At 54.3% G+C, this 57671-nt stretch carries 43 protein-coding genes and 1 pseudogene (2 of these 44 running past the window's edge); 31 read left to right on the forward strand and 13 right to left on the reverse strand.

All coding sequences use genetic code 11. From position 1 onward, the window contains the following. The 10 genes from BUB22_RS04205 to BUB22_RS16280 form a co-directional block, all read left to right on the forward strand. Positions 1–1102, forward strand: partial view of an RHS repeat domain-containing protein gene (locus BUB22_RS04205; protein ID WP_073114061.1) — the 3' end only. 5396 nt of this gene lie to the left of the window's left edge; the window shows 1102 of its 6498 coding nt (coding positions 5397–6498); its start codon lies beyond the left edge, outside the window; the stop codon is at positions 1100–1102. Further along, positions 1099–7929 carry an RHS repeat domain-containing protein gene (locus tag BUB22_RS04210; RefSeq protein ID WP_073114062.1) on the forward strand — a complete coding sequence of 2277 codons (6831 nt, stop codon included), beginning with the start codon at positions 1099–1101 and terminating at the stop codon, positions 7927–7929. Before BUB22_RS04205 ends, BUB22_RS04210 begins: the two co-directional genes overlap by 4 nt. Further along, entirely contained in the window at positions 7919–8503 is a 585-nt protein-coding gene (locus BUB22_RS04215; protein ID WP_073114063.1) for a hypothetical protein, read from the forward strand. The genes BUB22_RS04210 and BUB22_RS04215 overlap by 11 nt, the downstream gene beginning before the upstream one ends. A gap of 47 nt (positions 8504–8550) precedes the next feature. Then, on the forward strand, positions 8551–8772 hold the full coding sequence (locus BUB22_RS16275; RefSeq protein ID WP_139258705.1) for a hypothetical protein: 222 nt from the start codon (positions 8551–8553) through the stop codon (positions 8770–8772). Positions 8773–8902: 130 nt separating this feature from the next. After that, positions 8903–9289 carry a hypothetical protein gene (locus BUB22_RS04220; RefSeq protein WP_073114064.1) on the forward strand — a complete coding sequence of 129 codons (387 nt, stop codon included), beginning with the start codon at positions 8903–8905 and terminating at the stop codon, positions 9287–9289. 27 nt (positions 9290–9316) lie between these two features. Beyond that, positions 9317–10531, forward strand: a complete 1215-nt coding sequence (locus BUB22_RS04225) for an RHS repeat-associated core domain-containing protein (protein ID WP_073114065.1) — start codon at positions 9317–9319, stop codon at positions 10529–10531. An 18-nt stretch (positions 10532–10549) separates the two neighbouring features. After that, the gene (locus BUB22_RS04230) at positions 10550–11008 is read left to right on the forward strand and encodes a hypothetical protein (protein ID WP_073114066.1); all 459 of its coding nucleotides are present in this window, start codon (positions 10550–10552) and stop codon (positions 11006–11008) included. Between the two features lie 226 nt (positions 11009–11234). Next, positions 11235–12353: an RHS repeat domain-containing protein gene (locus tag BUB22_RS04235; RefSeq protein ID WP_073114067.1), complete on the forward strand. Its 1119-nt coding sequence runs from the start codon at positions 11235–11237 to the stop codon at positions 12351–12353. Beyond that, positions 12350–12748, forward strand: coding sequence for an FISUMP domain-containing protein (locus BUB22_RS04240; RefSeq protein WP_175547235.1), 399 nt, complete (start codon positions 12350–12352; stop codon positions 12746–12748). The genes BUB22_RS04235 and BUB22_RS04240 overlap by 4 nt, the downstream gene beginning before the upstream one ends. Further along, a complete protein-coding gene (locus BUB22_RS16280) occupies positions 12729–13160 on the forward strand; it encodes a hypothetical protein (protein WP_139258706.1) in 432 nt (143 codons plus the stop codon). The genes BUB22_RS04240 and BUB22_RS16280 overlap by 20 nt, the downstream gene beginning before the upstream one ends. Positions 13161–13257: 97 nt before the next feature. On the opposite strand, the gene BUB22_RS16615 is transcribed toward BUB22_RS16280, so the two are convergent. Further along, entirely contained in the window at positions 13258–13413 is a 156-nt protein-coding gene (locus BUB22_RS16615) for a hypothetical protein (RefSeq protein WP_175547236.1), read from the reverse strand. A 456-nt stretch (positions 13414–13869) separates the two neighbouring features. Between BUB22_RS16615 and BUB22_RS04245 the strand changes: the two genes are divergently transcribed. Genes BUB22_RS04245 through BUB22_RS04265 form a run of 5 tightly spaced genes read left to right on the forward strand, consistent with a single transcriptional unit; the run spans position 13870 to position 23037 of the window. Further along, positions 13870–17286 carry an MFS transporter gene (locus BUB22_RS04245; RefSeq protein ID WP_073114069.1) on the forward strand — a complete coding sequence of 1139 codons (3417 nt, stop codon included), beginning with the start codon at positions 13870–13872 and terminating at the stop codon, positions 17284–17286. A gap of 5 nt (positions 17287–17291) precedes the next feature. Beyond that, positions 17292–19856: an NPCBM/NEW2 domain-containing protein gene (locus BUB22_RS04250; RefSeq protein ID WP_073114070.1), complete on the forward strand. Its 2565-nt coding sequence runs from the start codon at positions 17292–17294 to the stop codon at positions 19854–19856. Next, on the forward strand, positions 19853–21085 hold the full coding sequence (locus tag BUB22_RS04255; protein ID WP_073114071.1) for a glycosyltransferase: 1233 nt from the start codon (positions 19853–19855) through the stop codon (positions 21083–21085). Before BUB22_RS04250 ends, BUB22_RS04255 begins: the two co-directional genes overlap by 4 nt. Before the next feature lie 32 nt (positions 21086–21117). Further along, positions 21118–21813, forward strand: coding sequence for a hypothetical protein (locus BUB22_RS04260; RefSeq protein ID WP_073114072.1), 696 nt, complete (start codon positions 21118–21120; stop codon positions 21811–21813). Positions 21814–21816: 3 nt separating this feature from the next. Further along, entirely contained in the window at positions 21817–23037 is a 1221-nt protein-coding gene (locus BUB22_RS04265) for a mechanosensitive ion channel family protein (protein WP_254794628.1), read from the forward strand. Positions 23038–23109: 72 nt separating this feature from the next. On the opposite strand, the gene BUB22_RS04270 is transcribed toward BUB22_RS04265, so the two are convergent. Together BUB22_RS04270 and BUB22_RS04275 are read right to left on the reverse strand one after the other, a co-directional pair. Further along, positions 23110–24483 carry a GntR family transcriptional regulator gene (locus tag BUB22_RS04270; protein ID WP_073114107.1) on the reverse strand — a complete coding sequence of 458 codons (1374 nt, stop codon included), beginning with the start codon at positions 24481–24483 and terminating at the stop codon, positions 23110–23112. A gap of 75 nt (positions 24484–24558) precedes the next feature. Beyond that, positions 24559–25581 carry a glycoside hydrolase family 16 protein gene (locus tag BUB22_RS04275; protein WP_073114108.1) on the reverse strand — a complete coding sequence of 341 codons (1023 nt, stop codon included), beginning with the start codon at positions 25579–25581 and terminating at the stop codon, positions 24559–24561. A 470-nt stretch (positions 25582–26051) separates the two neighbouring features. Here BUB22_RS04275 and BUB22_RS04280 point away from each other — a divergent pair, with 470 nt between their 5' ends. From BUB22_RS04280 to BUB22_RS04305, 6 genes are all read left to right on the forward strand, one after another. Further along, positions 26052–26327: a chorismate mutase gene (locus tag BUB22_RS04280; protein ID WP_254794629.1), complete on the forward strand. Its 276-nt coding sequence runs from the start codon at positions 26052–26054 to the stop codon at positions 26325–26327. Beyond that, positions 26324–27520 carry a prephenate dehydrogenase/arogenate dehydrogenase family protein gene (locus tag BUB22_RS04285; protein WP_073114073.1) on the forward strand — a complete coding sequence of 399 codons (1197 nt, stop codon included), beginning with the start codon at positions 26324–26326 and terminating at the stop codon, positions 27518–27520. Before BUB22_RS04280 ends, BUB22_RS04285 begins: the two co-directional genes overlap by 4 nt. Continuing rightward, on the forward strand, positions 27520–28893 hold the full coding sequence (locus BUB22_RS04290; protein ID WP_073114074.1) for a 3-phosphoshikimate 1-carboxyvinyltransferase: 1374 nt from the start codon (positions 27520–27522) through the stop codon (positions 28891–28893). The genes BUB22_RS04285 and BUB22_RS04290 overlap by 1 nt, the downstream gene beginning before the upstream one ends. A gap of 10 nt (positions 28894–28903) precedes the next feature. Further along, positions 28904–29785 (forward strand): NAD(+)/NADH kinase, encoded by an 882-nt coding sequence (locus tag BUB22_RS04295; RefSeq protein ID WP_173365429.1) that lies wholly within the window; start codon positions 28904–28906, stop codon positions 29783–29785. Between the two features lie 219 nt (positions 29786–30004). Beyond that, positions 30005–30433: a hypothetical protein gene (locus tag BUB22_RS04300; RefSeq protein WP_139258707.1), complete on the forward strand. Its 429-nt coding sequence runs from the start codon at positions 30005–30007 to the stop codon at positions 30431–30433. A gap of 10 nt (positions 30434–30443) precedes the next feature. After that, positions 30444–30869: a hypothetical protein gene (locus tag BUB22_RS04305; protein WP_072811205.1), complete on the forward strand. Its 426-nt coding sequence runs from the start codon at positions 30444–30446 to the stop codon at positions 30867–30869. Positions 30870–31090: 221 nt separating this feature from the next. Here the strand turns inward: BUB22_RS04305 and BUB22_RS04310 are convergent, their stop codons facing one another. Beyond that, complete coding sequence (locus BUB22_RS04310; RefSeq protein ID WP_073114075.1) at positions 31091–33625, reverse strand: DNA gyrase/topoisomerase IV subunit A; 2535 nt, start codon at positions 33623–33625, stop codon at positions 31091–31093. A 66-nt stretch (positions 33626–33691) separates the two neighbouring features. Then, positions 33692–35542 (reverse strand): DNA topoisomerase IV subunit B, encoded by a 1851-nt coding sequence (locus tag BUB22_RS04315; RefSeq protein WP_073114076.1) that lies wholly within the window; start codon positions 35540–35542, stop codon positions 33692–33694. A gap of 468 nt (positions 35543–36010) precedes the next feature. Between BUB22_RS04315 and BUB22_RS04320 the strand changes: the two genes are divergently transcribed. Further along, positions 36011–36727, forward strand: coding sequence for a hypothetical protein (locus BUB22_RS04320; RefSeq protein WP_139258708.1), 717 nt, complete (start codon positions 36011–36013; stop codon positions 36725–36727). A gap of 181 nt (positions 36728–36908) precedes the next feature. Next, on the forward strand, positions 36909–39011 hold the full coding sequence (locus tag BUB22_RS04325; protein WP_073114078.1) for a M6 family metalloprotease domain-containing protein: 2103 nt from the start codon (positions 36909–36911) through the stop codon (positions 39009–39011). 127 nt (positions 39012–39138) lie between these two features. On the opposite strand, the gene BUB22_RS17035 is transcribed toward BUB22_RS04325, so the two are convergent. Next, on the reverse strand, positions 39139–39270 hold the full coding sequence (locus tag BUB22_RS17035) for a DUF4423 domain-containing protein (RefSeq protein WP_254794630.1): 132 nt from the start codon (positions 39268–39270) through the stop codon (positions 39139–39141). 3 nt (positions 39271–39273) lie between these two features. Here BUB22_RS17035 and BUB22_RS16620 point away from each other — a divergent pair, with 3 nt between their 5' ends. Together BUB22_RS16620 and BUB22_RS04335 are read left to right on the forward strand one after the other, a co-directional pair. Beyond that, a complete protein-coding gene (locus BUB22_RS16620; protein ID WP_175547228.1) occupies positions 39274–39423 on the forward strand; it encodes a hypothetical protein in 150 nt (49 codons plus the stop codon). Positions 39424–39710: 287 nt separating this feature from the next. Beyond that, a complete protein-coding gene (locus tag BUB22_RS04335) occupies positions 39711–40457 on the forward strand; it encodes a bifunctional hydroxymethylpyrimidine kinase/phosphomethylpyrimidine kinase (RefSeq protein WP_254794631.1) in 747 nt (248 codons plus the stop codon). Positions 40458–40518: 61 nt separating this feature from the next. Here the strand turns inward: BUB22_RS04335 and typA are convergent, their stop codons facing one another. Further along, positions 40519–42354, reverse strand: coding sequence for a translational GTPase TypA (gene typA, locus BUB22_RS04340; RefSeq protein ID WP_073114080.1), 1836 nt, complete (start codon positions 42352–42354; stop codon positions 40519–40521). 97 nt (positions 42355–42451) lie between these two features. On the opposite strand from typA, the gene BUB22_RS04345 reads away from it, so the two are divergent. Continuing rightward, positions 42452–42904: a hypothetical protein gene (locus BUB22_RS04345; RefSeq protein WP_139258709.1), complete on the forward strand. Its 453-nt coding sequence runs from the start codon at positions 42452–42454 to the stop codon at positions 42902–42904. Positions 42905–43005: 101 nt separating this feature from the next. Here the strand turns inward: BUB22_RS04345 and BUB22_RS04350 are convergent, their stop codons facing one another. Beyond that, positions 43006–44247 carry a hypothetical protein gene (locus BUB22_RS04350; RefSeq protein WP_073114081.1) on the reverse strand — a complete coding sequence of 414 codons (1242 nt, stop codon included), beginning with the start codon at positions 44245–44247 and terminating at the stop codon, positions 43006–43008. Between the two features lie 216 nt (positions 44248–44463). After that, on the reverse strand, positions 44464–44955 hold the full coding sequence (locus tag BUB22_RS04355) for a peptide chain release factor-like protein (protein ID WP_073114082.1): 492 nt from the start codon (positions 44953–44955) through the stop codon (positions 44464–44466). On the opposite strand from BUB22_RS04355, the gene BUB22_RS04360 reads away from it, so the two are divergent. Genes BUB22_RS04360 through BUB22_RS04375 form a run of 4 tightly spaced genes read left to right on the forward strand, consistent with a single transcriptional unit; the run spans position 44950 to position 51503 of the window. Next, a complete protein-coding gene (locus BUB22_RS04360; RefSeq protein ID WP_073114083.1) occupies positions 44950–45687 on the forward strand; it encodes a hypothetical protein in 738 nt (245 codons plus the stop codon). The genes BUB22_RS04355 and BUB22_RS04360 overlap by 6 nt on opposite strands. After that, positions 45688–46527, forward strand: a complete 840-nt coding sequence (locus BUB22_RS04365) for a hypothetical protein (protein WP_139258710.1) — start codon at positions 45688–45690, stop codon at positions 46525–46527. Positions 46528–46559: 32 nt separating this feature from the next. Further along, positions 46560–50642 (forward strand): C25 family cysteine peptidase, encoded by a 4083-nt coding sequence (locus BUB22_RS04370; protein ID WP_073114084.1) that lies wholly within the window; start codon positions 46560–46562, stop codon positions 50640–50642. A gap of 3 nt (positions 50643–50645) precedes the next feature. Next, positions 50646–51503: a hypothetical protein gene (locus BUB22_RS04375; protein WP_073114111.1), complete on the forward strand. Its 858-nt coding sequence runs from the start codon at positions 50646–50648 to the stop codon at positions 51501–51503. Positions 51504–51641: 138 nt separating this feature from the next. Here the strand turns inward: BUB22_RS04375 and BUB22_RS04380 are convergent, their stop codons facing one another. The 4 genes and pseudogenes from BUB22_RS04380 to sufB form a co-directional block, all read right to left on the reverse strand. Then, entirely contained in the window at positions 51642–52523 is an 882-nt protein-coding gene (locus BUB22_RS04380) for a YicC/YloC family endoribonuclease (protein ID WP_073114085.1), read from the reverse strand. 2 nt (positions 52524–52525) lie between these two features. Then, on the reverse strand, positions 52526–54322 hold the full coding sequence (locus BUB22_RS04385; RefSeq protein ID WP_254794632.1) for a homoserine O-acetyltransferase MetX: 1797 nt from the start codon (positions 54320–54322) through the stop codon (positions 52526–52528). A gap of 50 nt (positions 54323–54372) precedes the next feature. Continuing rightward, on the reverse strand, positions 54373–55809 hold the full coding sequence (locus BUB22_RS04390; protein WP_073114086.1) for an aldehyde dehydrogenase family protein: 1437 nt from the start codon (positions 55807–55809) through the stop codon (positions 54373–54375). A gap of 171 nt (positions 55810–55980) precedes the next feature. Continuing rightward, positions 55981–57411, reverse strand: a pseudogene (sufB, locus tag BUB22_RS04395) (Fe-S cluster assembly protein SufB); the annotation flags it as partial. Between the two features lie 121 nt (positions 57412–57532). Here sufB and BUB22_RS04400 point away from each other — a divergent pair. Continuing rightward, positions 57533–57671 carry the 5' portion of a histidine phosphatase family protein gene (locus BUB22_RS04400; protein ID WP_072811154.1) on the forward strand. 902 nt of this gene lie beyond the right edge of the window, so the window shows 139 of its 1041 coding nt (coding positions 1–139); the start codon lies at positions 57533–57535; its stop codon lies beyond the right edge, outside the window.

The raw sequence follows: 57671 nt of genomic DNA on the forward strand, positions 1-57671 counted from the left end.
ATCTCGGCTCGAAAATCACCTTTTCGATCCGCTGTCGGGGCAGCCCACGGCGACATTGGCAAGGACTCCTTCAGGAGACGGGAAGGAAATGCGCAAGCTTACGCTCAAGCGCCCGCATTTCGGCATGCCTGGCGGAGACTCGTCGGTTGCGAATGGGATGTTCCGCCGCAATATGCTTGTCCAGAATTTCCTCGATGCGCTTTATTCCGGCATGGTGGATTCGACGGCCTCCTGGAATTCAGTCATGGTGAACGACAGCCTCAGAAGTTTCTCCATGGAACCGTACCGCATCCTGCCTGACTCGCTTTACCCGGGCAAGCGTCGTCCATTTGTAGGCTGGGGCAAGTTTACGAGCCGAAGGGAACCTGCAGAAATCTTGGGCGAGAGTGAACTGTTTAACTTCGCGGGAGCCTACCAGAGTATAGACCCTTCAGCAGGGCGTGCTTTACCTGGAAGGGATGTGTTCGAGGGCGATAGTGTCGCCCTTGTGGACGGGCACTACCGTATCCGAGAATCAGGCGATGTGTTCGGACGCTCCGTGTCGAGCCACTATTCCACACGGGGCGATTACCAGACGGGTCTCTTTTTCCCGGCGACACTAGCGAAAACCGCGAGCATAGTCCCTTCAGGAGATTCCTATTCCGTCGAGAATTGTCTCGTGTCGACAGTCGGTTACACTGTCAGTGAGGGAACCATCCGCCCGCAAGGTTACACTCACGTTCGCTGCAGTGCGGGTGAGTATTCCCCCGATTCTCCGGTCGTGGCCGAGTATGCCCTTAAGACAGCCGATGGCCCGTGGAGGGTCTTGCGCGATACGGTTGCATCCGATACATTCGAACTGACACTTTTTTTGGGGAGCAGGCTGGGCTATCTGAGGCTCTACCCGGCGGATGCGGAAGCGAAAAGTTTTGTGTATGACCGGTATGGAAACCTGGTGCGAGTGGTTTCGGAGGACAATCTTTCCACCTACTACGAGTACGACCCGTTCGGTCATCTTGTGCAGGTTCGTGATGACGACGGAAACAGTTTCAAGGTGCACCATAGAGAGTACAGGAACGACAGTCGTGATGAAATCCTCCTAGATTCAGGAGGTGAAATTTGAGAATCATTCTCTTTTTTGTCTTCGCCTGTTTCGGATTCGTCCAGGCTCTTGAACTCGATGGAGTTCCCGTCCGCATTGCGGAAGGGAACCCTGTGCAGTTCTTTGTAGGGGAGAAGGTCTTTGTCGCCGTGGAGATAGACGGTGTGACTGGGTTCGCTTCAGAGGAGGGGCAAAGAGGGACCGTTCCCTATGTTCTTGAAAACGTGCCCGGAAATCCTTCGTGGATTAAGCCGAATGGACGTCCTGTGTATAATTCCGGTCTAGACAACGCCGAATACCACTGGCAGAATAACCAGACTTTCTGGCTGGAACTTTCGGGAATCGCCCCTGCTAGGGGCGACTACTCGGCGACGGTGCGTTTACGCAACACGGTTACCGGTAATAGCGTTGATACCGTCTATTCCTTCTCCGTGATTATGCCGTCTCTGGAATATCCTGGTGTCGTCGTGGCCATGCATGATTCCGCCGCCAGTTACGGACGGCAGATGGAGATATATTCTTCCCTGTTGAATACGTCCATGTCGTCGCGAACCCTGCAGAGTCCTTATTTTGACTACTACGCGACTCGTCGACAGGGAATGCAGCCCGTAGTGAATGTCTGGGAGGCCCCGTCGAATGGCTGTGTGCAGGTACTGGACTGCGGTCAGGGCAACTTCGTCATTCGGCATCGTTATAGTGGAAACGTCTCGTTTGCTGCCGGTGCGCGTCGAGGAGAGTTCAGGATAGGCTATAACGAGGTCGGGGGTCCCGAGAATCCGTACTATTTCTCCGCGTTGCCGGAAAAGGACTTGTTTACCTATGTGCATGACGGATATGATGCTTCGTTGAATATGAATGTTTATGCCGACTATTCATACGCCGGTTCCGCTACGAACTATACGGCACGCGCCATGCGTCGAAACCTGTTCTTCAATCCGTACGAAGCCTTATATGACCATTCCGGCAACAGGCTCTGGGGATCCGCACCGAGTTGGTTTTCCGAACAGTCGTGTACGGTTGCACGTGTTTTCACGGGTACGGAATATAACTGGCAGAAGTTCAGGACGAACTCGGTACAGGGCTTCTGTACGGAAGGACTAGAGAATACCGCTCCGACGATAGCGTTTCCGAATGCCGGGCCAGATACGATATACGAGGGTGAGGACTACTTCTTGCGTCCGCTATTTACGGATGCGGAAGGAGATTCCTTTACGGTTGAACTTGTTAATCCCCATCCCGACTGGATAGAGGTAGGGACACCTGCCGATTACTGGCATGATTACCAGGACGTAGTGAACAACAACGTGAATACGTTGGCGAACCGTCGGGTGCACTATATCCGCTCAAGGTACGCTGATATCCGCAAGGCTGCGGTGATTACTCCTGGGACATACACTTACACGGTGAAGGTGACTGATATCTTTGATGCGAGTTCTACTGCTCAACGTTCCGTTGTCGTTCTTGACGGAGGCGCGCATCCGGCAAGTTCCACGTCGGGTTTGGCGGTACTTGTCGGTGACGAGACCTGGTTCAAGAAGTACCAGTTGGATGTGGCGAGTGGAATAGTGAACTACTCGGGAACGGCACGTACGCTTGCTGCGGGGTGGCATTACGACTACTATGGCACTTTTGCCGAACACGGCGGCGATACGCTCCCATACATCCGGCATTGGCATGTGGATACGTCCATGGTTAATGTATCCTATACGGAATGCGGCAGTCGGCGATTTCGTATACGCTATACGGGCAAGGCCGACCAAACGTTCCTGCCGAACCGTTCCTATCTAGACAACAAGGCTGGTCTTTTCTACCGAACAAGCGTGGACATGGTCAAGAATAACGACTGGTCTATCGAGGATTTTTATGAGGGTGGTGATACGTTGCGACGCAGGAGGTATGCCCCCAACGCCCCGCTATATGACGGCAATGATAATAGCACCCCTCTCTGGGGAATTCCGCCAGATTGGGCCCCCGATTGCGAAAACCCGCCCGAACCCGGCTCATCCTCATCGTCCAATGAATTCGTCTCGTCATCGTCGTTCAACCCCTATGGCGATTTGGCAGTGCGCTTTGCCGACAATTCCACCTCGCCGAACACGGGTGCCCTAAAATTCGATATCGTGAACAGTGGTGGCGCGACCGCCCCTGTGGGCGGGTACGAACTGCGTTTCTACTACAACGGGAACGATTCGCTTGACGCATCGCGAATAGTGTTCGATAACTATCAGAACCTCCCTGTTGTTCAGAGCCGGACAGCAGAACAGTGCGGTGCAGGCCTGTTCGTCTACAAGGTAAAACTCTCCGACGATGCGCTGATTCAGCCGGGTGCGAGCCTGCCGTCGGAAAAGTTAGAGTATTCCGTACATTTGGACGGATGGCAAAACTACGACTGGAAGGTTTTTGCTAGTTGGATGGATGTTGCGACCTTGACATACAACCCGAAGATGGCCTTGTTCGATGCCGATGGTAACCTGGTCTATGGAACCGAAGCCTGGCCCTGCAACGGTTATGTGGAGAAGGAACTAAAATTGTCCGTGAAGGAAACGGTCCATGTGGAGGGAACCGGTATACCCGGCGGATACTTGCAAAATGCAATCGGTGATGTTACCCTGGAAATCCGTAACGATGGTGATTCAAGCCTCGCTGGGCCAGTATTTGTAGATTTCTACGTGACACACCCCGCTGGGCAGGTGCCTGTACTGATTATTCAAAACGATACCTTATCCGTAACCGGGAAGCATCTAGATGTGAGCGAAGGTATTGATGTTGCTCGAATTTCTTCGGGTAATAAGCACGTGTTCCGTTTTACCCTGACGGGCGGCATTCCTTCGTCTACGTCGAGAACGGTTCATTTCAGGCTGATGGATCAGTGTCTCTTTGATTGCCCGGCAGGTAGCGAAACGGCATATGGATGGAACATGATTGATGACTGGTCCGCTGTTGATGGGGTGTCCTTGCAGTGGATCCAGGTTGCGACGGAGAGGGTTGCCATATACAGTTCCTCAGGAAAGCGTCTCTACGGGATTCCTGATCCATCGTCACCATCGTACGCCATACGTGAAAGCGATTTTGGCGACACAACTCTTGCCTTGACGCATTCTCTACCGCCAGTTCCCGCGCAAGTCGCGAACCGGACTGACGCTATCGCTTATTCCGGCGGACAGTTGCTTTCGGGAGGGGATTTCGAGACGGACTGGCTGCAAGGCTGGGAACTCTCCGGTTCGGCCCGGAGTGTTCGCGGGGATTCTCCCCAGGGTTCTAGGCATCTTGGAATGTCCTCGGGATCGTCGATTTCTCAGGTTCTTCCCGTCCAGGCGAATAAACTCCTTGTCGATAGCGGGGCGACTCTTGTCGTGTGGCATAGGGGAACTTTGTCTGTAAAACTTTCTGCGGCTGGCACTCCGGTACAGACATGGTCACTTTCTGGTAGTGCATCGTGGGCACAGGACACGTTGCCTCTTGCGAAGAACCTGTTTAATGAAACCGCTGAAAACAAGTTGACTATAACGGCAAGTGGTGACGTTGCCATCGACGATGCAGCCCTGATACCCGGCCAGGCTTTGAAACCCTCCACATACGCAGTGCGTTTTACGAGCCCTGCCGGCGAGGAACTGGAGACCCGTGCCTATGACGGTGCGGAGGAACTGCTGGTAACCGACTCGGAACGTGATGCAATGGGGCGTACATGGAAAAAATACCTGCCTTTTGCCCTCACTTGTAGCGGTGCCGATGACTGCAACTCCGAAAGCAAGACTGCGCATAACCCCGGCATGGCGGATAACTACTACACGGCGTCAAACCCGGACTACCCCGATGCGGGCGGAATCCCGTATGCCGAAACGAAATGGAAACCCGACCCGATGGCGACCAGGGATGTGGAAGGCGCTCCAGGTAGGGCTTTCGGTATCGGGAAGGTTGGTGGACAGACTCACTTGGCTCGGTCATTTTCATCGGGAGTGAACCTCACTGGCGTCAACCTGCTGGATTCGGCCAGCCTGGACTCCGCCGTGTCAGCCGTGCGTCACGGACGGGCCTATGACGGCGACACGAACTACCGTGCTGCGAGGGATGCGACCCCCACCCACCTGTGGGAACTGAATATCGACCAGGACGGTCGTAGGGCCTTTACGGTGAAGGACGGGGAGGGCCGCGTGATTGTGAGCGGCTCGCTGGACAGCACTGGCAAATTGCTCACCCGCAGCGTGAACGAACTGGATGCCCGCGGAAACGTGGTCAAGTCGCACCCGCCAATGAGCTGCGACTATACACTAAAACCTGCAAACTGCGTGATTCCGAACGAATACGGTTACGATGCCCAGAGCCGTGTTGTCAGGAGCGTTGAACCCGACGCAGGGGAGACAAGGACATTCTATGACCTGATGGGCCGCGTCCGCGCGACACAGACTCAGCGCCAGATTGACTCCGGGGCGTATTCCGTTGTCGGCTACGACAACCTGGACAGGGCAATCTATACAGGCGAATGGAAATCGTCGCTTGACAGCGGGGCTGCAAGGGTGTATTTTAGAGACGTGCCGAACAGGAACAGCCCGACTATCGCCGAACTCACTCCAGGTACGATAACGCGTACGTTCTATGACCGTGTGCCCGCAAGGGACACCCTGGGCGTTGAACTTTATCCGGCGTCGGTCCAAACTGACGCGTTCAAGTACGGCAAGACCCGCGTGGTGGCGGTGGTATCTGACGTGTCCGCCGACAGTGCCGGGAATGTCATTCGTATATCGACCGCCAACGCATACGACAAATACGGTCGCATTACAGTTAATTACGCCTATAACCCCGCTGTCCCAGCTGACAGCCTGAAAATGCTCGCTGTGGAGACGGAATACGATTTGGAAGGCAAGGTGACGAGGACGACAAAATACCCCTACGGAGTGGATGGTAGCGGGGCAAGTCGAAAAATTGTGGAACGGTATACCTACGACCGCCTTGGCCGCATAGACAGCTTGTTCTCGAAGAACGGAGGTGGTGACGAGATGCTGCTTGCTACCTACTCCTACTACCCGACAGGGAGCGTGAAGACTGTAAACATGGGCAATTCGCTCACGCTAACTTACACTTATCATATTAGCGGAGCCGTGAAGACTGCAAAAGTTGAAACCGCAAATGGGGGTGAACTGTATTCTGAGATGCTTCATTACGAGGATTGCGGTGACAACGAATGTGAACCGCAGTATAACGGCAATATCAGCTATATGGTACAGAGAATTGCCCATAACAACCGCGATTTCGTGCAAATTCGCGACGTGGCGTATTATTACGACCAACTGAACCGTCTTACAAAGACAGACGACCTGTCGCAGGATTATTTCGACGACATCTTTGAATACGATGCGCAGGGCCGAATTACCGCACAGCGCCGTGCGGAAAAAATCGTTGCCTCGAGCGGGGGAGAATATGCGTATTATGATAGCACGAATAAATTGAAAAATGTTGCAGATGGTATGGGCGGCACGGCGGGCTTCCGTAATATGGGTGATGCGCAAAACTTCGTCTATGATCGTGATGGCAACCTTATTGAAGACAAATCAAAAAATATGATGGTTGTCTATGATTGGAGAGGAATGCCCACGGAATTCACGCAACAACCTTCCGGAGGTTCCAGCCATGCAACCCGCCTTTCGATGATGTACGACGGGTCGGGCAGACGCATCTCCAAGACTCTCCTTACGAGGGCGGGTGACTCGCAGGGCTGGGACACGACCCTCGTGACGCACTACACGGGTATAGGCACGGAGATACGGGAATACAAGCCTGCCAACTTCACCCGCTATACGGACTCTGCGGGGGTGGAATACTGTGTTTCCGCGAACCCGGACTACGGCGGCAACGCTTCTACCGCATGCCCCCTGCCCGACACGGTGAAGGTCGCCGTGCCACTGCCACAAGGAATGGGCAGGTACGCCCTGCAGGATGCCGACCACCAGGCGGAAGAAGGCTCCCCGCAGGCGTTCGAGTGGTACCTGAAGAACCACCTGGGCTCCACGATGGTCGTGTACGGGACCGGATTCCCCGACCTGCTCGGGCTCTCCCCGCTCGGCACAGTCCGCGCCGCCTATGACTACAGGAGTTTCGGGGAACAGCTTGACCTGCTCGTGTTCACCCGAAAGATTACGGAGAATTTCACGGGCAAGGAATTGGATAACGAAACGCAGCTGAACTACTTCGGCGCACGTTATCTAGACCCGATGCTCGGAATGTGGACTTCAGTTGATCCAGCAAGGCAATTTGCAAGCCCGTATCTGTATGCGGGGAATGGAATGAATCCGATAGCAGGAACAGACCCTGATGGTATGTATTACGAAGACGGAGAACGTTGTACGGAGGGGAAATATGTTCCCTTGGATTCTCAAGGAACTGTAACGCCAGCAGAGTTAGATGAACTTGCTGCTGCAGAGAGAAAATTTATGGCAAGTCCCGGGATCGAGCAGACGGTTATGTCCATGGCAAAGTTTACTAAAGAAAATGGAGTGGAAGCAAGATTTTGGTACAATGAAGATGGACAAAATTCTTTTGCTTACGGAACAGAAGGTGCTGTACGCCCTGGAAGTGGAGATGGAGCGTACATCCATTTCCATACTTGGCGAACAATAAAACCCAAAAAGGACCTCAGTAGGCGTAATGAGTGGCTTCAGGGGGAAGGCCTTAGTAGGGCTGATGAAGACTGGTCTAATTTCTATAGGAAATCAATAATGGGCATGGAACTGAGATCTGGAAATATATATTACACATCTCCTTCGATGTCTTTTCAGCCTGTAATCATGCGCTTCCCTGCAGGGTATATTGAAGACGCCAATACTTATGAAGGAAAAATGCGTTATGCTCCATAAAACATTCCTTACGTTTTTCTTTGTTTTAATATTTATTGGCTGTGAACAGAAAGAAAAGGATCACATTGATGATGCCGTCGATTTGTCTCGTGAAAAAGAAGAAATAAATACTGCTATATATAAAGATTATAAAATGTATTCTGAAGAATATATGGCCTTGAATTCATTTTTTTCATACTACTTTGAACACCATGACGATTTTTTTTCGTTAGATGACGATTTGACTGTTTTTGTTGGCGGTCCTGGCGGTAAAGAGTATTTTCTTTATACAAAAAACAGAGCAGATAATAGAATATGGTCTAGCATTTGTGGCACTTATGAAAAAATTTCAAAGAATCAATTGAAAATTTTGGACAGCTTAGAAAATGATATAAAAAATGAATTTTTACATCATCCAAAGAATGATGAACAATGGTATAGTCTATTCCTTTGGAAAGGCAGAAGTCAAAAAGGTCGCCTTAGACGTATAGAGTATTTTACGCATGGCTACGAATCATATAAATCAGAATCTAATTTATATGATTATCTAGCCAAAAAAATCTTTACACATGGATGTAAAAAACATCTTCTTTAAGCTTTTAGATGACTGGGAATCTGAAAATTTCCTATGATTGGAGAGGTATGCCGGTTGAATTTGTCCGCGAAACTTGCACTGCGTATGGTCACTACACCGTATGCGACTCCACGAAGCTCGTGATGGCCTACGACGGCTCGGGCCGCCGCATCTCGAAGACGCGCATGCGCAAGAATGACCAGGGAGGCTACTGGTACGCCACCCTTGTGACGCACTACACGAGGCTACGATCAACTAATGGGATTGGTCGATTCTCCAGAGTTTATTGACAAGTTTAACAGCCAGATGAAAAGTAACGACGGTCCAAGGTATAATTCTTTCCCAACTCCAGAGGCTGCAGAAAAATTTGCCAAAGATATTCAGAATAGTCTAAAAAATGAAAACCAAGAGGAATAAAAAGTGAAAAAATGTGTCTTCTTTATTCTTTTGCTAGTGACTTTTACAGCAATCCATATTCTCTTTTTTGAAGACGAGAATTGCATTGATTTTTGGTCGTTTATTCCCCCCTTTGCCTTCTGGTTTGTTTTACTTGTATTCTATTTAAGCGGCGGATATGGAAGTGCACTTGCTACCCACAAAGCGTTTAAAGGAGAATACGTGATTGATTCTGAAACCGAAGAATTTGATGAAATGCTTAGAAAAAAAAAGGAAGGGGGAAATTATATTCCACGTCTAAAAAAGGAAAATAACACTATTGATCCAGAGACGGATCTTTTCGATGACATGTTAAAAACGATGAAAGAAAATCAAAACGCACATTTTTATAAAACTGATAAAAAGAATTAAATTACAATTTCCTATGATTGGAGAGGAATGCCCATAGAATTCACGCAGCAACCTTCCGGAGGTTCCAGCCATGCAACCCGCCTCGTGATGAGGTACGACGGGTCGGGCAGACGCATCTCCAAGACGGCGATGCGCATTGTTGGCGATGACGACTGGGACACGACCCTCGTGACGCACTACACGGGCATAGGCACGGAGATACGGGAATACAAGCCTGCCAACTTCACCCGCTATACGGACTCTGCGGGGGTGGAACACTGTGTTTCCGCGAACCCGGACTACGGCGGCAACGCAAGCACCGCGTGCCCCCTGCCCGACACGGTGAAGGCAGTCATCCCGCTGCCGCATGGACTCGGGCGATACGCCCTGCAGGATGTGGGCCAAGTAGACGAGAACGGCGCCCCGCAGGCATTCGAGTGGTACCTGAAGAACCACCTGGGCTCCACGATGGTCGTGTACGGGACTGGATTCCCCGACCCGCTGGGTATCTCGCCCGAGGGCGAACTGCGTGCCGCCTACGACTACCGCAGTTTCGGGGAACAGCTTGACCTGCTCGTGTTCACGCGGAAGGTGACCGAGAATTTCACGGGCAAGGAACGGGACGATGAGACGCAACTGGACTACTTCGGCGCACGCTATCTCGACCCCATGCTGGGAAAGTGGATTTCCGTGGACCCGAAGAGGCAATTTGCCAGCCCGTATCTGTATGCCGGGAATGGCGTGAATCCTGTTAATGGTTTCGATTCTGATGGATTACTTTGGGAGTATGCTCAGAATTCTGGAAAATTGACTTATATTGATGATAAAACAGGTGTTAGAACTTTGAAAGCTATTGGATATGCTGGAAAAGGGTTGGGCAAGAATAATGCGAATTGGGATAATATTCGAGGAGGAAAAAATATTCCGAATTCTGGCCCATTACCTGCGGGTAAATATACTTTTGGTCCGATGATTGAGAACTATATAACTTCCAGAGGTGTTTCTTTGCCTTTTACTATGCAATTAATTCCGGATCCAGAAAACGAAATGTTTGGAAGGTCAGGCTTTTTGGCACATGGGGATAATTCTACGCATACAGCATCAGATGGGTGTTTGATATTTGATCGTGCGATGCGTAAGGCTATAGATGAAAGCGGGGATCGTGCTTTGCAGGTTGTTCCTGATGCCGTGGAAGATATGGACCCGGAATGGTTTGGCTCTGGAAATGTTACTGTAGGTGATCCTATTATTGAACAAGAATAACTTTGGAAGGATTCTGTAATGAGGCTTTTTATACTTTTATTGTTCTTTGCTTTATCGTACGGTTTCTCAAACGATAATAAAAAAAGAGAAACTTTAACTATTGAAAAGAAAATTAATGACAGAACCATATCGATTGTGCTAAAACATAAGAAGAATAAAAAGCGGAATATTTGCTTTTATGATGATTTTTACACCCCTGAATGGGGGTTGGAGTCTCTTTTAATAAAAGTGGATAACAACATTATTTTTACTAAGTTAGACTTGCTCTATTGCTTATTACAAGATGTTTCTGATATATCTATTTCATATAAGAATGAATATTATGTGATGGATGTGAGTGGAGGCGATGGTGCTTATGGAAATTTTTGGGAACTCTGGTTTGATGATAAACGAATAAAGAAGACTATAGTTTTTGCTGATGCTGAGAAAACAGATACAACCGCTATAATAATTCATAAAGAAGTTGTTTATAATTAATATGATTATTTAATCCTTTATCAATATAGAATGAATAATGTTGTCTTTCCCTCAAAGGTCGCTTCGGCGGCCTTTTTCTATACGATTCTGAAGACAATCTTGTCGATGACAAATACTTGTGAGGTGAGAATTGCAAGAATGCACTTGTGCATTTTATTGCCGAACCGTAGTGTATTGCGCTTTGCACAATTCCAAGGAAATAAAAAATTCCTATGATTGGAGAGGTATGCCTATCGAGTTCACACAATATCCTCCGCACGAGAATACGGGAGTATCCGGTGATACTTTGTACAAAATGGCGATGGCGTACGACGGTACGGGCAGGAGGATTTCCAAGACCCGCTGGGCGAAGGCGCAGGGCGACGAGGGCTGGTCACGCAAGCACGTGATGCACTACACGGGCATCGGCACGGAGGTGCGCGAAAACTTCGCCGGGCCCGCGAAAGAGACGAAGGTGGTTGTGAACATGCCGCAGGGCCTCGGCCGCTACGGCATCGAGGACGCCGACCACGCGGCGGAAAGCGGCTCCGCGCAGACCTTCGAATGGTTCCTGAAGAACCACCTGGGTTCCACCATGCTCGTGTACGGCACCGGCGGCACTTCCGGTGGCCTGAAGTCCGCCTACGACTACCGCAGTTTCGGTGAGATGATTGAATTGACGCCTCCGCCAACCGGCAAGGTGACGGAGAACTTCACCGACAAGGAGAAGGATGACGAGACCGAGCTGGACTACTTCGGCGCGAGATATCTCGACCCGATGCTCGGAATGTGGATTTCTGTGGACCCGATGAGGCAGCATTTTTCCCCATATACATATGGAAACAACAATCCTATTGCAAGAATTGATCCTGATGGAAATGCTGATTTAAGAATGGCGGTATTTTATAACAGAGATCAAAATGGAAAAGTCTTGCCTCCAAACTTAAAACAAGATGTGGATAGGGCCCTTTCCGGAGCCTTGAATCCTTGGTATGATACTTATGAGGTGAAATACTTTGGAGAAAATGCTTCCGCTGAGGAAATTAGCAATTTTATAAATGGAGGCGATTTTGGTGCAATCGCCATGCACGGTGAAATAGATGCGGATGGTATTTTTATCGCTCATGATATGGATGGAAACTATATAGATGCATACGATCTTAAATTTAACGTTAAAACACTGTTAGGAGCATGTCATTCCGAAGCCTTTATTAGATTTGAAGATGAAACAGGAAATCTTGTTGCCCCAAAATATGATGAAAATGGAATGACGAAATCTTTTGTCGAGTCCATAAACTTCTTAATTAATAATTCAGATACAAAAAATCCGTATCGTATTGACATTATGGGAGGGATAAAAGATTGAAATGGTTCTGTTTTATGGTAGCGTGCATAACAAATGCGGTGGCTCAATCGTATTATTATAATGCATATGAAGATTTTTTTGTAGATGAAAGGGATGGTAATATATATCATATATTTGAAACAGATTCGTCTAAGTGGTTTGTTGAAGATCTTCAGTATATTCCGAAAGCCACTGTTTGGACGAATGTAAAGAATGGAGAGTTATACTGTGAATCTAATCTTAATTTGGAAAGTATCGCAACTGACGAAAGTGGTTTTTATTTAAACAATTTGCAGAAAATTTCAATTGAAAATTGTCGTAAGGTTTATTACAAATGGGATTTGGCTATGAATTCGTGCCCACAGGGGTGGCATTTGGCAAGAACAGAAGAATGGCTTGAAATGTCTGCCTTTTAAAAAAAAATATCCCTTTTTGCAAAATGTTGTTTTTTTTGATTATCCCAAATATTTCGTTAGTTATAATTATGGAAAAGAAAAAAACAAATTTGTAATGTATGACTATTTATCAATGTGGTGGCGTGCTGATCTGGATGTTAAATGGAAAAAAAATACTCGAGCTAATGTAACTCATTTTCGAAACAAAAAAGTTGAGATAAAGAAAAATAGCCCGAGAGGAAGTGCTTTTTGGACTTATAATTCTACTAAATCATGGAAACTCCTGCCGGCTCGATGTGTTGAAAATAAAGAGGGAATTGATTACTCCATCAATATACCCAAAATTGATACATCTTCATCAATAAAATATGGACATGGGGTAAAGACAAAATCAAACAAAGTATCAGAATTAAGATTAGATCAACTGATGTAGTTGTATAAAAGGACGTTTAACCTAAAAGAATGTAAACTTCTCCCATTTTTCCTGTAAACTCATCAACCTGCAATTGGCCGAAAGATAGTTCATTTGGCTAAATCTTCGCTGCTTTGAGAATAGAGTGGGTTGCCTTGGCCTTTTTAGACAGGTCAAGTTTTCTGCTCGCCTTCAGCATTCGGTTCGCTTTCTTCACGAAGCGGTCTGCCGCAGCATTTTCTAAAACAGGTAATGGACGAATTGCTAATGCCATATCCTAAATATAACTATAATCCATTTTAAAGTCAATTCAAATTTCATAATCAATGCTTTTGTTTCTGCATGATTCGGAGGAAAATCTTATCGAGAGCATATCCATCTGCATGAAAATTTCCTATGATTGGAGAGGTATGCCTATCGAGTTCACACAATATCTTTTGCCAGAGAATACGGGAGTATCTGGCGATACTTTGTTCAAAACTGCCTAGGCCACGTTGATCAAATTAAGCTAAAACTTGGAATTTCGGGAAGACTCGCAAGTCTCTTTACTTGACTCTGGTTACGCCCTGCGGAGTTTCCAAGAACTCGGCTTGGAGTGAATTTCCTATGATTGGAGAGGATTTCTACGGGCATACCTCTTTAATTATAGGAAAAATTTGTTCGGCCTTTGCTATATTTACCATGAGGGAAGGCGCAGGCCTTGCCGGATTGGATATATAAAGGAATAAAGATGAAAAAGGTCGAAGGCTTTTTCTCGTTTTTTGGTTTGGCTTTTACGCAGGTGGCGGTCTCTACCGCGATTATTGCCTACACGGAACTCGTCCTTAGCCGCATGGGGTATACGGCTACGGGTTCGTGGCAGTTCTACGTGCTGCACCTGCTGTTCCTGTTGCCCTGCGTGCTGCTGCTGACGCCTGCGGGTTTTATGTCGGACAAGCACCCGAAGGAACGGGTGCTCCTGTGGACGACGGTGCTTTCGGTTCTCCCGCTGGGGTTGTTCGGTGTCGGTGTGTACCATTCTTGCCTGCCCATGATGTTTGCTGGTGTCGGGCTTTTCTTTGTGCTGCAGGCGTTCCAGAGTCCGGCAAAGAACGGCTACATGAAGGAACTGATAGGGGTGCGCTTCCTTGCCAGCGGGAGCGGGACTCTCATGATAGTCACGTTCTGTGCGATGTTCTTTGCGGGCGTGTCGCTTGCGTTTGCCGTTCGCGAGAACCTGGTCGAGCCCGTGCTCTATTCGCTCGGCGCACTGCAGGTTCTGGGGTTGATTTTTGCAATCCGGCTCCCGTCTATCGGCGCCTACGATGAAACACTGAAATTCCCCTGGAAGCAGTTCCTTACGTTTAAGTACGCGCGCCGCAAGATGGCGAAGGCGTGGAAGAACCGGGCGCTCCGCCAGTCGATTGTCGGGCAGGCGATGTTCTGGGTCATGATATTCCTGATGGTGTTCGTCATCCAGGACCAGTTCAGCTCGGGCTCGCTGTTTACGCAGGATGCCCTTGCGAACTATGCCATTTTCGGTACGGGCATCGGGCTTGTCGCGGGCTTCTGGTTTGCGATGCGCATGTCGAGGAACTTTATCGAGATGGGGCTTATCCCGATGGGTACCGCAGGGGCTTCCATCCTCATATTCATCATTCCGCTGATTCCGCGCCCGTATAATGCCATCGCGTTCGCGCTTCTCGGGTTCTGTGGCGGCATCTTTGCGCTCCCGATGTTCGCGACGATGCTCTACAATACCAAGCCCCGTTCCGCGGGCCACGTGCTCTCGCTTTCGAACGTGGTGCAGAACCTGAGCATTCTCGTTTTCGATATTCTCGCGATTGTCGCCATCCGTTACTTTGCTGTCGACCGGATGAGCCTGTTCTTTATCCTCGGCATCGTCTGCCTTGTGGGTACGGTGTGGGCGCTGTGGGCCATGCCTCAGACGCTTTTGCGCCAGCTATTGCGCTCGGTGCTCTCTATGCACTACCGCTTCTTGGTGACGGGCGTGCAGAACATTCCGTGGGAAGGCCCGGTGCTCCTGGTGGGTAACCATATCTCGTACATTGACTGGGCGATTATCCAGATGGCAAGCCCGCGCCCGATGCGTTTCGTGATTACGCGCAGGCCTTTTGAGAAGTGGTACGTGAAGCTGTTGCTTTCGCAGATGGAAACGATTGACCTCGATATCTCGAACCCTGCTCCCGCGATGGAGGAGGCGAAGAAGGCCTTGCTGCGTGGCGAAGCCGTGGTGATGTTCCCGGAAAACGCGATGACCTCGACGGGCAACATGAGCCGCTTCCGCCTGGACTACTCGTCCGTTGTGAAGGATGTGCCGCGCCTGAAACTGTTGCCGTTCTACGTGCAGGGGCTGTGGGGGAGTAGCTACTCCATGGCTGATGCCGGCTTCAAGGACATGGTGCATAGCGGTGGCCGTATCATTTCTGTCGCGTTCGGCAACGAACTCCCGCTCGATTCCAACCCGATGATGGTGAAGCGCGCGGTGCAGGAACTCTCGATTACCGCGTGGACGAGTTACATCCGCAAGTTGCGCCCGGTGGCATCTGCCTGGATTCGCACGGTGAAGCGAGTCGGCAGCGGGCCCTCCGTTTATAGCCCCGACGGCAACCACCTTTCGGCAAACGCGCTTGCGACGGCGGCGCTCTCGTTTGCGGGCATGATCGAGAAACTCACGAAGGGCGAGAAGCAGGTGGGCGTGCTTATTCCGCCTTCCGGCCCGGGAATCATCGTGAACATGGCCTGCCTCATCAGGGGCAAGACTGTCTACAACCTGAACTACACGAACACGCCCGAGACGATGGACTACTGCTGTGGCGTGGCCGAAGTGAAGACGATTATTACGGCCCGCGTGTTTGTCGAGAAACTCAAGCAGAAGGGCCTCCCGATGGAGAAGTTGCTCGACAAGTACAAGGTCTACTACATGGAAGACCTGAAGGGGCAACTGCACAAGTCGACGCTCGTGAAGAACTTCTTGCGCGTGATGCTTTTGCCGGCATGGTACCTGGAGCTCCGCTTCTTCAAGAAGGTGAGCCTTGATGACGTGGCGACCATCATCTTCAGTTCCGGTTCCGAGGGCCGCCCGAAGGGGGTGGAACTCACGCACCTGAACCTGATTGGCAATATCAAGCAGTGCGAAAGCGTGCTGCTGCCGACCGCGGAAGACGTGTTCCTGGGTTCGCTCCCGCTGTTCCATGCGTTCGGGTTCTCCATCACGACGATGCTGTGCCTTGTGGAAGGCGTGCCGGTGGCGACCTGCCCCGACCCGACGGATGCAAGGCTCGTGTCTCGCATGTGTGCCCAGTTCAAGGTGAGCATCATGGTGGCCACGGGCACGTTCCTGCGCATGTGGGGCCTGAACCGTGCGGTGCACCCGCTGATGTTCTCGCATGTGCGTAGCATCTACGCCGGCGCCGAGAAGATTCGCGAGGATGTGCGCCAGCTTTACCGCAACAAGTTCAAACTCGAGATTTTCGAGGGGTTCGGCTGTACGGAAACGACTCCGGTGGCGGCGGTGAACACGAAGGACGTGCTCATGGACGACTACAAGACGGTTATCGAGGGCAACAAGCCCGGTACCGTGGGCGCTCCGCTGCCCGGAACGCAAATCCGCATCGTGGACCCCGATACCATGGAAGAACTCGCCGTGGGCGAGGATGGCCTGATTTTGATTGGCGGTGCGCAGATTATGAAGGGCTACCTGAAGGACCCGGAACGTACGGCACAGGCGATTGCGGTTATAAACGGCAAGCGCTGGTACAAGACGGGCGACAAGGGCCACGTGGACGAGGACGGCTACCTCACGATTGTGGACCGCTACAGCCGCTTCGCAAAGCTTGGTGGCGAGATGGTGAGCCTTGGGTCGGTGGACTTCAAGATTTCGGAATGCTCGCTGTTCGACGAGATTGACCACTTTGCGGTTGCCGTCCCGGATGGCAGCAAGGGAGAAAAGATTGTGCTCGTGTATGCGGGCGATAAGTCCGAAGACGAGGTGAAGGACATGCTCAAGCAGGTGGGCCTCCCGCCGCTCATGCTTCCGGGTGCCGTCGTGAAGGTGGATGAACTCCCGAAACTCGGGAGCGGCAAGAGCGACGTGCAGACCGGCAAGAGAATTGCCATGGAACGCCTTGGAATTTCAGCAAACTAGTTATTATGAAAAAGAAAGAGAAAACTGTTACTGTAGAAGAAAAGATTGAACAGAAGTCGGTGACCACGTCCCTGCGCGAGTGGGTGGCGTCGCTCAGCCTGGGCAAGCCGCAGGCGGTGATGCTTGCGACCACGGTCGCCGTGCTGGTCGCCGCGTTCCTCATATTCAACAACCTTTCCGTTTCGTACGCGCGCCGCTGGGATATCGATTGGGGCTACTATGCGATACTCTCGACGTTTGTGCTGTTCATTGCGGGCGTGGTGGTAAACGTACCGTTTATCGCGAAGCATATCCGGGAGTTCTTGCCGAGCGGTAAGGCCTTTTGCGGGCTCGCCATCCTGATGATTATTTTCTCGGTGTTCGTGTTCGGGAACATCAGCAATACGCACCGTGTACTGAGCGACGAGACCAGCTGGGAATCGATGGGCCTGCAGATGTACTTCCAGCATACGGGCGGCATCTGCAACGAGGGCGTTTGGACGGATGGAGTCCTTGATTGCAAGAGCGAGGTGAACAACTTCAAGGGCAAGGCACTCGGGTTCGTCTACTCGCTCGTGTTCAACTTCATGGAACCGACGCGCGATACTGCGCTCAAGGTGAACTATCCGTTCTACCTGTTGAGCCTGCTGGCGTTCTTCCTCGCGCTGTCGAAGTGGTTCAGGAGCGATAAACTGGCACTGGCTGCAGTCGCCTTCCTGGGAGGCATGCCTATATACCTGCTCCAGTCGCGCTCTGCATCTACGGAAGTGCTCTACATTTGCCTGCTGACCTTCCTTATGGCCTGGTATGCTTTTGTGCCTGCGAACAAGGTAACTTGGAAACATTTCTTGCTGACGGTGCCGCTGCTCGGTTTCTTTGCGCAGACCCGCCAGGAGACGGTGTTCGCGTTCATTCCGTTCGCGCTCTACTACTACCGCTACTTCCTCGAAAAGCCATACCGCCTGCCGGCCTTTGTTGCCGCCGTGATTGCGGTGAGCTGGCCCAGCGTGAACAACATGGCGGCCTATCGCGGTTACGACTTCCAGGGCGGGGAACATGCGGCCCATTCCTTCGATAACCTGTGGTTCAACCTGAAGACGAATATCCAGACGATGATGAACCTCGATGTCGACCCGGCTTTCGGCGGCATCATGGTGAACCCGTTCTACACGACGTTCACGGTCATCTTGCTCGTGGCGACTGTATGGCTCCTGCTCCGCATGGTTGTATTCCGTCGTTACGTGCGCGGGTTTATCTTGGGCATTTTCTTCTGCCTCCAGATTTTCGTCATCATGTTCAACGTGTCGGGAACGTTCACGATTGATATCAACCAGCGCTACGTGCTGGTGGCGCTCCCGCTGTTTGCGCTCCTGATGGCGCTTGGCCTGTACGACGCGCTCCTCTTTGCGGGTTCGCGCCTCTTCAAGTCCAAGATGCAGCGCGATGCCGTCGCCGGAATCGTGATGGGTTTTGCCTGCCTCCTTTCGCTCGGGCTCATGTTCTACCATGCTCCCAGCTACAAGAGCAACATGCTCTACTACAAGAACAAGTTGCTGGGCGAAGAGGACTTCTTGAACACGGAACTCGCGAAGTTGCCCGAAAATTCAATCTACATCTATGCGAGGCCGTGGCAGATGCTTGCCCAGGGGCATAGCGCGTTTAGCGAACGCACTTTCGAGGGCTGGAGTACCGACGTGTTTGCCTCGTGGATGCAAAAGTCGGGCGGAAACATCTACCTGGTGCGCGGCCAGGATGGCTACGGCAAGGTAAACCGTGACAGCCGCGTGGTGGGCTTCAAGACGACCGACCAGATTGACAAGATTCTCGATAGCTACAAGCACGAGCGCATCTTGGTGGATGCGAAGCGCTTTGGCTATCCGCTGGTTATATACAAGATAATTTCGAAGAAGGGCGTTTCGCAGTACGCGCAGAACTTCATGGTCTCGGACGAGAGCGAGGGGATTATCGTGCTGAACAAGCGGTTCCCGGAATCGATTGCCTGCGACTACTCGCTGAACGGCGAAAAGCAGGGCGAGATGCTTGTGACGGTGCCTTCGGATTCGCTCCGTATGGATTCAACGAAGATTCACCCGGGTATGAACCGCGCGATGTTCGTGTGCTCGATGCCCGATGGCGATACGTCTGTGGTTTACCGCGACTTCTTCCGCGAGAGCGAGAACGTCGTGCTGCTTTCGAGCCTCAAGATGGGCCGTTTCTCGCAGGAGTGGGGCGACCCGCAGATGAACGAGTCGGTAGAACACCACACGCTTACGCTGGATGGCGAACCTTTCCGCTACGGTATCGGGAGCCACGCGAATTCGAGTATCGACTTCACGTTGCCCCGCGGGTTCGACGTGCTGCATGCGGTTATCGGGCTTGATGACGAAAGCGCCTGCGGTGATGGCGTGTACTTTATCGTGTCGGGCGACGGCCGCGAAATCTTGCGCTCCAAGAGGCTCTACTCGATGGAAAAGCAGGCGATTGACGTGGACGTGAAGGGCGTGCGTCAGCTGAACCTGAGCATCGACATGGCGGGCGAGAAGAACTGCGACCACGGCGACTGGGCGAACGCCTGGCTGGAGGCTAGGTGAAAATCCTGGTAGCCCCTCTTGATTGGGGCTTGGGGCATGCGACGCGTTGCGTGCCCGTTATCCGGGAGTTCCTTGCCCAGGGAGCCGAGGTGGAACTTGCCGTAGTGAAGGCGAATGCCGGGTTTTTCCGCGAGGTTTTCCCGGAACTACGCCAGCGGGTGGCGCCGGGCTACAACGTCGTGTACCCGAAATATGGCTTTAACATGGCGCTGTGGCTCCTGAAGAACAGCGCACACCTGAATGCGGTGATGCGTTACGAGCATCGCTATGCCGAAGAGATGGTGGAACGTCACGGCTACGACGTGCTATTTTCGGACAACCGTTTTGCATTCTTTTCGAAGAAGGCTTATAGCGTGTATATGACGCACCAGCGGCGGATTGCGTTCCCGCCCGCGCTTGCTGCATTTGAAGGCGTAGGCATCCGCTGGCACCGTGCCCGCATGAGGAATTTTGACGAGGTGTGGGTGCCCGATGTGGAAACTGCACCCGGATACGCGGGCGCGCTTTCGCACTTGCCGGCGCGTGGCCAGCAGGTTACGGGCGGTGTCCGTGATTCGCGCGGAGAGCGGGCCTCGTTCGGGGTGGGCGGTGCGCCTGCGGTCAGGTTCGTCGGGCCGCTCTCGCGATTTGACGCGCCTTGTTCCGGCGCCTCTCGGGTCGCGGGCAGTTTAAATGCGCACGAGTTGCCTGCGGGCGGTTTAAAAGCCGGCAGTTTAAATGCGGGCAAGTATCGGGTCATTGCCGTTATTTCGGGTGTCGAGCCTGCCCGTACGCAGTTCGAGAACCGCCTGCGCGATATTCTGCGAGATGTTCCGGGAGAACATTTGATGATTCTGGGCAAGCCGCAGGCCCCCCGCAGACACTGGACCGAAGGGAATATCGAGTTCGTGACGCACCTGCCTACGGGTGAATTTGCCCGCGCGGTAAGGGATGCCGACTGGGTGATTAGCCGTGGTGGCTATAGCACCGTAATGGACATGGCCTACCTGGGCGCAAAGTGCATATTTGTCCCGACTCCGGGGCAGTACGAGCAGGTGGTACTCGCGCGCGACCTCGCCACTGCAGGCTATGCGGTCAATATTCCTGCGAATCGGCTTTCGGTAGAATCGCTTCTCGATGCCTTCAAGGGGAATGTCGCGCTCCCTCGGCCACAGCAGGCGGGCGTGCTCGAAAATGCGGTAAAGGACTTGTTTTCGCGCGTGGGCGATAAAATCTCGCGCAGGCGATAAACGTTGATGCCCCTTCGGGCAGAGGAATGGATATGAATAGGTTTGTACTTGCTTTCCCGATTCCTGTCGCAGAGACGGAACCCTTCAAGATAACGGACGTCGTCTCGGTGGGGGCCGATGCGAAAAACTTGCTCGTGCCCGGTTGCAATGTGCGTTTTGATGTTGTACGTAATGCCCCTGCGGCTGGTCTCTCCGATATTTTCAAGGAACACAACGAGATTTCTGCGGAAGAGGCGAGTGCAATCGATTCGCACAAGTCGCTGCTGTTTTTGTTGGGCTCGCTCAAGAGTGCCGATGAACTGCGCATGGTGAATGCCGCCATCCTCAAGGTGCTTGCCGCGGGTGCGACCGGCGTGTATATGCAGCAGTCGGGTACGGCGTGGGCTGCGGACGCTTTCCGTGAGGAACTCGGTGATGCGGAATTCCCGATGGACACGTGGATCAACTTTATGGAAAGTGCGGACGTGCTCTATACGCTCGGGCTGGAGGTGTTTGGCCTGCCGGATTTGTGTATTTCGCGCACGAACGGGGCTCAGGAAGATTTGGAGAATATCCTTTCTGTTGTCGCAGACTCGATTTTTGTGGATGGGGTCTCATCCAAGTCGGGAACGGAAGTCGATGCGGGCGATGCCGGCGTGTTTACGCTCCGTGCAGAAACAAAGAGCCCCTTCGCGAAGGATGCTCCCGAGTTCAACCGCCAGGGAATCATGCGTTTAGTGAGAAAGTAACCTATGAATAAAGTGCACGATTTTGCCACGCAGGTGGAAAACCTTCAGATGGACAGCGAGTTCTTCCATTTTGGAATCGTAGTCCTTTCGATTGCGATTATTTTCCTCGCGATTTATGCCCTCGTAATGCCGATAATGAAACGCTGGTCGAAAAAGAGTCTGAGCGCGTTGAACAAGATTCTTGTGGAACGCCATCTGGCTTCGCGCCTTTTGCAGGTTATCCCGGCGACGGCGTTCTCTGCCGCGGTCCAGAATGTTCTTGACCCGAGTACGTGGCTTTTCGAGGTGTCTTCGAGGATTGCGAACATCTGGTATACGCTGCTTTCGTTTGCGATTGCGTGCTCGATTCTTGACGTGATTGAGCATTTTAACGGCATAAACGAACGCACGATGAAGCGCCCTCTGCACGGTATATTCCAGGCGATAAAGGTCTCGCTGTTCTGCCTTGCCGCGATATTCATCGTGAGCCAGTTGACGGACAAGAGCCCGGTTATCATCTTCTCCGCTCTCGGTGCTATGGCGACCGTGCTGATGCTCATTTTCAAGGATTCTATTCTGGGTGTAGTTTCGGGAGTACAGATAAACTTGTCCGACCTGCTGCGAAAGGGCGACTGGATTGAAATTGAACGCCACAATGCCGACGGTACGGTCATGGACATTACGCTTACCTCGGTGAAGGTGCGCAACTGGGACAACACCATCTCGGTTATCCCTGCATACGACCTCATTACGAATTCGTTCCGCAACTGGCGCGGGATGCAGGATTCCGGCGTGCGACGCATCAAACGTGCCATGTATATTGACCAGAAGACGGTCCGATTCCTCACTCCGGACGAAATTGCTAGTTTATCTAAAATAAAGATTCTTGCTCCGTACCTGGAGGCTAAGATTCACGAGATTGTGGGCGAGGAGTCCAAGGCGGGCCTGTTGGGAATCGCACAGGGTTCTGGCAGCCCTGATATGCTCAATGCCCGGCACCTCACGAATATCGGCACGTTCCGCGCCTACTGCACGGCATACCTGCGTTCACGCAAGACAGTCGCGCAAGACATGACGCTCATGACGCGCCTGCTGGAGCCGACCCCGCTGGGCCTCCCGCTGGAAGTTTATGCTTTCGCGAATACGACCGTGTGGGAAGATTTCGAGGGAATCCAGGCGGATATCCTGGACCACCTGATTGCGGCCATGCCGGAATTCGGGCTGGAACTCTACCAGCGCCAATAGTTTTAGGGCTGCTTCGTCATCCTCGCGGCCTGTGCTGAGTTTTGTCGAAGCAAGGCGAGGATCTGTACTGATTTATTTCTCTACGACCTGGCCCAGAATCTGCTGGACCTTCCGCTGCATCCGGAAGGCATCGGTGTTTGCGATGCTGTAGAACATGTGGTCTACGAGCGCCTGCGTGTTGAAGTCGTAGGAGGGAAGGCGCAACATGTAGCTTTCTGCGGAATTGTCGAAGGAGTACAGCGGGCCGAGTTTTTCGATTCGGCCCTCTTCCTGCATTTCGAGGAGCGCGCTTGCCACGTCGTCGTTCACGCAGACGATTGCGACCTGCTCGTAGTCGCGGTTCTTCATGAGCGAAACCATCTTCTGCTTCAAAAGTTCGCGGGCGTAAACCTCGACCGAGAACTTTTCCACCTTGCTGCGCGCAATCTGCTTGTAGTCCCACGGGCTTGCAAACTCGCTGTCGGTGTAGTCGATTACGGAAAGCCCTGCGTCGCGTAGCCCCTGCAGGCGGTCTATGGACCACGAACTGTTGTGGTAGGGCGAAAAGTAGGCCACCTGGTTTATCCCGTGGGCGATAAGGAACTTGCCCATTTCTTTCCCCGGGGCTGTCCCGAAGGTGGAATTGAAGAATGTCCAGTTTTCTTTCTGCAGGTACCTGAGCGGGATATCTTGCAGGGGCTGCTCCCACCAGACGGCGATAGGGTAGCGGATGCCCGCGAATTGTTGCATCAGCTTTAGCGGCTGCATTATAAGGAGCGTCGAGAGGATTGCTCCCACGGCGTTCGGGTAGTCCGCGAGTTTGCGGGTCTTGCCGCTACGGTCGATGAGCTTGCCGCTGTTCTCGTTCATGCCAAGCAATATGAGCTTGTAGTTGTCTGCACCCGCCTTCTTGTAGACCATGCGCAAGAAATCCATTTCGCGTTCGCTTTCGGCGGTAAAGCCGCCCCAGCTGTTGCATCGCGTTACGAATATGATTTCGCTGAGCGATGCGGGCTGCTCGTTCTTGCTATTGCGAATAAAGCTGTAGTGCCTTCCGGAACGGGCCAGCGCGCCCTTTTGCACCATCGCGTTCAGGAAGTTCCGGAGAATCGCCTGCGAAACGTTGTAGCGCTGTGCGAGTTCCTTCATGAGCGGGAGCGGTTCGTCGATGCGGAATGTGCCGCGGTCCCAGTCCTCGCGGAAGAGGCGCTCCACCTTGTCGTAGGCGCTTTCCCTGGCCTGCGGTGCGGGGTGCCGTTCGTAGATTTTAGCGACTCCGCCCGATGTCCAGAAGCATCCCTTGCCCTGGATGCGGCATATTTGCGATGCTTTCTCTAGCATCTTGAGCGCCGACTGCACTGTGCTCGAGGAGACGCCGTAAGCCTTCATGATTTCGCGTACGCTCGGGAGCCGATCGCCGTCGTTGTGGGGGATATCCTGGATTATCTTTGCCAGTTCTTCGCGCATGCCCATAAAATAACAAAAGTCCGCGCGGCGCGAAGCTGCACGGACCTTTGTTGTTTGGAGTGATTAGGAGAATTTCTAGTACTTGAAGTTCACGCGGTAGCGGTTGATTTCCTTCACGTGGGCGCCCTTCGCGTTCACGATGCCGCGGACTTCCTTCGGCTGCATCTGCGGGGTGCGAACCTGCTGGATGGCCGTAATGGGCTCGCTGGAGGAGGACATCGGCGGGATAAACGGCTCGCTGCTGCTGGAGGATTCCGGCGGCGGGGTAACGCTGCTCGAAGAAACAGGGGCGGGCTCGTTGTCTTGCGGAACCTGTCCGTTGAAGGACTCCTGGCCCTTGCGGGTGAGGGCGAGAATCAGCATGCCGTCCTTGGAGTAGATGTTGTTCGGGGTCAGGTCGACACGGTTGCCGTCGAAGGTCCAGTTGCCCTTGCTCCAGCGGCCGGAATCGAACGAGTCGAAATTGTCGGTCCAGTCGAGCGTGAAGTCGCTGCCGTTTTCGCCCCGGCCCGGAGTGTACTTGTAGACCTTGACCCAGTTGATGAACTGGAAGAGCGGGAGCTTGGACTCGTCGAACTGACCGACCCAATCGGCGCTTTCGGAAGACCAGATGTTGAAGCGGAGGCCCTGGGTTCCAATCAGGTTTTCGACCTGGTTCTTGTTGTCGCCCTTTTTGGTCCTGCGGACTTCTTTCCCGTCGAGGGTCCAGCTGACGTAATCGGGGGTCCATTCGAGGCCGTAGGTGTGGAAACCCTGGTCGGCAGCCGGGCTTACCGAGTGATGCTTTTCGCTGGTAACCTGTGCGCCGGCCTTGCCGGTAATGATGTTGGACTGGAAACTGTTGGGGTTCTTGCCGAGCACTTCGATATCGACTTCGACCCAACGCTGGGCGCTGGCCTGTTCGGAGCCGTTCTGGTAGAGGAACATGGAACTCACGGTTCCCGATGCGGCGGCCATTTTCATGCGGGCTTCGAATTTCCCGTAGGTGTATTCTTCATTGGTGTAGAGTTCTGCGCCGCTGAAATCCTTTGCGCTGAGGGTAGATGCCATGGCTAGTACCGCCAATGTTCCAGTGGTGAGTGTTTTTAGAATGCTCATAATCATCTCCTGCCCATACACAAGAAGTAAAATAGATTCGATTTGTGGGGTGCGCAATGGTGTGAAGGTTGTAAATGAATGAGGTGTATCAAGTGTGCTGAGTTCGGGGCTGGTTCGGGCTGAATTTTGGGGTGCGAGGAACGCGAAAATGGCGAAATTGGGTACCAAATGGAGTGTTTTTTGGGGTGTTTAGTCCCCATTTTGTTAGTTTGTTTGCTAAAAATATTAGTTTGTAATAAAAGAACGGAGCGTAAAACGCATGTTTTTGGCCTGGAAATAGCCAGATACCATCCTTTCGCTGGCTTTTTCGGAAAAATAGTGTTACTTTGTTCTAAAAATTGGGTACTAAAAGTGCGAAAAAAGGGGTGTTTGGTACCCATTTTCGGCAAAATTGCCTCTATGTGGCGTGCGCAGGCATAAAAATACCCTCATTTTCTAAAAATTACCCTCAATTTTCTATCTTTCGGCACATGGATTCCCACATGGAAATAGACGATTGGCGCAAGCGCATCGATGAACTTACCGATACGATTATCTCGCTTTTGAACAGGCGGGCGGAATTCGCGATGGAGATTGGCAAGCTCAAGAAAGAGAAGGGCCTGCCGGTATTCGACGCTGCCCGCGAAGAGGCGGTGCTAGCCGCTGTCGCCGAGAAGGCGGTAAAGGCGGGTGGACCGCTCCCGCCGGAATCTATCGTGAATATTTTCCGCACGATTATGGAAGAGACCCGCAAGGTGGAGGAATGATGAAGCGGATTGCCTTGGTGGGTTTTGGACTTCTGGCAGGTTCTATTGCTTCTGCGCTCAAGCAGGCGAAGCGCCCGACGGTCATACGCGCGGTAAGTTCGCCCGCGACGCTCAAGCGTGCCCGCGAGTTGGAACTTGCGGACGAGTTTTTTGAATACGCGCAGGTGGAAGAATGGTCCCGCGACTGCGACCTCATTTTGCTGTGTGGCCCGATTCTGCATATTTTGAAGACGATTGACGCGCTTTCGCATGTTTCTTGGGTCAATGAGAAATTAAACGGCGCCGCGTGCCTCGTGAGCGATATCGGGAGCACGAAGGTCGAAATCTGCAGGGCGGGTTTCAAACTGCCGGCCCCGTTCAAGTTTGTGGGCAGCCATCCGATGGCGGGTTCCGAGAAGCGCACCTGCGAATACAACGACCCCGCTATTTTCGAGAACGCCTACTGGTTCGTGTGCCCGCCCGAGGGAACTGCCGAAAGCGTTTACGCGCCGCTCCTGGAACTTGTGAAGTTCCTCGGCGCCTCCGCAGTAGTTTTCCCGTCGGAGCACCACGACCGCACCATGGCGTGGGTTTCGCACATGCCCCAGATGCTCAGTTCTACTCTGGCGGCAAGCATCCCTGACCGCCTGCTCGAACACAACTACCAGCACTATGCGGGTCGCGCATTCCGCGACATGACGCGCATTGCGGCAAGCGGGTGGGCGATGTGGCACGATATTGCAGTCACTAACCGCGACGAGACGGTGCGTGCCTTGACCGAGGTGCGTGATGGCGTGAACGCGACAATCGAGGCGATGCAGAAACTCGACGTGGTAAAGGACGGCAGGCCTGCGGGTGGTTCGTTCGATGCGACCCGCGGTTCGGTAGCCGGTGGGAAATGCGCCGACCGTTCCGATTCGCTGGAAGAAATTTTCAAGGCGGGCAACGAGGGCCGTGCGAGCCTGTTCGCTCCTGGCCGGAACGCCGCTGCCGCATTCTTCGAGATTACGGTGCCGCTCAAGGACAAACCGGGCGCGCTTTTGAGCGTGTTGCATCCGCTCGCCGAAGAGGGACTCAACATCCGCGACATTGAACTCATGAAGGTCCGCGAGAACGTAGCGGGCACATTGCTGATTGCCTTCAAGACCGAGGACGAGGCCGCCCGCGCGGTCAAGCTGCTCCGTTACCTGGGTTACGAAGTTAAGGAACGATAATGGAATTTGCGTTGAATCCCGACAGGGAACGGATGGACCTTACGCTTTTGATGGGCCTGTTGGTAAACGGGCGCACCGTGCTCGACGATTTTGCCTGGGCTAGCGGTTCAGAACGTTTTGCGCAGGCCCTCGCCGAATTCGGGCTCCGCTATGAACTGCACGGGCACCAGCTGGTGCTTGACGGCAGGGGCTTCCAGTATGCGCTCCCGTCGATGCTCCCGTATGATTTTCCGGAGCAGGAGAACGTCCTTTTGTGGACGCTCGCAAGCAAGGATTCCGAGCAGGTCTATACGCTTGCAGCCGAACCCGACAGGGACGGCATCGAGAAGATTGTCGCCGTGAAGGCGATGCTCCTCAAGTATTTCAAGGTCAATGTCGAAACTGATGCTCCCGCGAAGTTCGTGTTCCGCTTTGCGCCCGAAGAACCCGCGCTCAAGAAGGATTCGCTCGGTAACGTGCCGTTTATTATGCGCAACAGGGTGCTGCTCCGCACGCTGGTGCGTGGCGAGTACGTGAGCTTCGAGGAACGCTCGCTCGTTCATGACCAGTGGACGAAAATGCTCATGTACTTTGGCGTGCCTCTCCGTTACGAGGGGCGCGGCATGGAGCAACTGAGCGAGTTCGAACGCCGCCTGATGATGGCGCAGGGCAAGAAGATTGAACGCACCCAGATGACGGAACTTGCGGAAACCCGCGTGATTACCGGGCGCGATTACTACGTGCCGGGCGATACGACCGAGGCGACGGCATTTGCCTTGCTGACGACCATCGGCAAGGTGCCCAAGGGCAATGTGGTAAAGCTTTTGAACGTGGACCTGAACAGCACCCGTGCGGGGGCGCTCACTTGCCTCAAGCGCATGGGCGCGAACATCGAGACCGTAACCCGCAGGGAAAAGTTCGGCGACGTGTACGGCGATGTGGAAATTTACCCGATGGAAGCGGGCAAACGGCTACAGGGCAGGCGCTTTGGCGAAGACGCCATCGCGACGTCGCTTTCAGATTATGCGTTCCTCGCGGTGGCGGCGTGCTTTGCCGAGGGCGAAACCATCCTCCGTATTCCGAAGGAAATTCGCTCCGAGATGCGCGTGTCAAACGACTTCTTGGCAGAAAACCTGCGGAAGACCGGCGTGGAAGTCGGCGTGTACGATGACGGGCTCGTTATTCGCGGGATGGAAACCATCGTGAACGGGAGCGACTTTGACGGCGGAAATTCACCCGAGGCGGGGCTTGCGCTTGGTGTGCTTTCTATTGCCCTCGAGAACGATGAACCCGTCAAGAATGTTGACGCCGTGGAGGCTATGTTCCCGGGAGTTGTCGAAAAGCTGAAGCAGGTGCTTGTCTCCGAGGCTCCCGCGAACGAGGGCAAGGAATAGGGGGAGGATCATGAAGAAGTTTTCGAAAATCGGAATCGTCGGTTTCAAGGACAAGAGTGCTGATCTCGCGAACGCTCTCGACCAGATTGCGGATTGGGCCGCGACGCACCCGAAGGTGGAATTCTTTGCGCTTGATTCCCTGAAGGGGCTTGCCAAGAAGCCGATTCACGTGATCAAGGAATCCGGGCTTTCGCGCATGGACCTGCTTCTTGCTATTGGCGGGGACGGTACGGTGCTTTCTGCCGCGCATATCGCGCTCGGGCATAACATTCCCATACTCGGAGTGAATGCGGGCCGCGTGGGGTTCCTTGCCGAAAGTCGCGTGGAAGGCCTTGCAAAGACGCTCGATGACTTGCTTGCGGGTGACTTTTCTACCCGCGAACGCATGATGATTGACGCAGTCGTTTATCGCGGTCGCAAGGTGGTCGCAAAACAAACGGTCTTGAACGAGGTCCATGTCCGCGCGCACATGCCTGACCGCATGGTGAACGTGAACGTGGCCTACAACGGCACGTGCCTTACCGAATACTGGGCTGATTCCCTGCTGGTTTCTACACCGACGGGTTCTACCGCCTATAACCTCGCGGCGGGTGGCCCTATCATCCACCCGAGCACTCCTGCCGTCGTGCTCACGCCCGTCGCTCCTAGCAGTCTCTCCGTGCGCCCGCTCGTGCTTTCGCTTACCGACAAGAAGCTTGAAATTGTCTCTGCGGTGGAGCGCCCGCTTGACCTCGTGTTCGACGGCCGCACCGCCTACGAGATGAAGGTGGGCGAGAAGGTCGTGCTGAGCGAGTGCAAGGCCGTGACGACGTTTATCCGCATGCGCCATACCGGATTCGTGGGCGCACTCCGCGAGAAGTTAGGCTGGACTGGTAAACCGCGTCTCGCATAATCCTGAATATTCATAGAGAATGTTTGCTCTGAGGTGCACTCCGCACGCTCTAATGCGACCGCTCGTTCGTCATCTCAGATGAAGAACCTCCGTTTTCTCACTCGCTTTCGCCATCACGACTCGTTGATACGAGTCGCTTTTGGCTCACACTCACACTTCGTTCCAGTGTTCTCTTTGCGAAGTGTTCCACTATGCTAAAAAAATACTATATTCAGTTATATGAAAATCCTGCGCTCTTTGTTATATGTCTTGTTGATGGCTTTCGTGTGCCATGCCGGTGAGGTTGCCGACAAGCAGATGGATAAGGTCGAAAAATTCCTTAAGAAGTCCAAGTACAAGGAAGCCGCAACGGCTCTGTTGGACTATGGCTTGAACATGGCTGACGAACAAAAGGTAGTGGGAGTTACGCAGTACGCCGGGTATTTCGAGAAATTTGTCAAGCAGCACGGCAAGGTGCTGAACCATACGAAACTGCGTACGCGCCGCCTGTCCAAGGCCTATGACGAGACTGTTTACCAGATCAACTGTGAAAAATCTGCGTGGCTGATTGTGATAAAGGAATACGTATCGCCAAACGGAAAAAGCGAGTTCAGTGAATTGCGCGTGTTGACCGAGGAAGACGTATTCAAGTATTATGATAAAAAATAAAGGAGAAACAATGAAAATCAAGGCTGTAATTTTTTCCCTGTTGCTCTGCTCTTTTGCATTTGCGGGCCCGCATTCCAGTGAATGCGTCAAGGCGATGGTCGATCACCTGAAAGCAGATAAGTACGACAAGGCCTTCGATGCCGTGCTCGACGATAGCCCCTTCCTCAAGGGCAACGTGAACGTTTCGAACCTCAAGATGCAATACGCTACGATATTCCAGAATATCGCGGCGCAGTACGGCAAACCCGTGGGTTTCGAGATTCTTGGCACGAAGACTGTCGGAACGCTTGAACGTACCGGGTTCCTTATCCAATGCGAAAAGAACGCCTGGGTTATCGAGGTCTTTGAATACAACAATCCCGTTTCGAAGAAGCAGTACATTGTCGATTTCAAGATTGTGGGCGAGGAAGATGCCTTCGCCCGCTACGGCCTGTAATAGCTGTTGTGAGGCCTGTGGCTGGCGCAATCATTGACTAGAAATTGAAAATTCCCGCGGGTTGCCTGCGGGGATGACAAAAGCCCGCGGTTTGAACCGCGGGCCTTTTCTCCTTCGTCACACCGCAGTCGCGAAGCGACAAGAGTGTCCATGGATGCCCTTGTCTCGCCACCGGCTCGACTTCGGCATGACGTTCCCGCGTCACACCGAAGCTTTAAGCCCTAGAACAGCGTCGGGTCTTCGGGCTCGGCGCCAGCGTCGTCGCTCGTGCCGTCGTCGAAAGTATCCGGCGGAGTGATGCGGCTCGTGCGCTTGACCTTCTTGGCAGTGAACTTGCTGCCGAGCGCCTTGTAGCTCTTGATGTCGGCGACTTCTGTGAGGTCGAGTTCTTCCTTCTGGACTTCGCGGCCCACCTGGTATTCCATGAGCTGGCGTGCGTCCTCGGTGGCGAAGAATTCAATCATCTGCGAATCCTTGTGGTCGCTGATGAGGCTGAATTCTGTCGTCATGGGGCAGCCTTCCAGGTTGAAGCGCTTCACCATGTAGTTGAAGTTCCCGCCCTCGAAGTAGAGCACGGTAAATACCTGCGCGGGGTCGAACTTGTGGACGTATTTCACGCCGGTACCCACGAGAATCGGGTCGGCCATGTCGTGCACGCGAGCCGTACCGTTCTCCTTCACGATAAGGATCTTGTCCTTCTCGCCGAATTCGCCGATGCGTTCGCCCTTCTTCTGCGTGCTGATGAGGCCGCTGGGGGCATCGAAGTAGAGCACGCGCGCCCCGAGGGTGCTTACGCCCTTGCGGATGCGCTTGACGCTCTTGACCGGGTACTTGGTGACGATGTTGCCCATCGCGCCACGGCCCTTCACCTCAATGGTGCTGAAGTCCACTTCGAAGTTGAGCTTGGTGCGCGGGCGCGGCTTGAGCGTCACTTCCACGACTTCGGCCTCGCCGTTCATGTTGCTGGAAAGGTAAAGCAGGCGGCTACCGGGCTTGTTCTTGCCCATAAAGTAGTCCTTGTCGCGGGTCACGCCGCCCACGTTGAAGCGCTTGATGTAGGCCGTGCCTTCCTTGCCGTCCTGGTGGATGACGTTGTAGATATGGCGTTCGTCGTCCTTGTTGAACTTCTCGACAAGCACGATGTTCTTGCCCACGAAGTCCTTGTCGGAGACCTTCACGACCTTGAAGCTGCCGTCGGCCTTGAACACGATGAGGTCGTCGTACTCGGAGACGTCGAAGAGGTATTCTTCCTTCTTCATGCCTGTGCCGAGGAAGCCTTCCTTGCGGTTCACGTAGAGCTTCTGGTTCGCGAGAGCCACATGCACGGCGCTCACCTGGCCGAATTCCGCAATTTCCGTCTTGCGGTCGCGACCTTCGCCGTACTTCTTGAGGATATTCTTGAAGTAGTTCACGGCGTAGTCGGTGAGGTGTTCCTTGTTGTAGTTCACTTCCTCGATTTTCTTGTCGAGTTCTTCGAGGAATTCGTCGGCCTTCTTGCGGTCGAAACGGCTGATACGGCGGACCGGGATTTCGGCAAGTTTGAGGATTTCCTCGCGGGTCACTTCGCGGCGGAGCTTGCGCACGTAGGGCTTCAAGCCTTCGTCAATCAATTGGACCATCTCGTCGTGGGTCTTTGCCTTCTTGATGACCTCGTAGACTTCCTTCTCGATGAAGATTTTCTCGAGGCTCGTCATGTGCCACTGGTCCTGCAGGTGCTTGAGCTCGTTGTCGAGTTCCCAGTCCAGGAGGTGCACGGTGTGGTCGGTGCTGAGTTTCAGAAGTTCGGTCGTGTTGCTGAAGCGCGGCTTCTTGTCGATAATCACGCAGCTGTTCGCGGCAAGTGTCGTCTGGCAGTCGGTAAACGCGTAGAGCGCATCCATCACGACTTGCGGGTCGGAACCGGCTTGCAGGTGAATCTGGATTTCCACGTTTTCGGTGGTGTGGTCCACAATCTGCTTGATCTTGATTTTGCCCTTGTCGTTGGCCGCCACAATGGAGTCGATAAGGCTATCCGTGGTAGTGCCGAAGGGAATTTCGCGGATGACGAGCGTCTTGTTGTCGAGCTTCTCAATTTTCGCACGGACCTTGAGACGTCCGCCGCGTTCGCCGTCGTTGTATTCGCTCACGTCGATGATGCCGCCCGTGTAGAAGTCCGGGTACAGCGTGAACTTGCGGCCGCGCAGGTAGTCGATGCTCGCCTGGCACAGCTCCTTGAAGTTGTGGGGGAGGATGGTGGTGGAAAGGCCCACCGCGATGCCGTCCACGCCCTGGGCCAAGAGGATCGGGAACTTCGCGGGGAGGGTCACCGGTTCCTTGGAACGCCCGTCGTAGTTCGGAATCCATTCCGTAGTCTCGGGGTTGAACATCACGTCGAGCGCAAATTCGCTGAGCTTGCCTTCAATGTAACGCGGGGCGGCTGCCTCGTCGCCCGTAAGCGGGTTACCCCAGTTACCCTGCGGCTCGATAAGCAGGTTCTTCTGGCCCATGTTCACGAGCGCCGTGTAGATGGAAGCGTCGCCGTGGGGGTGGTAGTGCATGGTGTCGCCCACGATACCCGCCACCTTGTGGAAACTGCCGTCGTGCATCTCGTACATGGTATGCAGAATGCGGCGCTGCACCGGCTTCAAGCCGTCCTCGAAGTAGGGCACGGCGCGGTCGAGAATCGTATAGCTCGCGTAGTCCAGGAACCAGCCGTTGTACAGCTTTTCCAGGTGGTTTACGTTCGAAAGTCCTAATGTTTTCTGTTCTTCGTCCATAATTAGTTGTTAGTCATTAGTCAATAGTTATTGGCAATATCTTTCGTCTATCGTCTTTCGTCTAAATTAAAGTTCCTCTACCGCTTCGGTGCGCAGGTTTTCGACGATGTAGTCCTGGCGGGCCTGGGTGTTCTTGCCCATGTAGTATTCCAGCAGCTTGCCGAGCGAAGCGTCGCTTGGCATGGTGACGGTCTCCAGGTGCATGTTTTCGCCGATAAGCAGCTTGAAGTCCTCGGAATCCATTTCGCCGAGACCTTTGAAGCGCGTGATTTCCAAATCCTTCTTGTTGATTTCCTTCGCGGCCTTGTCGCGTTCCTCTTCGTCGTAGCAGTAGAAGGTCTTCTTCTTGTCTTTGCGGTTGCGCACGCGGAAGAGCGGCGCCTGCAATATGTAGAGGTGTTTTTCCTGCACGAGTTCCGGGAAGTACTGCAAGAAGAACGTCATCACAAGGAGGCGGATGTGCATGCCATCCACGTCGGCATCGGTCGCGATAATCACCTTGTCGTAGCGCAGGTCCTCGAGCCCGTTTTCGATGTTGAGGGCGGCCTGGAGCAGGTTCCATTCCTCGTTCTCGTACACGATTTTCTTGGAGAGGCCGTAGCTGTTCTTCGGCTTGCCGCGCAGGCTAAACACCGCCTGGGTCTTGGGGTTGCGGGCCGTGGTGATGGTACCGGAGGCGGAATTACCCTCGGTAATGAATATCATGGTCTCGCTCTTGAGCGGGTTCTTGGCGTCGGTGAGGTGCACGCTGCAGTCACGGAGCTTCTTGTTGTTGAGGTTTGCCTTCTTGGCGCGCTCGTTGGCGAGCTTCTTGACACCGGCCAGTTCCTTGCGCAACTTTTCGTTCTGGTTGATGCGTTCCAGGAGCTTCTTGGCCGTATCCTCGTTCTTGTGGAGGTAATTGTCCAGTTCGCGGGCCACAAAATCCACAATCCAGGTACGGAGTGCAGGGCCGTTGGGGGCCGTGGTGGTAGAACCCAGCTTGGTCTTGGTCTGGGATTCGAAAACCGGTTCCTGGATGCGCACGGAAATGGCTCCCACAATGCAGTTGCGCACGTCGGAAGCGTCGTATTCCTTCTTGAAGTGGTCGCGCACGCCCTTCACCAGGCCCTCGCGGAATGCCGCCTGGTGGGTACCGCCCTGGGTGGTGTGCTGGCCGTTCACAAAGCTGAAGTAGTGTTCGCCTTCCTGGTTCGAGTGCGTGATGGCGAACTCGATATCCTTGCCTTTGCAGTGGATGACCGGGTAGCGGATGGTGTCGTCGGTACGGCTGTGGAGCAGGTCCAGAAGTCCGTTCGGGCTGTTGTAATCCTTCCCGTTCATCACCAGCGTGAGCCCGTTGTTCAGGTAGGCGTAGTTCCAGATTTTCTCTTCCATGTAGGCGGGGAGGAACCGGAAGTTCTTGAACAGGTCGTTATCGGGCTCGAAGTAGATTTCGGTGCCGTTTTTCTCGGTGGTGGAGGTAATCTTGAAGTCCTTCACCAAGATGCCCTTGCTGAATTCGGCGCGCTTGACCTTGCCGTCGCGGAAACTTTGTACGATAAACTTTGTAGAGAGCGCGTTCACCGCCTTGGTACCCACGCCGTTCATGCCCACGGACTTCTGGAAGGCTTCGGAATCGTACTTGCCGCCCGTATTCATCTTCGACACGCAGTCGATGACCTTCTCGAGCGGGATGCCGCGGCCGTAGTCGCGCACGCGGCAGCTGTGGTCTTCCATGTCGATTTCAATCTTCTTGCCCGCGCCCATGGCGAACTCGTCGATGGAGTTGTCGATAACTTCCTTCGCGAGAACGTAGATGCCGTCGTCGGGGCTCTGTCCGTCGCCCAGCTTGCCGATGTACATACCGGGGCGGAGCCTAATGTGTTCGTACCAATCTAGAGTCTTGATGCTGTCCTTGTCGTACTTTACAGCCATTATCTACCTGTCTGCTTACCTTTGCAAAACTAAAAAAGTGCCTTTTTTCGCCAATTTTAAGAAATTTCGCGAGAATTCTGGCGGTAATTGCCCGGACTCGCGGCTCCGGTCCGCCCTTTGCCCCCAATATAGCAAAATTTTTTGTCAAAGAGTGACAATTTGTGCAGTAATATGGGAGGCTCTGCTGGGCCAATCTGTACGCCCGACCTCGGCTAGCAAAAAATCCTCATTCCGTAAGCCCTTCCAAAACTGTTTTTCGGCTGCATGACCGATTTTTTTACGCTGAAATGGTCATTCGGCGGTCCGCAGCATGTTCGCTGCTATACGGCCTGGCCTAACAGAGCCAGAGGGTCATTTTCGCAGAGTTTTCGCAGTTTCGACCCAAAAGTACGGTCTGGCCCGACAGAGCCCCGTTATTACGTGTACAGTTGTTCGCCTCCGTACTTGAATGCCTTTGAGCGATACTCTTTGGGTTGGCAGGTCCCGCGAACATTGTCGGAATCGGACGAGGAGCAGGAACTGTTCGATGTTACCCAGAACGACGGCCTAGTACTTCCCAGTAAAAATCCGAATGAGTATTACTTTTTGGATTACCGCATGCAAAAGGGCTTTGATGCCGGACTCCCGATGCACGGGATGCTCGTTTGGCACATTACTTACGACAAGACGGCGTGGAGCAAGAACGAGTTGAACGTGTCGGACCTCCAGCGTGTGGACTTGATCGAGGCCGATGGCAAGGGAAACCAGCCATCGCGCTGGGGCTATAAGCAAGGAACGTACGAGGGGGATCCGTTCTCCGGTAACGAAAGAAAGACTTCTATCAATAACTTTGCCTTGTGGAGCGGAGAGAGCCTTGGCGTGAGTTTGTCTGAAATCACCGAGACCGACTCGTCGGTAAAGTTCAAGATCGCCTACAGCAGCGGCAGTCTTGTGTTCCTGAGTTCCTCGAGCGAAGCCATGAGCTCGTCCAGCGAAGTGCTTTACAGCTCCAATTCGGTCGTGGAGAGTTCCAGCTCGGTTGGACTCGAGTCCAGTTCCAGTGCCGAGGAACCTTCGACTTCTAGTAGCGAATCGTTTGATCTTGTACGCAAGAACATTTACGGGGAGCCGGAACTCAACGTGCTTTCGCGCGAGCGCTTCTACGACTTGAAGGGCCGCCGTGTTTCTGCGCCCAAGAATCACTAGGGTATGTAAATTGCGTGTAAAAAACACGTTTTTTACACGTTAATTCGTTGGGGGCTGCTCTCAATAAAGTGCGTTGATATATTTTCATCTTGAGGTAATGGAAATGAATCGACACATTATAGTTGGTTTTATTTGTTTGGTTTTTTGTGCGGGGGCGTTTGCCCGCCCCGCAAATCCCTTCTTGATTCTAAAACAGCAGCCGGATGGCAGCGTAGTCTCGGTCTTTGAACACGGGGACGAAAACTACCATTATGAGACGACTTCCGATGGTTACCTGGTTTTGAAGGACGAGGACGGTTTTAGGAAGTTTGCCGACGAGAATGCGGAACCTTCGGAATTTAAGGCGGAGAATGTGGATGCCCGTTCAGTAAAGGCGACGGCGTTCTTGAAATCCAAGAATCTTTACAAGATGCTCGCTAGGCATCGCGAAAAGCATCCAGATGCTTACCCCGACCAGCAAAAGCGCCTTATGGAAGGGTTCAGGTTGAACCACAAGGTGCCTGCGCAGGAGTCTTCGGTGCCCGTGATGTACCGCCCCGAACCGTTCACCTTTACCAAGGGGGAAGTACGATTCCCCGTTTTTTTGGTGACCTCGAACGACGGCACCGATGAGCGCACCTTCTCGGATGCCGAGGTCGCTGCTTACAACGACCAGTGCAACAAGGAAGGCTATTCCGAGGACTCCCATTACGGCAGCATTCGTGACTACTTCAAGGTATCGTCGAATAATATCTTTAGGCCGACGTTCGACATGGTCCCCGTGAAGGTTAATGTCAATATGGCATCGGCGGGCTCCGATGAGGGTTCTTTTGTGAAGGCGGTTGTCAAGGCGGGCGCTGCCGCCATAGGCGACGCCAACCTCAACAAATACGACGCCGATGGCGACAAGGTGATAGACGGTTTTGGCATTGTGATGGCCGGGCCCGAAAAAAATACGGGTATGTGGGGGCACATGTACTGGTACTCGGTCTATGACCGCTATACCAAGTACAACGGCTACAAGTTCGAACGGTATTTTTTGATTGCGCAGCTGGCGGACGACGGCGCGAACAATGGCATTGGCGTCATGACCCATGAATTTAGCCACGTGCTTGGGCTGCCCGATTTTTATTCGAACTACGAGGATGAATGGGTCCCTGGGCCATCGCCGTACGATGTAATGACCCAGGGTATGTACAACGGTTATAGTTACAGTACGGGGGGACTGGGGCGTCAGCCTCCCAAGTACAGTGCCTTTGAGAGGGAATCCATGGGTTGGATGAAAATCGAGGAGCTTAAGGAATCGGACGACGTTTATGTTTTGCCGAACATCGATGCGAACAAGGCGTACTCCATTACCAACCCCTCGAATCAGGATGAATTCTATGTGATCGAGTATCGCCCCGGCATTGGCTGGGACTCCAAAATCTCGGGCACCGACTTTGACAACAAAAGCGCCGAGACCGGCGTGTACATTTGGTATGTCAATTACACCAGTGATGCCTGGGACTACTTCCCCAACAAGGGCGATGCTCGGCGTTACACGCTTGCGGCGACGCTCGTTGGCAGCGGAAGCAATTCGGGTACAAAGCAGTTTAGCGCCTCGAATCCGCCGCGCAGGACCATGGCCACCTTCTCGAGCCGCTACAACGTGTACAACATGCTAAAGTCCGGCAAAGACCGGGTTTGCTTCTCCACAAAGCAGTCGGTGGGTGTGAACAGCTGCCCGGAACTGGCGAGCAGCAGTAGCGTTGCCCCAGTGAGCAGTAGTAGTGCAAGTGCCGTGAGCTCCAGCAGCTGGGCGGTGGCAAGTTCCAGCAGTACTAGTGTGTGGAGAAGTTCCAGTAGTGTGCAGCCGGTGAGCAGTAGTAGTGCAAGTGTCGTGAGCTCCAGCAGCTGGGCGGTGGCAAGTTCCAGCAGTACTAGTGCGTGGAGAAGTTCCAGTAGTGTGCAGCCGGTGAGCAGCGTGGCCGAACTTTCGAGCAGTTCCAGCATGGTCTGGTGGCCGATTTCCTCCAGCAGTTCCTCGATGGAGGGGGACTCCTCGACGACCGCGATTTTGGAAGTCTCGCTGAATGCGGCGTGTTCGCTGGACCTCGATGGGCGTGTGCTCAATGTGCGAACCCCGAGCGCTGGGGCAAAGACGCTTCGCGTGTTCGACTTGCAAGGCAACGAATTGACCCGCTACGGCTTTGACGGGGCGGAAGGACGGTTCGACCTTTCGGGCCTGGGCAGTGGCGCCCGCGTGGTGCGCGTGACCGTCGGCAGGGTGCTACTTAAAGTCCAGCGCATTGTTCTGAAGTAGTTTTTTTAGAAGTGCTAAAAGGCCTCCGTGTGGAGGCCTTTTGCTTTTTGGTTTTTAGGGAATTACTTTTTACCGCCCACTTGGAATAGGGCGAATTGCATTTGGAACACCTTGTCGGCGGCGAGCTTTAGGCAATGCTGGTGGAAGCCGCGCAGGGCGAGTTTGAGGTGCGGTCGCCGGTGGTGATGGCGCTCTCGGTGAGCACGTACTTGCCGCTGGCGTCCTTTTTGATCAGCTGGCATTCCTCAAGCAGTCGCACGGATTGCTTGGCCTCTTCGGTGCAGACTTCCTTTTGCGCATGCTCGACGACCAGGGGTTCTTCTACATGACGGTCTTTGACAACTGGGGTATGGGGAGCCGCTATCTTTGCGTGTTCAGCACCGGCGACGACAACTACTTCGACCTCGGCTAGCAAAAAATCCTCATTCCGTAAGCCCTTCCAAAACTGTTTTTCGGCTGCATGACCGATGTTTTTACGCTGAAATGGTCATTCGGCGGTCCGCAGCATGTTCGCAGCTATACGGCCTGGCCTAACAGAGCCAGAGGGTCATTTTCGCAGCGTTTTCGCAGTTTCGACCCAAAAGTACGGTCTGGCCCGACAGAGCCATATGGGAAGTTTGGGGAGAGAGGCGTATAAGCGAGGTTGTTTTTCTAAAAAAAGAATTAGCATAAGATACTTAATTTTTTTATTTTGTTAATATGTCGTGTAAAAAAATGACATATGCGCTTACTGTGGCGGGCTTCGACGGAAGCTCCGGTGCGGGCCTTGTTGCCGACATCAAGACGATGGCGCATTTCGGCGTGTACGGCCAGGCGGTGTGTACGGCGCTCACGCAGCAGAACGAGGAAGAGTTTGTCGCCCCGGGCTGGGTCATATGGGACCGCATCGAGGCACAACTCGGGACGCTCTTTAAGAAGCACAAGTTCAAGTACGTGAAGATTGGCCTTGTGGAAAAGGCGCGCACGCTCAAACGCGTCGTTGAGATTGTTCGTAATGAATCTCCGGACGCATTTATCGTGTGGGACCCGATTGCCTCGGCGAGTGCGGGTTTCCACTTCATGCGCGAAACTGACAAGTTTATTCCCGTAATGAAGTCGATTGACCTTGTGACCCCGAACCAGGACGAGTTTGCGTACTTGGGTTTGGGACTTGCGGAATCCCGCGGCGAAATCCACATGGGGCAGGACTTTGCGGTGCTCCTGAAGGGCGGGCACGCGCGTGGCAAGGAATCTGTAGATACGCTTTGGTATAAGGATGAACGGTGTAAGTTCAGAAGCCCGCGGCTCCCCGGCAAGGGAAAGCACGGAACGGGCTGCGTGCTCAGTTCTGCAATCCTTGCGAACGTGGCGCTCGGGCACGATCTGCCGGAAGCCTGCCAGATAGCAAAGAACTATATGGACGAGTTCCTCCAGAGCGGGGAAGGGCGTCTCGGGTTCTTGGTATAGGACTAGCAGTTACAAGAAAAGCCCCGCATTGCGGGGCTTAATTTTTTGCGCGAACGGTCTCTTAATCGTCGTCTTCGGCCGGCTTCTTGGACATCTGCTTGCGCTTGATCGGGTCGAGCTCGGTCTTGCGGAGGCGGAGAATTTCCGGCGTAACCTCGATGCATTCATCTTCGTTGATGAAGGTGACGCATTCTTCCAGGGTCATGCGGCGGTACGGGGTCAGCTGAATCATGTCGTCAGCGGACTTGGAACGCATGTTGGTGAGGTGCTTGCCCTTCGTGACGTTCACGATGATATCGACGTCGCGGTTGTGTTCGCCCACGATCATGCCCGGATAAACTTCCGCACCCGGTCCAATGATGAGGTAGCCGCGGTCTTCCAGGTTCGAAAGCGCGTAGCTTGCTGCTTCGCCCGGTTCCTTCGCGATAAGCACGCCGTTGATGCGTGTCGGGATTTCGCCCTTGTACGGCTGGTATTCCTTGAAGAAGGACTGCGTGACGGCGTAACCCTTCGAGAGCGAGAGGAGCTTCGGGCGGATACCGATAAGGCCACGGGATGGCACGATGAACTCGAGCGTCACGCGGTCGTTGTCGTCGGTGACCATGTTCACCATTTCGCCCTTGCGCTGCTGGATTTCCTGGATGCAGGCGCCACTGAATTCGTTCGGGACTTCGACCTTGAAGTCTTCGACCGGTTCGAGGAGCTTGCCGTTCTCGTCGTTGTGGAAAATCACCTGCGGAGAGCCAATGGTGAATTCGTAGAGCTCGCGGCGCATGTTTTCCACGAGAATCGTGAGGTGCAGAATGCCACGGCCCGATACCTTGAACGTGGAGGCGCCGTCGACCTTCTCGACGAGGAGGGCGGGGTCTGCCATGTGGGCGCGTTCCAGGCGTTCCTGGAGCTGGTTACCCGTCATGAATTTGCCACCGTACTTGCCGGCGAGGGGCGAGGTGTTCACGGTGAAAATCATGGAGATGGTCGGCGGGTCGATGTGGATGCGCGGCAGGTGCTTCGGGTTGTTCGCGGCGCTGATGGTATCGCCGATATCGAACGTGTCGAGGCCTGCGATAAGCACGATTTCGCCCGGGCCCGCTTCGTCAACCGGCTTCGGGGTAAGGCCTTCGTAGCGCAGAATCTTCTGCGGGCGGATCGTCTTCACGGTGCCGTCGGTAAAGGACTGCGCGTAGGTCTGGTTCGGCTTGAACACGCCCTGCTGCACGCGGCCCACGGCCAGGCGGCCAAGGAAGGTCGAGTATTCGAGCGATGCAATCTGCAGGAGCGGTTCTGCAGCCGGGTCGCCCTTCGGGGCCGGAATGCGCTCGATAATCTTGTCCATGAGGATGCTGAAGTCGCCGTCCGGGTCTTCCATCTCGGCCTTGCAGATGCCCTTGCGACCGCTGCCGAACACCTTGTCGAAGTCGAGCTGTTCTTCGTTGGCGTCGAGCTCGCAGAAGAGGTCGAACACCTTGTCGAGGGCGCCGTGCGGGTTGCAGCCGTCACGGTCAATCTTGTTCACCACCACGATGGGGATGAGCCCGAGTTCGAGAGCCTTCTGCGTCACGAAGCGGGTCTGGGCCATCGGGCCTTCAAATGCGTCCACCACCAGAAGAACGCCGTCCACCGTACCGAGAACGCGTTCCACCTGGCCACCGAAGTCGGCGTGCCCCGGGGTATCGACGATGTTCACGCGGTAGCCCTTGTACATGACGCTCGTGTTCTTGCTGAGAATGGTGATGCCGCGTTCACGTTCCAGGTTGTCGGAGTCCATCACGCGTTCGTTGACTTCTTCGCCTTCGTGGAAGGTTCCGCACTGCTTGAGGAGCTGGTCCACCAGGGTGGTCTTGCCGTGGTCAACGTGGGCGATGATGGCGACGTTTCTGATTTTTGATTGATCCATAAAATCTGCCTGTGTTTGTAATTTTTGCGCGCAAATTTAGAAATTATGGCCCGAAATGGCAACGTTTGGCATGCAGGTTTACTATATTTGGGCTACTATGGCAAAAGAACAAGACGAATTTGAAAATGATGACGAGATGAGCGAGGAAGCGAAGGAGTTCTTCCCCGAGGAAGAAGGCCTTGCCCCCGTTGTCCGCGACTACAGTGAACGCCGCATCTTGATTTGGGAAGAAGACGATGCCCGCCGCAACGCGTGCCTGGAAGTGCTTTCCGACGTGCTTGTCGGGGCTTTCTTCAAGGCGGTGAAGACCGAGGCCGAGGCCATGGAGCAAATCGAGAACGACGACTGGGATACGTTTGTTGTGGACTTCTATACCGAAGGGGTCTCTTCGAGCGACTTCATCAAGTGCGCGAACAACTACCCGGGTTCGATTCTCGTGGCCATCAACATGGCGCCGCTCACGCTCCCCGACGAGCGCGACCCGGCCAAGACCGAACTCCTGCGCCGCCTTTTCGATATGGAAAAGCCGACAGTCCAACTGCACGGCTAACCCTGAAAATTTCACGGAATTTAAAAGCGGGTCGGCGAACAGCCGACCCGCTTTAATGTTTACCGCACCGGAGGGACCGCCCATAGCGTCCCTCCCTAGTCTCATAGCCTTCCAGGAGTAGGAGAGCCCAAACTCCAGTTCTCGGGATTCTCGCGGTCATCCCACGCGCCGATGTTCAGCTGCGAACTGCGGGCAACCGTTGCCGACGAACTGTTCAGGGGCACTGCGGTGAGGTGCAGGCTGTCCACCTTCCCGTAATACACGGAATCGAGCACATCGCCGTCGCAGTGGAACACGATGGACGATGCCGTCGAGGAATTCGACTTGTTGAACGCGGGCATCTTCTCCACCAGCCGGAACTCCTCGGGCACCACCTCGCTGGAATCGCTCCCGATAGCAAGCGCCCTCCGGGGAGGCAGTTCCACCGGGCGAATCGCGGAGGATTCCTTGAGGGCGGATGTCTTCCCGATAAAACAGTCCCCGATGAGCAGTGTATCGTTGCTCCCGTTGTAGACCTCCACGAAGTCGAAGGCGATAGAATCGTTTTTTGAATTTACGAGGAATTCACTGATCACGAGGTCGCCCTCCTTCACCTTCCTGCGGGTGGCGGGGAGCGTGAGCGGAATCTGGAGTTCCACGTCGTCCGCTATCTGCAGGGCGATTTTCGTCTTGGCCCGGAGGGAATTTATCGAGAGTTCCGGTACCGGAGTGTTCTCGTCTATACGGAGCGTGTCCAGCATGCTGTAGATTTCCACGCCGGAAGAATCCCGCAGGGAGAGCGTAACCGCATAGTCGAGCCCGAGCGCCAGCATCTCGCTCTTGAAGGTGGCGTTCAGGCCCGAGGTTTCCATCGGGTAGGTGAACGTGGCCTGCGATGAGGCGAGCGTGAGTGTGCCCGAGGCGATACCCGCCGGATTGCCGAACCCGAGGGGGATTTCCACGTACACGAAGCCGACGAGGGCGTGCATCGGGATAGATACATCCACGGTGCTGCCGGCCTCGAGCTTCATCTCGATTTCTCCCTTCTGCATCAGCGCCCCGTTCGCGTAGAGCATCGCCCTGAACTTCCAGTGGTCATGCGGGAAAAGGTCCAGGTCGAAGCGCGCATCCTTCGCGCCTGCCGTGAGGTGGAGCGAATCCGCGCCAACGCATTCCACGACGATGCTGTCCATAAGCGGCACTTCGACGTGGGTGACGCGGAGCGCCACGCTTGCGGTTTTCCCTTCGAGCGAACCTGTCGGTGCACCTTCGGACGATTCGGAACCGCAGTTCCAGAACGGGACTGCGCACAGGGCCATGGCGAGCGTGCACACGGCCTTCTTGATCATTTTGGTAGGACTCATAAAACCTCCTGTGTTGGGTGGTCCTACCCTTAAAACGGTTTAAAACGGAAAATGAGCCAAATCGTCGAAAAAATTTTTTGGAGCAATAAAAAACGCCCCCTTACGGGCGTCTAATCAGCAGTTGATCGATATGATTAATCGCCGGCGCAGTTTAAAACCGACAAACTCAGTTTAAAACCAACAGATTCAGTTTAAAACCGGCGAATTAATACTGGCTTACAGTTTCAGTTTCGCCTTCCCGCCGGCAACGCGCTGGTTCTGCAGCTTTTCTGCGCAGGCCTTGTCTTGCCTGAGTATCTTCACGAGGGCACTCGGGCTTATGCCGAACGCCTGTGCCGCAGCCTTCGTGTCTCCGTTCTTGGTCGCCATGATGTCGAACACGTGTGCCACGAACAGCGGGAACAGTGCGTTGCTTGTCTGTATGTGCCCGTTGCTCCCGGGGAAGGGGATTTCTGCCGCGGGTGGCGTTTCACGCACGTTCAGGGCAAGAGCCATCTGCATGCGGTGCAGCGCGTGGGTCTTATTTTCCTTCGCGCTCCTCGCTTCGCAGGATTTGATTTCTAAATTGTACTGCGGAAGGTTCAGCTGGACTCCGGTATTGGTCTTGTTGCGGTGTTGCCCGCCCGGGCCAGACCCCTGGAAACCCTTCTGGGTGCAGGCGGCGAGCAGCTGGTCCAATGTCATTCTGAGGTAGGTATCGCGATGCATGACCTGAAAAATAAAATAGTTGTGGCGCTTGTGGCTCTGCTTGCGCTTGGTTTTGTCGCCTGTGCGGGCACGTCCGAAAATTCCGGAGCCAAGGATGCGGCCTCGGGCTCGAACGAGGTTTCTGCCCAGGTGAAGGATGCCCTGTACGAGGGCCAGCAGCAGGACAAGCAGGCCCTGCTCGAAATCATGTTCAACAACTTTATCGCCGCCGTGCGTGATGGCGCCCCCGCAGATACCCTTTACGCCTTCTTGACCGATACTTCGGAATACTGGCTCGATACGCTCGAGAACCACGCCCGTACCTACAAGCCCGAAGATATCGATACCTGCCAGTTCTACGAGGCCTATTCCATTATCCTCTACCGCCTTTACGAGCGCGAGCACCTGTGGGCCACAGACGAAGACCGCATGCTGTTCATGATGCTCAGCAAGAGCGGTATGTTCGACAGGCTTACCAACCTGCCGCTTGGCCCCATGAAGGTGAAAAACGACCGCGGGAGCATCGGGCTTGCCAAGAGCCCCGAAGTGCCCATCATGATTTTCGAATGGGACGACAAGGAATGGAAACTCAACTTGCCCGAAACGATTCCGCTCATTACGAAGGGCATTGAATCCATCGCAGTCAAGAAGAACTGGACGGCAAGGAAACTCGCGCTCTATTGGATAGAGAAGGAATACCGCATGACGTATTCCCGCCTCGACGAGAGCCTACTTGAGCCTATCGGATTCTAGATGCGTGTCGTTTTTCTCTTATTGCTAGCCGCCATTTGCGTACACGCCGCTCCGGCAAAACTGGTGGGCGCGGTCGATTCGAAGGCTGAATTCAGCGGGAACCGCCTCTTTGCGGTTCTCGATTCCGTGGGTGGCCCCGGAACCTGGATGGAATGGGATGTGAACGGTATTCGCGACCCCTCCGTGATGGGCGTGCTGGACCCTCTGCTCAAGTCAAGCAACAAGCCGAAGATGGTGTGGGTGCTTTCGGAACGTAAGTTGCCGCTCCTGTGCGCGCTGCTCCCGAAGGGGGCGGGCGAGGTGCTGGTGTTCTACGAGCTTAAAGCCCTCGATGCCAAGCCCGTGCCGCTCGAGATGAACCGCGTGCTGAACCCCGAAGTGGTGTTCCGCGACTACCGGCAGGTGAGCGCATCCGAGTTCGTGCATCTGGACAGGCCGAGCCTGAAGGTCTCGGCGAATGACAAGTACATCCGCTTCAGCTATTCCAAGCCAGATGCGACCCCGCTCCGCTTTGACAGCGATTTTGAGAAGAAGACGACCGTCGAGAAGAAAAACGAGATAAACAACTACCGTGCGTTTTTCGAGTACGAGTACGCCCTGATGCTCCGTGCCTTCGTGCAGTCCACCCGCGCGCTTTTTAACTGGCAGGCGTGGCACTGGTACATGCCCGCGTTCAACGCGAAGGCCATGATTTCGGATGCCGAACTTACGGCGATTTTCAAGAAGGGCGTGCCCCCGCAGTCCTATACCATATTCCGGACGAAGGCGGTGGGCGGCCAGTGGGTAGAATTCAAGACCAACGGCAACGGATTTTACGAAATGGTCATCACGAACCCGTAATCTTTCATGTGCCTATTTTGTATTTTTAGAAAGTGAAGTTTAAGTCGTCCATAATAGCGGTTTTGCTCCTGGCTGTAGCCTCTTTCGCCATGAACGTGGTGGAGGATTCCCGCTCGCGTTTTGTTGCCGACGACGAGGTGCTCGATGCCTCGGTTTACGGGTGTATCGACGAACTGGGCGAGGCAGTTCCGGGAAGCCGTTTTGTCCCGGAAAATGCGACGCTTGGCGATTCAAGTGATGTGCCTTACCGCACGTACCGCGTGGCTATCCCCGCGGGTGCAAGGCCCCGGGTGTCCGTTTCCGTCAAGAAGACCATCCCGTTGGGGGCATCTTACTGCGAGGGAGCAACCCTCAAGTTTTCGCCGGTAAGGGCATCTGCCCCGTTCTTGAAGGACGGCCTCTGGATGGTGGACGTGCGCGTGCCCCTGTACGAGCGCTTCGGCAATTCGGTAAGGCTGCGCAAGGATTTCCGCCTGGAGGTGGATTTCTCCATGGTTGGTTCGGGCGTAAATCCCGGAAAGCGCGCCCTCTCGCGGGTCGTAAACACGAATGGTGCCGCTCGCTTTGGCGTTCCGCAAAATGCACTGCGCAAGTCGCTCCGGCGTACTGCATCGGTCGGTCCTTCCGACGTGCATTTCCTTGCGCGCTTCCTTGTGGGCGACAAGGATGTGGCAACCCACAGCGAAGACGGCCTCTATGCGGTGGATTACAGGACAATCCACAACGCCCTCCCGTACACGATGCAGGATAGCCTGAACGGCATTCCTGTCGAAAAGCTCAGGCTGTATGGTGCATCTGCCGATACCCTGCCTGCAGTGGTTCCCGGTTCTCGCGATGTCGCTCCCGCGCATCTCTTTGAAATTCCCATAGAAATCCGTGACCACTCCAAGCGCGGTTCGGGGCCTGCCAACGGAACGTTCGATGATGGCGATACAATCGTGTTTGTCGGTTATGGCACGTCGATATGGAAACTTGAAGATAGCGTCTACTACCATTCCGTTTCGCCGTATTCGTTCTACCAGTATTTCCAGCTGGGGTGGAATGGCTCGGGCGATGCGCTGCGCCTCTCGAAGACTCTCCCCGCGTACAAGGGCTCTGCGAAGGACGTTCCGTTAATGCGCTACGTGCGTGCTGAAAAGGATGTGCGGCTTCGCGACACGTATTACGGAAAGGGAATCGAGTGGGAAGAATCTACGGGTAAGGAATGGTTCTGGCACTGGAACTGCCGCCTCGATACTGCAGTCAAGTCCGATATCGGGATGGCGCATCTTTCTAGCCTTCCGGGCCGCATCGAAGGCGGCAAGACTCTTTTGCAGGTATCGTATTTCCCGCATCGCTCCATCTGGGATTCGTTCGTGGAGCGCGAAAAGGACCAGATTCCGAACGTGATGCTTTCGACATCGAGCATGCTGGAACGCATGAACGAAATCCGCTACAATTTCTCCGTCAACGGGAAAACCTATTCCGATGCGGATATGAAGCTTGTCGCCTACGGGACCATGCAGGTGGCGGGTGTCCCGCTAGAGGATTCTGGCAACAGGTTCCAGCTGACGATGCTCCCGAACTCGAGGCAGTACGACCGCTTTGACGGCTATACGATTGCTTACCAGTGGAACCCGGTGGTCGACAGTGCGGAATGGTACCTGCCGGGCCGCGTATCTGGCCTGATTCGCCTCCCGGTTCCAAGTGGAGTGAGCCTGCTCAAGTTCCGCAACATGCAACCTGTGGGCGTGCTTGCGAGCGAGGGCGGCTATGCGGTCGATAGCGTGAGTGCGTCCGAAGACGTGAGGTACCTTGCCTACAGGAACGGCACGTACAGGACCGCTGTTCGCGTGGAGGGCCAGACCGAAGAATCGAATGACCTTCTTTTCGATGTCGCGAAAATCAACTCGAAGACGGAATACCTCATAATTTCTGCACCTGAGTTTATCGAAGGCGCTGTTGCCTTGGGCCGATTCCGTTCGGAAGGGAAGGCTATAGCCTCGTATGCGACGACTGTAGTGAATGCCGAGGATATTTACCGCCACTATACGGGCGGTTCCGCATCGCCGGTTGCCCTAAGGAACTACATCTCCTACGCGCATTCCGTGTGCCCCGATCTCCGGTACGTGCTGCTTGTCGGTACGGGCCATTTCGACTATCGCGGAATCAAGGAAAAGCTGGGCAAGAACTACATGCCGCCTTTCGAGATGGAAGATAACGTCACAGAGGATTTCTTTGCTGTGCTCGATTCGGGCGAGATGGTGCGTACCGGTTTCTACGACCTGGACTTGGCTGTCGGGCGACTCCCGATAAGCACTCCCGTTGAATTTTCCGCCTATCTCGAGAAGGCGAAGGACTACGATATGGTGGGCCGGTTCGACCATTCCGAATGGCGCAATACATTGCTGCTGACGGCGGACGACGCGAAGAACGGTACGGGGGTCGACAGAACCGGGCACACCACGTTGCAGGAAGGGCTTTCCCGTTCCATCGATTCGCTCGCGAAAAAACTTAACTACCACTGGAGCCAAAAGAAGGTTTACCTGCTTGACTACAAGGAAGATGCCGCGGGCCAGAAGAAGGCCGCCACCGAAGATTTGCTGAACGTGCTGAACCAGGGCGCCCTGATGACGACGTATTTCGGGCACGGTTCCAAGACGGACTGGGCGGCAGAAGGCCTGCTCAAGCCCAGCTACCTCTCCAGAATTTCGAATACGGGCCGCTACACGATTCTCAATTCGTTCTCCTGCATCGTGGGTCGTTTCGACGAGGGTATCAAGCGCTCGCTTTCCGAGGAATTCGTTGTTGCGAAATCGGCGGGCTCCATTGCCTCGGTGGGCGCTGCTCGTGAGACGTTTGCGACAAACAATGAAAAGTTCGGTAAGAACTTCGTGTTCAACCTGCTCCGTAACGACGGCATTACGATAGGCGAGGCCTTTATGCGGGCTAAAAATACGAATGCGGAACAGTTGACCTCGCTGAACAATGCAAGCCTGTACAGACAACGTTATAATAACGAGCACTACGTGCTTATTGGCGAGCCCGTGATAAAAATACTGAGCAACGGGTTCAAGGTAACGCTCGACCAGAAAATCGATACGCTCAAGGCGCTTGACAAGGTAAAACTTTCCGGTTCCGTTTCGGGAATGAATAATGGTGTGATAGAACTTTCCATGCGCGAAAGCCGCCGGAACAAGAACCTGTTCCTGGGTGACCCCGAGCATCCGGAGGATTCTCTCGAAGTGGTGTACGATGGCACGCTGGTGTATTCCGAGAAGGTGCCGGTAACGGGAGGCCGCTACGAGACGGAATTCATAACCCCGCGCAAGATTTCGTTTGGCGATACGGCGGTGGAACTCACTGCATGGGCGTATTCCAGCGACGAACGCGCTATCGGGCGTTACAGGGCGGGCAGCATTACCATCTCTGGTTTCTCTGCGTATGCGGATTCCATACAGGATACCGTCCCTCCGACAATTTCTATCCAGAACTGCTTTGCGAAGGGTTCGGAAAACTCGTATGCCGACGGGCAGACGGTGCGCCTGCAGTCTCCCGCATGCCTGCAGGTGATTATCGAAGATTCTACGGCGCTTGATTTCCGCGAATATGCAGATGAGGGTATATCGCTCGAGGTCGAGGGAATCGAATATCCCTACCATCCGTACCCGTATCTGGAGCAGTCCTCGAAGCGGGCGGTAGTTCACAAGTCGTTCACTGCGGAATCGTACCCGGAGGGGAAATACACCTTCAGGGTCCGTGCCCTCGACGTGCTGGGCAATACTGCCGTGAAGACGCTGAACCTGGAAATTACAGAAGATCTCAAGTCCGGCCTTGCCGACGTGTTCAACGTTCCGAATCCGGTAGGCAAGAAGGGAACCACGTTCTACTTCAAGAATCTTGCGGTGGGGCGTGAATCTACGGTAAATATCTTTATCTACAATCAGCATGGCCGTTTGGTGAAGGTCATCAAGGATGCCGTTTCGGGCGTGACGCACTGGGACGGTCGCGATAATCACGGAAGGCTTCTCGCCAACGGGCTTTATCATTATGTTGTGCGTAACGAGGTCTCGGCGACTGCAGATTTGAAGTCCAAGACGTGGACCAAGAAACAGAAACTATTAATATCGAGGTAATTGATGGATTTGCGTGAAAAACCGGGCAAGGTACAGAACTTTTTGGAACTGATGCTCCGCATCCGCCTTATTGCGGTAGTGGTCATGGTCATTGTGACGGTAACTGTACTTGCAAAGTCGTGGGATTTTCTTGTCGGACTCCCGATAGCCGCTTCCGAGGGGCTTGGCATGTGGCTTGCCGGTATTGATAATGTCCAAGGTTTTTGGACGTCTTCGCAGTACCTTGCAGTTGCAGCACTTGCGGGCTTAGTTATGTTTATCGTTTTTGGCGGGGCCCGTGCCGGTATCGCTTCGGTTGTTTCTGCCGCACTCCTGGGCGGTGCGCTCATGGTGATGGGCGGTAGCGAGGATCTTGCCCTCCCGATGTATGGAATTCTCGCCCTTTTTTCGCTCCTGTTGCTCCTGTTTGCAAAGTTGTCCGTAGCCTGCGTGCTATTCCCGTTTGCGCTGGCGTGGCTTTTCCTGTGCGCGATACTGACCGCCATCCCGTGGCCAGCGGAAGAGCCCATGAACCTGGTATGGGGCGTGCAGTCGGCATTCGGTTTTGCAAGTGCGATGGCGTTTGCCGTTGTAGCGGGTAAGCATCTCGGGGCGGGCGCTCCGCAGAACGGTGCCATCGTGAAGGCTGCAAAGCAGTTGTTTGTGCCCGTGATTGTGGGGGCATTGCTTCTCGAGGCGGCGATAACCATCGATATGCTCGGGAAGGCGAACGTCATTTACGGCATTCTCAGGTACCTGCTGTTTGTCGTGTGGTTCTTCGTGTTCCTCGTTCCGGTGTCATCCTTTGCACCGTGGGAACGTCTGCGTGCGGGTAGCCGCCGCGTCGAGATGAAGGACAAGAAGAAGACTTCCAAAAAATAAAGCGCGCTAACGAAGCGCGCCTGCGTAATGTCATGCCCGCATAACGTCATGCCCGCTATACGAAACTTGGCAATTTATTGCCTTAGTTGAGTTATCCACTCTGTGGACGAAAAGGCGGGCATCTTCTATGACCGAGCCTTATGCGATGTTTAAGCTCTGCTCCCTAATGCACTCGATTTCGTTCTTGAGTTCGATGGCAAGCGCCGCAATCTCTGCGCTCTGGCACTTTGTCCCGAGGGTATTTGCCTCGCGGCCCATTTCCTGAAGGATAAACCCGAGGTTCTTGCCCTGTGCGCCGCCTTTTTTGAGGGCATCCAGGAACAGCTTGTTGTGGCTGTGGAACCGCGTGATTTCTTCATGGATGTCGAGCTTGTCTGCCATGATGCAGGCTTCCTGCAGCAGGCGCACGTCGTCGATTTCGCTATCCTTCATCAGGCTGTCGATGCGTTCCTTGAACTTGACCTTCCATGTGTCGATGCGCTGCGGGTCCAGCACCTCGATTTTCGCGAGCACGTCTTCCAGGTGGGCGACGCGCTTCGTGAGGTCGGCCGCGAGATTCGCGCCTTCCTTTTCGCGCATGGCGATAACGCCGTCCAGCGCCTTGTCGAGTTCCGCTTTCAGGTGCTTTTCCCAGGCCTCGTTGTCGGCGCCGGCATCGGTAAACTGCAAAACTTCGGGAATCGCGAGGATGTGCTCGAGCTTGATTTCGCCCGCGATGCCGTGCTTTGCCTGCAGGGCCTTGGTGATTTCCACGAACTTGCTTACCGCCGTTTCGTTGTAGCATACGGGAATGTTCCCGACGGCGCCCTCGCCGAGCGTGATGGAGAGGTTCACCGAGCCGCGGGCCAGCTTGTCCTTGATTTGGGCCTTGAGGTCGTTTTCGAGGTAGGCGAAGTTTTTAGGAATCTTGCTTGAAATTTCGAGGAAACGGCTGTTCACGCTGCGCACTTCGATAACGCAGGTGGTTCCGTTCAATGTGGATTCGCTCTTTCCGAATCCGGTCATGGAAATAATCGACATGTCTAAACCTTCGAAATAGTGGCAATCACGTGTTCTGCGCCAAAGTTCTTGAGTCCGAATGCGGAAAGGACCTTACTCAGCGTATGGTCGCTCTGGAAGTTGATGTTCTCTATCTTGAACCCTTCCTTCTTGCAGAGCGTGTAGAAGTCCTTTACCGTCAAAAGGCGGATGTTCGGCGTGTCGTACCATTCGTACGGCAGTTCCTTGGACTTGGGCATGCGACCGTGGAGCATGAGGCTTCCGCGGGTGGTCCAGTGCCCGAAATTCGGGAACGTGACGATGGCCTTTTTTGCGACGCGCAACAGTTCGTTTAGGAGTGCCACGGGGTCGCGGATTTCCTGGATGGTGCGGTTAATAATCGCGTAGTCGAAGCTCCCGTCCTTCAGGTCCGAGATTCCCTTGTCGTCGAGGTCGCGCTGGATGACCTGCACGTCCTTCTCGAGGCAGTCGAGGATTCCCGTGATGTTCTTCTCGATGCCGAATCCCGTGACGTTCTTCTTCTGGATGAGGAAGTCGAGCAGGTCGCCACTGCCGCAACCGAGGTCGAGCACGTGGCTGTCTTCCTTCACGAGCTTGCCGAGCAGCTTGAAGTCGCTCTCTTCGTGGAAAACGGGAACGGCTTGCGTGCCTTGCTGTGGGATAATCTTTGAATCGAGGAAGCGGCCTACGGCCTTGCCGAGTTCGCCCACTTCGATAAGGAACCCGTCGTGCCCGAACTGCGTGTCGAGTTCGAGGCTTGTCACCTTCTTGCCCACGTTCAGGAGTGCGCTCGTGATGCGGCGGCTCTCGTGCGGCGGGAACAGCCAGTCGGTGGAGAGGTTCACGTTCAGCACTTCGGCCTTGATGTCCTTGAAGGCGTTCTCGATGCTGCCGTATTCGGTTTCGAGGTCAAAAGCGTCGGTCGCGTGCGCGATGTGCAGGTAGCTGTTCGCGTCAAAGCGGTCTACGAACTTTTTGCCCTGGTAGCGCAGGTAGCTTTCGATAGGCAGGTTCAGGTCGAACGGCGTGGAGTACGTGACGGCGTGGTTCCTGTTCTCCTGTTCCTGCGAACGCTTGAATTTCTGCTCCATGCCGATGGCGCTGAGGTAGGTGATGTGCGCGAGCTTGCGGGCATTCGCGAGGCCCACGTCGGGTTTTGCGACACCTTCACCGTAGAAATCGCCGTTGTTGTAGTTCGGGTCCTGCGTAATCACGTCGCGGGCCACGACTTCGAATCCGAGCGCCTGGCTCGAGAAGCGCGGCGAACTCGCGATAATCACGATGCGTTTGACCTGCTCGGGGTAGTAGATGGCCCACTTCATCGCCTGGAAGCCGCCCATCGAGCCGCCCATGACGCAGTAGAATTCCTTGATGCCGATCCCGTCGGCGAGTTCCTTCTGCGCATGTACCATGTCGCCGATGGTAATGGTGGGGAATGTGCTGCCGTAGGGCTTGCCCGTGCGCGGGTTCACGCTTGCGGGGCCCGTAGTGCCCTTGCACCCGCCCAAAATGTTGCTGCAGACCACGAAGAAGCGGTCCGTGTCGATGGCCTTGCCGGGGCCGATGAGTTCGTCCCACCAGCCGGGCTTCTTGTCGTTTTCGGTGTACCAGCCGGCGGCGTGTGCGTCGGCGGTCAAGGGCGAGCAGACCCAAACCGCGTTGTCGGCGGCGGCGTTCAGCTTGCCGTATGTCTCGTAACGGATGTTGAGCGCGGGGAGCGTCTTTCCGTTTTCCAGCACAAAACCGGCCTCGCCATAGTCCTTGACGAAGTCCTTCGGCTCTACGGGGCCGATGCTGGATTTATGCAAATATTCACTCATATGCATAAATATAGTAAAAGCGGCTTTTATTTTTGGATAGTTTTTGGGGCTTACCCCAGTATTTTCTTTGCAATCCGTTGGATTTTTGCGCGGAAGCCCTTGTCGCCTTCTTTGTGGTAGGGCGGGTAGAGGAACTGCATGGGGTCGAAAACGCCCTGGTGCATCACGTTCCTTTCGTGGCTGAACGTCTTGAACCCGTAAAACCCGTGGTAATTGCCGGTGCCGCTCATGCCTACGCCCCCGAAGGGTAGCGAGAGGTTTTCTATTTGCAGAATGCAGTGGTTCACGCAGGTGGAACCCGAGGTGGTTTCGCGCAGCACGCGGTCGATCGTCTTCTCGTTGCGCCCGAAGATGTAAAGTGCAAGCGGTTTCGGGCGGCTCTGGACAAACGCAATAGCTTCTTCGAGCGAATCGTAGGCGACAATCGGGAGGATGGGCCCGAAAATTTCGCTCTGCATGATGTCCATTTCGGGCGTGACGCCGGTAAGTACGGTTGCAGGCGTGTACCTGCCCGCGATATCGCAATAATCCGCCCCGCCGGTAACGGCCTTAGCGCCACGTTCAACAGCGTCCTTCATTAATGCCTTGTGGCGTTCAACGGCCCTGCTCTCGACGATGTGCACGAAGTTCTCGCAATTGCGGCGGATTTCTTCCGTGTCGCCGTACATTTTCTTTATGTTGTCTGCAATCGCGTCGGCAAGCGGTTGCACGAGTCTGTGCGGGCAAAGCACGTAGTCCGGCGCAATGCAGGTCTGGCCTGCGTTCAGGCACTTGCCCCAGGCGATTTTCCGGGCGGCATCCGCGACATTCACGTCTTCGAGGATAAAGGTGGGAGATTTTCCCCCGAGTTCCAGCGTGATGCTTGCATGGACCTTCGCGGCACATTCCGCGACGTGCGCGCCGACTTTCGGGCTCCCGGTGAAGAACACGTGGTCGAAGGGGAGGGCGAGCAACTTGTCGCCGATTTCCGTTCCGGCTCCCTGCACGACGGCGACTTCGTCCTTCTCGAATACGTCTGCGATAATCGATTCGAGAACGGCGCTTACGCGGGGCGTCTTGTGACTCGGTTTCGCGATGACGACGTTACCTGCGGCAATGGCTGCGGTGATGGGCGAGAGGAACAGCAAAAAGGGGTAGTTCCACGGCGCCATGACGAGCACTTGGCCCTTCGGCTCGAAATGGCTTGCGCTCCGGTTGAGCGGGAACAGCCAGCTCCAGCGTCCGGGCTTGTCTTCCATCCAGTCGGGGAGGCGTGCAATCGCGTCGTCGATTTCTTCGAGGGCAGGGAACACTTCGGTCAGCCAGGCTTCGGTCTTCGGCTTGTGGAAGTCCGCCCACACGGCGTCGTAGAATTCCTGCTGGCGCTCTACAATCGCCTTGCGGAGAGCCTTCAATTTCGCGATGCGTTCCTTCGCGGTCGTGTTGGCGACTTGCCAGCGCTTTTTGCCCTGCGCCTTGAAAAGGCTGTTCAATTCTTCGACGATCATACTTGAAAGATACAATAATGGTGCGGTTTTTGTCTTTTGTCATACCGCAGCCTTGCGAAGCAAGGCAAGTGTATCTACTCTCTTTTCCCTACCTTCGTCATACCGCAGCACCGAAGGTGCAAGAGTATCCATGGACACGCTTGCTGGGCAACGCCCAGCTTCGGTGTGACGTCACCCGACGCTATGTTCTAGTTTCAGCGTCAGCAACTGCCTTGCCTCGGTCGCGAATTCGCCGGGGAGTTCCTTGAACACGTCCTTGCAGAATCCGCCCACCATCGCCTGTATGGCGTCTTCGCGCTTGATGCCGCGGCTCTCGAAATAGAACAGCTGGTCTTCGCTGATGCGGCTGGTGGTGGCCTCGTGTTCCGTGGTGGAGCTGGCGTTAGCAACCGTGATGTAGGGGAACGTGTGAGCCGCACTCTTTGTGCCCACGAGCATGCTGTCGCACTGGGTGTAGTTCCGGGCGCCAGTGGCGGACTTGCGGATGCTCACTTCGCCGCGGTAGGCATTGCTGGAGTAGTCGGCGCTGATGCCCTTCGAAATGATAGTGCTCTTGGTGTTCTTGCCGATGTGGATCATCTTGGTGCCGGTATCGGCCTGCATGTGCCCGTTGGTGAGGGCCACGCTGTAGAATTCTCCGACGGAGTTGTCGCCCAGCAGCACGCAGCTCGGGTACTTCCACGTGATGGCGGAACCTGTTTCCACCTGCGTCCAGCTGATGCGGCTGTTCTTGCCGGCGCACTTTCCGCGCTTCGTGACGAAGTTGTACACGCCGCCGGCTCCCGTCTCGCGGTCGCCCGCGTACCAGTTCTGTACGGTCGAATATTTAATGCTTGCGTTGTCCTTCGCCACGAGTTCCACGATGGCGCTGTGCAACTGCTTGCTTGAATATTCTGGCGCGGTGCAACCTTCGAGGTAGCTCACGCTCGCGCCTTCGTCGGCGATAATCAGGGTGCGTTCGAACTGGCCCGCTTCCTTGTTGTTGATGCGGAAGTAGGTGGAAAGGTCCATCGGGCACTTGACTCCAGGCGGGATGTACACGAAGCTCCCGTCGCCAAAGACTGCGCTGTTCAAAGCCGCAAAATAGTTGTCGCCCGCGGGTACCACGCTTCCCAGGTATTCCTCGATGAGTTCGGGGTATTCCTTGATGGCGTCGCTGATACTGCAGAACAAAATGCCCATTTCCATGAGCTTGCGTTTGTGGCTGGTGTAAATGCTCACTGAGTCAAAGACCGCGTCCACGGCCACGTTGGCTAGACGCTTTTGCTCATCGAGCGGAATGCCGAGCTTTTCGAAGGTGGCTAGCAACTCCGGGTCAACGTCCTCAATCTTTTCGTGGCTCTTCTTGGTCTTCGGGGCGGAGTAGTAGACAATGTCTTGCAGGTCTACGGGGGCAAAATTCAGTTCGCCCCAGTTCGGCTGCTCCATGGTCTTGAGCTTCTCGTAGGCCTTCAGGCGGAAATCGAGCATGAACTGCGGTTCGCCGCGGAGCTTGGAGGCTCTCCGGATGATATCTTCGTTCAGGCCCTTCTCGAAGGCCTCGTTCTCGATATCTGTGACAAAACCGTACTTGTAGTTTTCGCTCATTTTCGTTTCCGCACTGTTTTCGCACGCTTATCGCGCGATATTTGCGGCGCTAAATATAGAAAAAACGGCTTTCGCCTGGCGCCATTGCCCAAATTTCTATTATATTTTGAAAAAAACGATTTCACGGGAAATTATTATGAAAACTCCGTTCCTGAAAGTTCTCTTCGGTTGTGCAGTGGCCACGATGTTCCTTACCGCCTGTGGCGATGATGGCTCTGACGGGCTTCCCAGTGCACCGCAGTCCTCTGCGGAGGGTCCGGTCACCACGTCTTCGG

This window comes from Fibrobacter sp. UWCM, assembly GCF_900129735.1.
GTDB lineage: Bacteria > Fibrobacterota > Fibrobacteria > Fibrobacterales > Fibrobacteraceae > Fibrobacter.

Excerpts from the sequence above, each read along its gene's own strand:
- BUB22_RS04215 (WP_073114063.1), top strand. The coding sequence starts at position 7,919 with ATGCTCCATAAAACATTCCTTACGTTTTTCTTTGTTTTAATATTTATT.
- BUB22_RS16275 (WP_139258705.1), top strand. The coding sequence starts at position 8,551 with ATGCCGGTTGAATTTGTCCGCGAAACTTGCACTGCGTATGGTCACTAC.
- BUB22_RS04225 (WP_073114065.1), top strand. The coding sequence starts at position 9,317 with ATGCCCATAGAATTCACGCAGCAACCTTCCGGAGGTTCCAGCCATGCA.
- BUB22_RS04230 (WP_073114066.1), top strand. The coding sequence starts at position 10,550 with ATGAGGCTTTTTATACTTTTATTGTTCTTTGCTTTATCGTACGGTTTC.
- BUB22_RS04235 (WP_073114067.1), top strand. The coding sequence starts at position 11,235 with ATGCCTATCGAGTTCACACAATATCCTCCGCACGAGAATACGGGAGTA.
- BUB22_RS16615 (WP_175547236.1), bottom strand. The coding sequence starts at position 13,413 with ATGGCATTAGCAATTCGTCCATTACCTGTTTTAGAAAATGCTGCGGCA.
- BUB22_RS04245 (WP_073114069.1), top strand. The coding sequence starts at position 13,870 with ATGAAAAAGGTCGAAGGCTTTTTCTCGTTTTTTGGTTTGGCTTTTACG.
- BUB22_RS04250 (WP_073114070.1), top strand. The coding sequence starts at position 17,292 with ATGAAAAAGAAAGAGAAAACTGTTACTGTAGAAGAAAAGATTGAACAG.
- BUB22_RS04260 (WP_073114072.1), top strand. The coding sequence starts at position 21,118 with ATGAATAGGTTTGTACTTGCTTTCCCGATTCCTGTCGCAGAGACGGAA.
- BUB22_RS04265 (WP_254794628.1), top strand. The coding sequence starts at position 21,817 with ATGAATAAAGTGCACGATTTTGCCACGCAGGTGGAAAACCTTCAGATG.
- BUB22_RS04270 (WP_073114107.1), bottom strand. The coding sequence starts at position 24,483 with ATGCGCGAAGAACTGGCAAAGATAATCCAGGATATCCCCCACAACGAC.
- BUB22_RS04275 (WP_073114108.1), bottom strand. The coding sequence starts at position 25,581 with ATGAGCATTCTAAAAACACTCACCACTGGAACATTGGCGGTACTAGCC.
- BUB22_RS04280 (WP_254794629.1), top strand. The coding sequence starts at position 26,052 with ATGGATTCCCACATGGAAATAGACGATTGGCGCAAGCGCATCGATGAA.
- BUB22_RS04285 (WP_073114073.1), top strand. The coding sequence starts at position 26,324 with ATGATGAAGCGGATTGCCTTGGTGGGTTTTGGACTTCTGGCAGGTTCT.
- BUB22_RS04290 (WP_073114074.1), top strand. The coding sequence starts at position 27,520 with ATGGAATTTGCGTTGAATCCCGACAGGGAACGGATGGACCTTACGCTT.
- BUB22_RS04295 (WP_173365429.1), top strand. The coding sequence starts at position 28,904 with ATGAAGAAGTTTTCGAAAATCGGAATCGTCGGTTTCAAGGACAAGAGT.
- BUB22_RS04300 (WP_139258707.1), top strand. The coding sequence starts at position 30,005 with ATGAAAATCCTGCGCTCTTTGTTATATGTCTTGTTGATGGCTTTCGTG.
- BUB22_RS04305 (WP_072811205.1), top strand. The coding sequence starts at position 30,444 with ATGAAAATCAAGGCTGTAATTTTTTCCCTGTTGCTCTGCTCTTTTGCA.
- BUB22_RS04310 (WP_073114075.1), bottom strand. The coding sequence starts at position 33,625 with ATGGACGAAGAACAGAAAACATTAGGACTTTCGAACGTAAACCACCTG.
- BUB22_RS04315 (WP_073114076.1), bottom strand. The coding sequence starts at position 35,542 with ATGGCTGTAAAGTACGACAAGGACAGCATCAAGACTCTAGATTGGTAC.
- BUB22_RS04335 (WP_254794631.1), top strand. The coding sequence starts at position 39,711 with ATGTCGTGTAAAAAAATGACATATGCGCTTACTGTGGCGGGCTTCGAC.
- typA (WP_073114080.1), bottom strand. The coding sequence starts at position 42,354 with ATGGATCAATCAAAAATCAGAAACGTCGCCATCATCGCCCACGTTGAC.
- BUB22_RS04345 (WP_139258709.1), top strand. The coding sequence starts at position 42,452 with ATGGCAAAAGAACAAGACGAATTTGAAAATGATGACGAGATGAGCGAG.
- BUB22_RS04350 (WP_073114081.1), bottom strand. The coding sequence starts at position 44,247 with ATGAGTCCTACCAAAATGATCAAGAAGGCCGTGTGCACGCTCGCCATG.
- BUB22_RS04360 (WP_073114083.1), top strand. The coding sequence starts at position 44,950 with ATGCATGACCTGAAAAATAAAATAGTTGTGGCGCTTGTGGCTCTGCTT.
- BUB22_RS04355 (WP_073114082.1), bottom strand. The coding sequence starts at position 44,955 with ATGCATCGCGATACCTACCTCAGAATGACATTGGACCAGCTGCTCGCC.
- BUB22_RS04365 (WP_139258710.1), top strand. The coding sequence starts at position 45,688 with ATGCGTGTCGTTTTTCTCTTATTGCTAGCCGCCATTTGCGTACACGCC.
- BUB22_RS04375 (WP_073114111.1), top strand. The coding sequence starts at position 50,646 with ATGGATTTGCGTGAAAAACCGGGCAAGGTACAGAACTTTTTGGAACTG.
- BUB22_RS04380 (WP_073114085.1), bottom strand. The coding sequence starts at position 52,523 with ATGTCGATTATTTCCATGACCGGATTCGGAAAGAGCGAATCCACATTG.
- BUB22_RS04385 (WP_254794632.1), bottom strand. The coding sequence starts at position 54,322 with ATGAGTGAATATTTGCATAAATCCAGCATCGGCCCCGTAGAGCCGAAG.
- BUB22_RS04390 (WP_073114086.1), bottom strand. The coding sequence starts at position 55,809 with ATGATCGTCGAAGAATTGAACAGCCTTTTCAAGGCGCAGGGCAAAAAG.